Annotated in this window: 51 protein-coding genes and 4 pseudogenes (1 of these 55 only partly in view); 19 read left to right on the top strand and 36 right to left on the bottom strand. The window is 70.7% G+C overall.

Going from position 1 to position 56,460, the window contains the following annotated elements; genetic code table 11:
* From ACIQRL_RS35695 to ribA, 3 genes are all read right to left on the bottom strand, one after another.
* Positions 1–327 carry the beginning of an MFS transporter gene (locus tag ACIQRL_RS35695; RefSeq protein WP_401339450.1) on the bottom strand. The gene continues 909 nt to the left of window position 1, outside the view, so the window shows 327 of its 1,236 coding nt (coding positions 1–327); the start codon lies at positions 325–327; its stop codon lies off the left edge, out of view.
* Between the two features lie 68 nt (positions 328–395).
* Positions 396–1,136: a hypothetical protein gene (locus tag ACIQRL_RS35690; RefSeq protein WP_401339447.1), complete on the bottom strand. Its 741-nt coding sequence runs from the start codon at positions 1,134–1,136 to the stop codon at positions 396–398.
* Between the two features lie 170 nt (positions 1,137–1,306).
* Entirely contained in the window at positions 1,307–2,014 is a 708-nt protein-coding gene (ribA, locus tag ACIQRL_RS35685) for a GTP cyclohydrolase II (protein WP_401339445.1), read from the bottom strand.
* Positions 2,015–2,053: 39 nt separating this feature from the next.
* Here ribA and ACIQRL_RS35680 point away from each other — a divergent pair, with 39 nt between their 5' ends.
* The gene (locus ACIQRL_RS35680) at positions 2,054–2,815 is read left to right on the top strand and encodes a creatininase family protein (RefSeq protein WP_401339645.1); all 762 of its coding nucleotides are present in this window, start codon (positions 2,054–2,056) and stop codon (positions 2,813–2,815) included.
* Positions 2,816–2,952: 137 nt separating this feature from the next.
* Here ACIQRL_RS35680 and ACIQRL_RS35675 read toward each other — a convergent pair.
* The 5 genes and pseudogenes from ACIQRL_RS35675 to ACIQRL_RS35655 all read right to left on the bottom strand — a co-directional run.
* A pseudogene (locus tag ACIQRL_RS35675) lies at positions 2,953–3,681 on the bottom strand (lysylphosphatidylglycerol synthase transmembrane domain-containing protein); the annotation flags it as partial.
* A gap of 293 nt (positions 3,682–3,974) precedes the next feature.
* A complete protein-coding gene (locus ACIQRL_RS35670; RefSeq protein WP_401339442.1) occupies positions 3,975–4,910 on the bottom strand; it encodes a class I SAM-dependent methyltransferase in 936 nt (311 codons plus the stop codon).
* Positions 4,907–6,130, bottom strand: coding sequence for a glycosyltransferase family 4 protein (locus tag ACIQRL_RS35665; RefSeq protein WP_401339440.1), 1,224 nt, complete (start codon positions 6,128–6,130; stop codon positions 4,907–4,909). Before ACIQRL_RS35665 ends, ACIQRL_RS35670 begins: the two co-directional genes overlap by 4 nt.
* Complete coding sequence (locus ACIQRL_RS35660) at positions 6,127–6,525, bottom strand: 6-carboxytetrahydropterin synthase (RefSeq protein WP_365872562.1); 399 nt, start codon at positions 6,523–6,525, stop codon at positions 6,127–6,129. Before ACIQRL_RS35660 ends, ACIQRL_RS35665 begins: the two co-directional genes overlap by 4 nt.
* 137 nt (positions 6,526–6,662) lie before the next feature.
* Positions 6,663–7,643, bottom strand: coding sequence for a zinc-binding alcohol dehydrogenase (locus ACIQRL_RS35655; RefSeq protein WP_401339438.1), 981 nt, complete (start codon positions 7,641–7,643; stop codon positions 6,663–6,665).
* Positions 7,644–7,751: 108 nt separating this feature from the next.
* On the opposite strand from ACIQRL_RS35655, the gene ACIQRL_RS35650 reads away from it, so the two are divergent.
* The 5 genes from ACIQRL_RS35650 (at position 7,752) to ACIQRL_RS35630 (ending at position 12,352) form a co-directional block, all read left to right on the top strand.
* Positions 7,752–8,549, top strand: coding sequence for a CDP-alcohol phosphatidyltransferase family protein (locus ACIQRL_RS35650; protein WP_401339436.1), 798 nt, complete (start codon positions 7,752–7,754; stop codon positions 8,547–8,549).
* Positions 8,550–8,775: 226 nt separating this feature from the next.
* The gene (locus tag ACIQRL_RS35645; protein WP_401339434.1) at positions 8,776–9,657 is read left to right on the top strand and encodes a DNA-3-methyladenine glycosylase family protein; all 882 of its coding nucleotides are present in this window, start codon (positions 8,776–8,778) and stop codon (positions 9,655–9,657) included.
* A gap of 174 nt (positions 9,658–9,831) precedes the next feature.
* A complete protein-coding gene (locus ACIQRL_RS35640; protein ID WP_401339432.1) occupies positions 9,832–10,974 on the top strand; it encodes an ABC transporter ATP-binding protein in 1,143 nt (380 codons plus the stop codon).
* Entirely contained in the window at positions 10,971–11,681 is a 711-nt protein-coding gene (locus ACIQRL_RS35635; protein ID WP_401339429.1) for an ABC transporter permease, read from the top strand. Before ACIQRL_RS35640 ends, ACIQRL_RS35635 begins: the two co-directional genes overlap by 4 nt.
* Positions 11,678–12,352 carry an ABC transporter permease gene (locus tag ACIQRL_RS35630; RefSeq protein ID WP_401339427.1) on the top strand — a complete coding sequence of 225 codons (675 nt, stop codon included), beginning with the start codon at positions 11,678–11,680 and terminating at the stop codon, positions 12,350–12,352. Before ACIQRL_RS35635 ends, ACIQRL_RS35630 begins: the two co-directional genes overlap by 4 nt.
* A 94-nt stretch (positions 12,353–12,446) precedes the next feature.
* Here ACIQRL_RS35630 and ACIQRL_RS35625 read toward each other — a convergent pair whose 3' ends face one another.
* From ACIQRL_RS35625 to ACIQRL_RS35605, 5 genes are all read right to left on the bottom strand, one after another.
* On the bottom strand, positions 12,447–12,713 hold the full coding sequence (locus ACIQRL_RS35625) for a hypothetical protein (protein WP_401339424.1): 267 nt from the start codon (positions 12,711–12,713) through the stop codon (positions 12,447–12,449).
* A 77-nt stretch (positions 12,714–12,790) separates the two neighbouring features.
* Complete coding sequence (locus ACIQRL_RS35620) at positions 12,791–13,402, bottom strand: GTP-binding protein (protein ID WP_401339423.1); 612 nt, start codon at positions 13,400–13,402, stop codon at positions 12,791–12,793.
* Entirely contained in the window at positions 13,353–13,784 is a 432-nt protein-coding gene (locus ACIQRL_RS35615) for a DUF742 domain-containing protein (RefSeq protein ID WP_401339420.1), read from the bottom strand. The genes ACIQRL_RS35620 and ACIQRL_RS35615 overlap by 50 nt, the downstream gene beginning before the upstream one ends.
* A 58-nt stretch (positions 13,785–13,842) precedes the next feature.
* On the bottom strand, positions 13,843–14,316 hold the full coding sequence (locus tag ACIQRL_RS35610) for a roadblock/LC7 domain-containing protein (RefSeq protein WP_401339643.1): 474 nt from the start codon (positions 14,314–14,316) through the stop codon (positions 13,843–13,845).
* A 2-nt stretch (positions 14,317–14,318) separates the two neighbouring features.
* Positions 14,319–16,874 (bottom strand): ATP-binding protein, encoded by a 2,556-nt coding sequence (locus tag ACIQRL_RS35605; protein ID WP_401339419.1) that lies wholly within the window; start codon positions 16,872–16,874, stop codon positions 14,319–14,321.
* A gap of 345 nt (positions 16,875–17,219) precedes the next feature.
* On the opposite strand from ACIQRL_RS35605, the gene ACIQRL_RS35600 reads away from it, so the two are divergent.
* Together ACIQRL_RS35600 and ACIQRL_RS35595 are read left to right on the top strand one after the other, a co-directional pair.
* Positions 17,220–18,179: a glycine betaine ABC transporter substrate-binding protein gene (locus ACIQRL_RS35600; protein WP_401339417.1), complete on the top strand. Its 960-nt coding sequence runs from the start codon at positions 17,220–17,222 to the stop codon at positions 18,177–18,179.
* Between the two features lie 102 nt (positions 18,180–18,281).
* Complete coding sequence (locus tag ACIQRL_RS35595) at positions 18,282–19,931, top strand: aromatic amino acid ammonia-lyase (protein ID WP_401339415.1); 1,650 nt, start codon at positions 18,282–18,284, stop codon at positions 19,929–19,931.
* 210 nt (positions 19,932–20,141) lie between these two features.
* Here the strand turns inward: ACIQRL_RS35595 and ACIQRL_RS35590 are convergent, their stop codons facing one another.
* The gene (locus ACIQRL_RS35590) at positions 20,142–21,641 is read right to left on the bottom strand and encodes an MFS transporter (protein WP_401339414.1); all 1,500 of its coding nucleotides are present in this window, start codon (positions 21,639–21,641) and stop codon (positions 20,142–20,144) included.
* Positions 21,642–22,017: 376 nt separating this feature from the next.
* On the opposite strand from ACIQRL_RS35590, the gene ACIQRL_RS35585 reads away from it, so the two are divergent.
* Positions 22,018–22,596: a TetR/AcrR family transcriptional regulator gene (locus ACIQRL_RS35585; protein ID WP_401339411.1), complete on the top strand. Its 579-nt coding sequence runs from the start codon at positions 22,018–22,020 to the stop codon at positions 22,594–22,596.
* A gap of 111 nt (positions 22,597–22,707) precedes the next feature.
* The gene (locus tag ACIQRL_RS35580) at positions 22,708–23,148 is read left to right on the top strand and encodes a PAS domain S-box protein (RefSeq protein ID WP_401339408.1); all 441 of its coding nucleotides are present in this window, start codon (positions 22,708–22,710) and stop codon (positions 23,146–23,148) included.
* Positions 23,149–23,240: 92 nt separating this feature from the next.
* Here the strand turns inward: ACIQRL_RS35580 and frc are convergent, their stop codons facing one another.
* Together frc and oxc are read right to left on the bottom strand one after the other, a co-directional pair.
* The gene (gene frc, locus ACIQRL_RS35575; protein ID WP_401339405.1) at positions 23,241–24,497 is read right to left on the bottom strand and encodes a formyl-CoA transferase; all 1,257 of its coding nucleotides are present in this window, start codon (positions 24,495–24,497) and stop codon (positions 23,241–23,243) included.
* 77 nt (positions 24,498–24,574) lie between these two features.
* Positions 24,575–26,326, bottom strand: coding sequence for an oxalyl-CoA decarboxylase (oxc, locus tag ACIQRL_RS35570; protein ID WP_401339403.1), 1,752 nt, complete (start codon positions 26,324–26,326; stop codon positions 24,575–24,577).
* 296 nt (positions 26,327–26,622) lie between these two features.
* Between oxc and ACIQRL_RS35565 the strand changes: the two genes are divergently transcribed.
* A complete protein-coding gene (locus ACIQRL_RS35565) occupies positions 26,623–28,212 on the top strand; it encodes a FadD7 family fatty acid--CoA ligase (protein WP_401339401.1) in 1,590 nt (529 codons plus the stop codon).
* Between the two features lie 122 nt (positions 28,213–28,334).
* Here ACIQRL_RS35565 and ACIQRL_RS35560 read toward each other — a convergent pair whose 3' ends face one another.
* The 5 genes from ACIQRL_RS35560 to ACIQRL_RS35540 form a co-directional block, all read right to left on the bottom strand.
* The gene (locus ACIQRL_RS35560) at positions 28,335–29,267 is read right to left on the bottom strand and encodes a LysR family transcriptional regulator (protein ID WP_401339399.1); all 933 of its coding nucleotides are present in this window, start codon (positions 29,265–29,267) and stop codon (positions 28,335–28,337) included.
* Positions 29,268–29,401: 134 nt separating this feature from the next.
* The gene (locus ACIQRL_RS35555; RefSeq protein WP_401339396.1) at positions 29,402–29,614 is read right to left on the bottom strand and encodes a formate dehydrogenase subunit delta; all 213 of its coding nucleotides are present in this window, start codon (positions 29,612–29,614) and stop codon (positions 29,402–29,404) included.
* A 1-nt stretch (position 29,615) separates the two neighbouring features.
* Positions 29,616–32,462: a formate dehydrogenase subunit alpha gene (gene fdhF / locus ACIQRL_RS35550; RefSeq protein ID WP_401339395.1), complete on the bottom strand. Its 2,847-nt coding sequence runs from the start codon at positions 32,460–32,462 to the stop codon at positions 29,616–29,618.
* Complete coding sequence (locus ACIQRL_RS35545) at positions 32,459–34,072, bottom strand: formate dehydrogenase beta subunit (RefSeq protein ID WP_401339393.1); 1,614 nt, start codon at positions 34,070–34,072, stop codon at positions 32,459–32,461. Before ACIQRL_RS35545 ends, fdhF begins: the two co-directional genes overlap by 4 nt.
* The gene (locus ACIQRL_RS35540) at positions 34,069–34,548 is read right to left on the bottom strand and encodes an NAD(P)H-dependent oxidoreductase subunit E (protein WP_401339390.1); all 480 of its coding nucleotides are present in this window, start codon (positions 34,546–34,548) and stop codon (positions 34,069–34,071) included. The genes ACIQRL_RS35545 and ACIQRL_RS35540 overlap by 4 nt, the downstream gene beginning before the upstream one ends.
* A gap of 363 nt (positions 34,549–34,911) precedes the next feature.
* Between ACIQRL_RS35540 and ACIQRL_RS35535 the strand changes: the two genes are divergently transcribed.
* On the top strand, positions 34,912–35,601 hold the full coding sequence (locus tag ACIQRL_RS35535; protein WP_401339389.1) for a GntR family transcriptional regulator: 690 nt from the start codon (positions 34,912–34,914) through the stop codon (positions 35,599–35,601).
* Between the two features lie 66 nt (positions 35,602–35,667).
* On the opposite strand, the gene ACIQRL_RS35530 is transcribed toward ACIQRL_RS35535, so the two are convergent.
* Entirely contained in the window at positions 35,668–36,552 is an 885-nt protein-coding gene (locus ACIQRL_RS35530) for an acyl-CoA dehydrogenase family protein (protein ID WP_401339388.1), read from the bottom strand.
* Positions 36,553–36,765: 213 nt separating this feature from the next.
* Here ACIQRL_RS35530 and ACIQRL_RS35525 point away from each other — a divergent pair.
* Both ACIQRL_RS35525 and ACIQRL_RS35520 read left to right on the top strand, forming a co-directional pair.
* Positions 36,766–37,098: pseudogene (locus ACIQRL_RS35525) on the top strand (serine/threonine protein kinase); the annotation flags it as partial.
* A 364-nt stretch (positions 37,099–37,462) separates the two neighbouring features.
* Positions 37,463–37,648, top strand: a complete 186-nt coding sequence (locus ACIQRL_RS35520; RefSeq protein ID WP_401339386.1) for an Atu4866 domain-containing protein — start codon at positions 37,463–37,465, stop codon at positions 37,646–37,648.
* Positions 37,649–37,970: 322 nt separating this feature from the next.
* Here ACIQRL_RS35520 and ACIQRL_RS35515 read toward each other — a convergent pair whose 3' ends face one another.
* The 4 genes and pseudogenes from ACIQRL_RS35515 to ACIQRL_RS35500 form a co-directional block, all read right to left on the bottom strand.
* Complete coding sequence (locus ACIQRL_RS35515) at positions 37,971–38,966, bottom strand: N-acetylglucosamine kinase (protein ID WP_401339384.1); 996 nt, start codon at positions 38,964–38,966, stop codon at positions 37,971–37,973.
* Positions 38,966–40,213: a 6-phospho-beta-glucosidase gene (locus ACIQRL_RS35510; protein WP_401339382.1), complete on the bottom strand. Its 1,248-nt coding sequence runs from the start codon at positions 40,211–40,213 to the stop codon at positions 38,966–38,968. The genes ACIQRL_RS35515 and ACIQRL_RS35510 overlap by 1 nt, the downstream gene beginning before the upstream one ends.
* Positions 40,210–40,512 (bottom strand): annotated as a pseudogene (locus ACIQRL_RS35505) (carbohydrate ABC transporter permease); the annotation flags it as partial. The pseudogene ACIQRL_RS35505 and the gene ACIQRL_RS35510, both read right to left, overlap by 4 nt.
* Complete coding sequence (locus ACIQRL_RS35500) at positions 40,473–41,027, bottom strand: extracellular solute-binding protein (protein ID WP_401339379.1); 555 nt, start codon at positions 41,025–41,027, stop codon at positions 40,473–40,475. The gene ACIQRL_RS35500 and the pseudogene ACIQRL_RS35505, both read right to left, overlap by 40 nt.
* A 168-nt stretch (positions 41,028–41,195) precedes the next feature.
* Here ACIQRL_RS35500 and ACIQRL_RS35495 point away from each other — a divergent pair, with 168 nt between their 5' ends.
* Both ACIQRL_RS35495 and ACIQRL_RS35490 read left to right on the top strand, forming a co-directional pair.
* A complete protein-coding gene (locus tag ACIQRL_RS35495; RefSeq protein ID WP_401339376.1) occupies positions 41,196–42,026 on the top strand; it encodes a GntR family transcriptional regulator in 831 nt (276 codons plus the stop codon).
* Between the two features lie 107 nt (positions 42,027–42,133).
* Positions 42,134–43,231, top strand: a complete 1,098-nt coding sequence (locus ACIQRL_RS35490; RefSeq protein WP_401339374.1) for a glycosyl hydrolase family 18 protein — start codon at positions 42,134–42,136, stop codon at positions 43,229–43,231.
* A gap of 357 nt (positions 43,232–43,588) precedes the next feature.
* On the opposite strand, the gene ACIQRL_RS35485 is transcribed toward ACIQRL_RS35490, so the two are convergent.
* A complete protein-coding gene (locus ACIQRL_RS35485) occupies positions 43,589–43,744 on the bottom strand; it encodes a hypothetical protein (protein WP_401339373.1) in 156 nt (51 codons plus the stop codon).
* Positions 43,745–44,020: 276 nt separating this feature from the next.
* Here ACIQRL_RS35485 and ACIQRL_RS35480 point away from each other — a divergent pair, with 276 nt between their 5' ends.
* Entirely contained in the window at positions 44,021–44,383 is a 363-nt protein-coding gene (locus ACIQRL_RS35480) for a hypothetical protein (protein WP_401339371.1), read from the top strand.
* Between the two features lie 163 nt (positions 44,384–44,546).
* Here the strand turns inward: ACIQRL_RS35480 and ACIQRL_RS35475 are convergent, their stop codons facing one another.
* From ACIQRL_RS35475 to ACIQRL_RS35445, 7 genes are all read right to left on the bottom strand, one after another.
* Entirely contained in the window at positions 44,547–46,043 is a 1,497-nt protein-coding gene (locus ACIQRL_RS35475; RefSeq protein ID WP_401339369.1) for a HupE/UreJ family protein, read from the bottom strand.
* Positions 46,040–47,254: a DUF3500 domain-containing protein gene (locus tag ACIQRL_RS35470; protein ID WP_401339367.1), complete on the bottom strand. Its 1,215-nt coding sequence runs from the start codon at positions 47,252–47,254 to the stop codon at positions 46,040–46,042. The genes ACIQRL_RS35475 and ACIQRL_RS35470 overlap by 4 nt, the downstream gene beginning before the upstream one ends.
* Positions 47,255–47,859: 605 nt before the next feature.
* Positions 47,860–48,162, bottom strand: a complete 303-nt coding sequence (locus ACIQRL_RS35465; protein ID WP_401339366.1) for a hypothetical protein — start codon at positions 48,160–48,162, stop codon at positions 47,860–47,862.
* Between the two features lie 337 nt (positions 48,163–48,499).
* Complete coding sequence (locus tag ACIQRL_RS35460; RefSeq protein ID WP_401339364.1) at positions 48,500–48,784, bottom strand: hypothetical protein; 285 nt, start codon at positions 48,782–48,784, stop codon at positions 48,500–48,502.
* Positions 48,781–49,443 carry a hypothetical protein gene (locus ACIQRL_RS35455; protein WP_401339362.1) on the bottom strand — a complete coding sequence of 221 codons (663 nt, stop codon included), beginning with the start codon at positions 49,441–49,443 and terminating at the stop codon, positions 48,781–48,783. Before ACIQRL_RS35455 ends, ACIQRL_RS35460 begins: the two co-directional genes overlap by 4 nt.
* Complete coding sequence (locus ACIQRL_RS35450; protein ID WP_401339360.1) at positions 49,440–49,922, bottom strand: hypothetical protein; 483 nt, start codon at positions 49,920–49,922, stop codon at positions 49,440–49,442. The genes ACIQRL_RS35455 and ACIQRL_RS35450 overlap by 4 nt, the downstream gene beginning before the upstream one ends.
* A gap of 191 nt (positions 49,923–50,113) precedes the next feature.
* The gene (locus ACIQRL_RS35445) at positions 50,114–50,554 is read right to left on the bottom strand and encodes a hypothetical protein (RefSeq protein WP_401339357.1); all 441 of its coding nucleotides are present in this window, start codon (positions 50,552–50,554) and stop codon (positions 50,114–50,116) included.
* Between the two features lie 224 nt (positions 50,555–50,778).
* Here ACIQRL_RS35445 and ACIQRL_RS35440 point away from each other — a divergent pair, with 224 nt between their 5' ends.
* Complete coding sequence (locus ACIQRL_RS35440; RefSeq protein WP_401339355.1) at positions 50,779–51,030, top strand: Smr/MutS family protein; 252 nt, start codon at positions 50,779–50,781, stop codon at positions 51,028–51,030.
* 330 nt (positions 51,031–51,360) lie between these two features.
* Here ACIQRL_RS35440 and ACIQRL_RS35435 read toward each other — a convergent pair whose 3' ends face one another.
* Positions 51,361–54,621 carry a lectin gene (locus ACIQRL_RS35435; protein WP_401339354.1) on the bottom strand — a complete coding sequence of 1,087 codons (3,261 nt, stop codon included), beginning with the start codon at positions 54,619–54,621 and terminating at the stop codon, positions 51,361–51,363.
* A gap of 1,257 nt (positions 54,622–55,878) precedes the next feature.
* Between ACIQRL_RS35435 and ACIQRL_RS35430 the strand changes: the two are divergent.
* Positions 55,879–56,025: pseudogene (locus tag ACIQRL_RS35430) on the top strand (IS630 family transposase); the annotation flags it as partial.
* 17 nt (positions 56,026–56,042) lie between these two features.
* On the opposite strand, the gene ACIQRL_RS35425 reads toward ACIQRL_RS35430, so the two are convergent.
* A complete protein-coding gene (locus ACIQRL_RS35425; protein ID WP_401339352.1) occupies positions 56,043–56,273 on the bottom strand; it encodes a hypothetical protein in 231 nt (76 codons plus the stop codon).
* Positions 56,274–56,460 lie beyond the last annotated feature (187 nt).

Here is a 56,460-nt window from a genome sequence, read left to right as displayed (position 1 = left end):
GGCCGTTCCGCTCAGCACGATCACGGCGAGCGCCCCTTGCGCCGCCGCCGCGATCAGGTTGCCCACCAACAGGATCCGGCTGCGGGACATGCGGTCCGCGAGCACCCCGCCCACCAGCAGGAAGGCGATCGTCGGAACCGTGTTCACGGCCAGCACCACACCGAGGGATCCGGCTCCGCCGCCCTCGCCGATCACCGCGTAGGCGAGCGCGAGCGGCGCCATCGCCGATCCCGTCGCCGAGATCAGATTGGCCAGCACGAACCGCCGGAAGGCGGCGCTGCGCCAGGGTGCCGTCCGGGTCGCGGGCACCTGCACCGCCGTCTTCATGGTCCTCCCTCGCCACCTGGAGTGGGATCCGTCCGAGCCCGTCGAGCGGCTCCAAGTGCGCGGCGATCCTAGAGGGCTGAGGTCGAGGCGCGAGGATTCCGGGGCGCTCCGGCCGGCCGAGTGGCCGGAAATTTCCGTGCCCCCTGGCCGCATGCGGTCAGGGGAACGAAGGTCACGACCGGTGTTCCGCCGCCTCGGCCGCGCGGATGACGGCCCAGGCCGCGGCGGCGTCCCGGATGCCCGGCCACGGCCTCCTCCGCCGAGCCGACGGCCTCGACGGTGACACCGAGTTCTGCCGCGAGGCTCCGCGCGGCCCGGGCGCATCGGCCGGGGTGCGGACTCCGCAGCCGCACGGACCGCAGCCCGCGCACCCGGGCGAGGGCCCGCACGTGGGCAAGAGCCCGCACGTGGGCAAGAGCCCGCACGTGGGCAAGAGCCCGCACGTGGGCAAGAGCCCGCACGTGGGCGACGGGCCGCTCGTGCGCAAAGGCCCGCACGTAGGCAAGGCCCGCACGTGGGCGACGGCACGCGCCCCGGGCGACGGCCCGCGTGTCGGAGCCGAGCAGGCCCAGTTCCGCGCTGTCGGCGCCGGTCGGCGCGTCGAAGCCCAGCGCGCCGGCCGCGGCGGTGCGCAGGGTCGTCACCGCGGTGCCGTCCATGACGGCCACGAGCCACCCGGTGACCGGGTCGAGCACGTTGATCACCGCGCCGACGGACAGCGCCCGGCCGCCGCGGTGCCGCGACGGACGCTGCCGGTCTCGGCGACCGCCCCGGTTGTCCGCGGACAGGCGTGCCCGGTGCGCGAACACGACACTGTCGTCGGAGCGGCCGGCAGGCAGGCATGATCTCGCCGGGCATGTCCGCGGTGCCGTCACCGAACGCGGTGACGGCACCCCGCTGCGAGACGATCACCGTGTCGATGTCCAGCGGCCGCGTCACCTGCTCGCGCGCGCGGAACAGCCGGCCAGGTCGTCTTCCGTCACTCCTCGGTGATGACCGTCTTCTCCGATTCGCAGAAGATCGCTTTGGCCCATTCCTCGCTGTCCAGGTGGGGCAGGTAGTGGTCGAGGCGCTCCCGCTTGGTCAGCAGGTAGGTGAGGTTGTCCTCGCACGGCGGTATCAGGAGCGGCACCTGCTCGGCGACCTTGATGCCGTGGCGCAGCAGCGACTCGCGCTTGCGCGGGTTGTTGGACAGCAGCCGGACGGACCGTACGCCGAGGTCGTGCAGCATCTCCGCCGCCACCCGGTAGTCGCGGGCGTCCACCGGCAGTCCGAGCGCGAGGTTCGCCTCGACGGTGTCGAGCCCCTCCGCCTGGAGCTTCATCGCCTTCAGCTTGGCCAGCAGGCCGATGCCCCGGCCCTCGTGGCCCCGGAGGTAGACGAGGACGCCGCGGCCCTCGGCCACGATGGCGCGCAGCGAGGCGGTGAGCTGGGGGCCGCACTCGCAGTGCTGCGACCCGAAGGAGTCGCCGGTCAGGCATTCGGAATGCAGCCGGGTGAGGACGTCCCCTTCCCGGAGGGTGTCCAAGTCGCCGTACACGAGGACGACTTGTTCCTCGCCGCGATCGTGGTCGAGGTAGCCGACGGCGTGGAAATCGCCGTACACGGTGGGCAGCGGGGCAATCACGACTCGTTCGACACCTGTGAGGTGGGCATTCCCGCCGAGTACGCCAAAGTTATCTGTCATGATCTGGTTCCTAAGCAGAGTCGAAAGGGCCGTGAAAACATGAGTAGTTCGGGAACGCGAGCGACGTTGTCCGGTGTGCTGTCACTGGACACCACGGAGGATGTCCGCGAGCGGGGGGCCGGTGTTGCCCGCCAGGTCGCCGTCCTTCCCGTCGGCAGCCTCGAACAGCACGGCGCTTACCTGCCCTTGACGACCGACACACTCGTGGCGTGCGCCATCGCGCGGGAGATCGCGGACACCTATCCGGTGCATCTTCTTCCTCCGGTGACGATCTCCTGCTCGCACGAGCACGCCGCCTGGCCGGGCACCGTCAGCATTTCCTCCGTCACCCTGTACGCCGTGGTCCGGGACATCGCCGCCTCGTTGCGGCGATCGGGTGTCGACACCCTGGTGGTGGTCAACGGGCACGGAGGGAATTACGTACTGGGCAACGTGGTCCAGGAATCCGCGGGCACCGGTACGCGCATGGCGCTTTTCCCGGCCATGGAGGACTGGGAAGGCGCGTGTGAACGGGCCGGTGTGCAGACGTCGTTGCTCACTGATATGCACGCGGGAGAAATCGAGACATCCATTCTCCTGCATGCCCATCCGGAATACGTCAAAGACGGTTATGAGACCTCCGATTTCGTCGCCGACGACCGTCGGCATCTGCTCACCCTCGGCATGTCCGCCTATACCGAGTCCGGGGTCATCGGCCGTCCCTCGATGGCCGGCGCCGAGAAGGGGAAGGAACTCCTCGCCGGGCTTGCCGAGGCCTTCGGAGCGTATTTCTCCTTGGTGACGTCCGAGACGCTGCACTGACCGGGCCCTCCCGCGTTCTCCTCGCCGGTGCGCCGGAGCGCGGCACCCCAGCGGACGATCAGGACCACGGCCCCGGGCAGGCTCGCCGCGAAGCTGAGCACTCCGTAGATCACCGCGACGGTGAGGCCCATCCCGGCGCCGAGCCCGGCGGCGCCGAACGCCCAGGCCGTGGCGCCCTCGCGGGGACCCCAGCCTCCGACGTTCAGCGGCAGCCCCATGGCGAGCAGCGCGAGCAGCGCCAGCGGCATCAACCGGACGACGGACGCGGTGGATCCGGCGGCCCGCGCGGCGAGGACGAACATCGCCAGGTGACCGGCGAGCACCATCACCGACGCCAGCGTCACGCCCGGCCAGCTGCGCCGGGCCAGCAGGGCGCCCCTCGCCTCGACGAGCGCGCCACGGAGGGCGGCGCCGTAGCGGCCGGAGCCGGAGGGGGCCCGGCGCTTGCGGACGACGGCGAAGGCCACCGCGCAGCACACCGAGACGATCGCGAGGATCAGCGCGACCTCGCGGGACTGCGCGAGGGCGGGTGACGGCTGGGTGAGCAGCACCGCCGCGCCGACGGCCACCAACACGGCTTGTCCCGCGGTGCGTTCGAGCACCACGGCGCGCACCCCGCGGCCGATGTCACCGGTGCTCTGCCCGTGTCGCACGGCCCGGTGCACATCGCCGAGGACTCCGCCGGGCAGCGCGGCGTTCAGGAACAGCGCGCGGTAGTAGTCCGCGACGGCCGCGCCCAGCGGAAGCCGGATGCGCAGCTCGCGCGCGACCAGGCACCACCGCCAGGCGCTGAACACCGTGGTGAGCAGCCCGATCCCGATCGCCGCCGTCAGCGTGGTCCCGTCGATCCGCCGCAGCCCGTCCACGAACACCCCGGTACCCAGCCGCCAGAGCAGCACACCGAGGATGAGGACGCCGGCGACGGTGCCGACGTGCTTGCGGACACGGCGGAGGGCGAGCCGGGCCCGGGAACCCCTGGAGGTCTCCGCGGCGGGGTTCGCGGAGTCCCCGGCCGGGGACTCCGGCCCGGCGCCCGCGGGGCCCGGTGCCTGAGAGGCAGGTGCACCGGACTCCGCGGGGCTGTTCGGGTGCGGGCCGTCGAGGGGCGGGGTCGCGGCCGTCGGCGCGGTGTCCGCGACCACCGTCTCCAGGCCCGCGCTCACACCGCACCTCCGGACGGGTGGGGCAGGGCCAGCACATCGCTGTGGTGGACGACCACCCGCAGCTCGCCCGCGGCACACGCCGCCAGGCGGGACGCGAGATACGACTCCGCCTGGGCCGCCAGCTCGGGGCGCTCTTCCACCGCCGCGCCGACCCAGCCGCGCAGCCACTCCGCGGTGAGGTCGGCCTCGTCGGGGCCGAGCCGCCAGGGGCTCGGGTGCACCCGCACGGTCGCGCCGTAGCGGGCGAACGCCTCGCAGGTGGCCGTGACGGCGTCCGGGCCGAGCAGTTCACCGCGCCGCTGGTGGGTGTTGAAGGCCTCGGCGATCTCGGTGTCCAGCGGGTCGGCGGGGCTGAGTTCGACCCGGCCGGCGACGGACAGGGTCAGCAGGGCCGGCACACCGGCGCCGGCGCAGGCCGCCGCGAGCCGGTCGATCTCCTCGGTGGTGAGCACGTCGAGCAGCGCCGACGCGGTCACCAGGGCGGCGCCGGCCAGGGCGTCCGCGGTCAGCCTGCCGATGTCACCGCGCTGGGTGGTGACGGCGACATGGCTGCCGTCGGCCGCCGCCTTGGGCGCCCCGACGGTGGCGAAGTGCAGCAGGTACGGGTCCCGGTCGTGCAGGATCCAGTGCTGGGCGCCGTCGAGCCGGGGCGCCAGCCAGCGGCCCATGGAACCGGTGCCGCACCCGAGGTCGTGGATGACCAGGTCGCCGCCGCGCACCGGGCGGTTGGCCAGCCGGATGCGCAGCGGGTCGAGCAGGTCGACCGCCCGCGCTGCGGCGTCGGCGGGCTCGCGCAACTGGAGCCACTGGGGCGCGTAGCGCACCTCGTCGGCGTCCGGGTCCCCGACTCGCTGACCGGGCACGCCCGACCTCACCTTCTCCTCCGGGATGCCGGAGTCCGGCCCGCTCGCGGGAGTCGTCGCGGTACTCATGCCGCCCTCCGGGGTTCCTGGGGCAGTCGGCCGAGCACGCCGGCCAGGCTGCGGGCCGTGGTCGCCCAGCCGTCGAGCGCGGCGCGCCGTCCGCGGGCGGCGGCCTTCAGACGGCGGCGCACGTCGGCTTCGCCGAACCAGCCGCGCAGTTCGGTGGCGAGCGCCGCCGGGTCCTCCGGGGGGACGAGGATGCCGGGCACCCCGCCGTCGGGGGCGCGTCCGACCGCCTCGGGCAGACCGCCGACGTCCGTGGCGAGCACGGGGATGCCGCGGGCCAGGGCCTCGGTGACGGCCATGCCGTAGGTCTCCGCGTACGAGGTGAGGACCATGAGGTCGGCGGCCGCGTAGCTGGCGTCCAGTTCGGCGCCGGCCTGCGGTCCGGCCAGGTGCAGCCGGTCGCCGAGGCCGTACTTCGCGATCAGGGAGCGCAGGTGGTCGACGTAGGCCGGGTCCTGGCCGAGTCCGCCGACGCAGACGCAGCTCCAGGGCAGGTCGGTGACGTTCGCGAGGGCTTCGACGAGCCGGTGCTGGCCCTTGCGCGGGGTCACCGCGGCGACGCACAGCAGCCGGGAGACACCGTCGGTGCCGGAGGCGAGCGGTGCGATGTCGGCGCCGGGCGCGGCGGCGTGGACCCGGTCGGGGGCCAGGCCGTGGTGGGCGACGAGCCGGCGGACGGCCCATTCGCTGGTGGCCACGACGGCCGACACGGCCCGCAGGGTCGTCCGTTCCAGGGCGTCCAGCTCGGCGGCCACGGCGGGCTCGAGTCCGGTCTCGTCGCCGAGCGGCAGGTGGACGAGGACGACGAGACGCAGCCGGTCGGCCTCGGGGGCGACGATCTCGGGGACTCCGCAGGCGACGATCCCGTCGAGGAGGACGACGGTGCCGTCGGGCAGGTCGGCCAGCGTCCGGGCGAGTTCCGTCCGGGCGGCCACGCCGGGGCGGGGCCACTCACCGGGGACGACGTGCCGGTGGACCTGCCAGCCGAAGCCGGGCAGATCCAGGCAGAGCCGGCGGTCGTAGGCGTTGCCGCCGCTCGGCGCGGCCGGGTCGTCGACACCGCCCGGCATCACGAAGTGCACGGAGCGCAGGGACATGGGAATGATCTCGGCGTTCTTGAGAGCCGCGTTCTGCACGGGCACGTAGTTCAGGGCACCCGGTCCGGCGGCCGTGGCGGCACGGCCGGACGTCGGGGACGCCTTGTCCAGGGTCACGTCGGTCACAGCGCACGCTCGTAACTCGCCCAGGCGATGTGCGACTCGTGCAGGGTGACGGTGATGCCGGTGAGGCCACGGGCGCCTTCGCCGAGGCCTCCGGCGTGCACCCGGTCGGCGAGCCGGTCGGCGATGACCTTGGCCAGGAACTCGGTCGAGGTGTTGGTGTCCTTGAAGTCCGGCTCGCTGTCGAGATTGCGATAGTTCAACTCGCTCACGACGGCGCCGAGCTCCTGCGTGGCCAGTCCGATGTCGACGACGATGTTGTCGTCGTCCAGCTCGGGGCGGCGGAAGGTGGCGTCCACCAGGAACGTCGCCCCGTGCAGGCGCTGCGCGGGTCCGAAGACCTCGCCACGGAAGCTGTGGGCGATCATCAGGTGATCGCGGACGGTGATGCTGAACAACGGACGACCCTCCAGGTGCGGTGCGTCTGATCCCCTGCCGGGATCACGTCGTGTAGTACGGCTGTCCGGTTCACCTTGTTCAGCCGCCTGTCGCCCTTTCTTCGGAGTCCGTAGAGGTCAGGCCGGTTCTCGTCGGCTCAAACGTCTTCGTAGGCGACGCGGTGGCACAGGGCGGGTATCGAGCCGGAGGCCAGTTTCCCCATCACGCCGGGGAGTACACCGAAGGAGCACTCGCCGGTGATCAGGGCGTCGAAGGCGGGTTCGGCGAGGAGTTCGAGGGCGAGGGCCAGCCGGTCGGCGTACGTCCGGCCCGCCCGCCCGGAGGGGGAGACGGAACCCACCTGGCTGCTGCGCAGCGTCAGCCGGCGGGAGTGGAAGGCCTCCCCGAGCGGCAGGGCGACCCGGCGGTCTCCGTACCAGCTCAGCTCGATGACGGTCCCCTCGCGGGCGAGCAGGTCCAGGGAGCGGACGAGTCCGGCCTCGGTGGCGCTGGCGTGCACGACGAGGTCGAGTTCGCCCTCCGCGTCCTCGGGGAGCGCGAAGTCGATGCCGAGCGCGCGGGCGACATCGCCGCGCGCCGGGTCGGCGTCGACGAGCTGGACCCGTACTCCGGGGAAGCGGGCGAGCAGCGCGGCGACCGAGCAGCCGACCATGCCGCCGCCGACCACGGCGATCCGGTCGCCGATCAGCGGGGCCGCGTCCCACAGGGCGTTCACGGCGGTCTCGACGGTGCCGGCGAGGATGGCGCGGGAGGCGGGCACGGACTCGGGTACGACCGTCACGGCGCTCGCCGGGACGACGTAGCGCGTCTGGTGCGGATAGAGGCAGAAGACCGTGCGCCCGAGGAGATGCCCGGGCCCTTCCTCCACCCGGCCGACGTTCAGATAGCCGTATTTCACGGGCGCGGGGAAATCCCCGTCCTGGAACGGCGCGCGCATCGAGGCGTGCTGGTTCTCCGGGACTCCCCCACGGAACACGAGCGTCTCGGTACCTCTGCTGACTCCTGAGTACAGCGTACGGACCAGCACCTCGCCCTCCGCGGGTACGGAGAGGGTGACATCCCGGATCTCACCGTGGCCCGGCGACGCGAGCCAGAAGGCGCGAGCTGTGAGTTCCATGAGGGTCCCCCTGAACGATTCAGCAGATCTTCACGTACGGAGCAGTGACAAGTCGCGCACACGGTACGCGGCGTTGATCGAATCTGTCATTCGGCCGGAGGATCTGCGGTGGCCCTGAACAACATGTACGGCGCGAGGCTCCCCCAGCAGGAGACCACGGTGGGAGCCGGCGTGCAGCTCCTGCTGCTGGCCCTGCTGGGCACGGCGATCGGGATGGGGCCCGCGGGCTGGCTGACCGGTCTCGCATTCGCGATCGCCACGTGGGCGGTGCTCACCCGCGCCCTGCGGCGCTCGCAGCCCCGCTCCTTCGGACCCGCCAACCGGGTCACGCTCGGCCGCGCGATCCTGGTGGGCGGAGTCACCGCGCTGGTCGCGGACTCCTTCCAGAGCTCGCCGCCGGTGAGTCTGCTCGTCGGCCTGACGGCGGTCGCCCTGATCCTGGACGGCGTCGACGGCAAGGTCGCCCGGCGGACCGGCACGTCCTCCGCCCTGGGCGCGCGCTTCGACATGGAGGTGGACGCGTTCCTGATCCTCGTGCTCAGCGTGTACGTCGGGATGTCGCTCGGTCCGTGGGTGCTGCTGATCGGCACCATGCGGTACGCGTTCGTCGCGGCGGCCCGGGTGCTGCCCTGGCTGAACGGCGAACTGCCGCCCAGCATGGCGCGCAAGACGGTGGCGGCCCTGCAGGGTGTCATCCTGCTGGTCGCGGGCGCCGGGGTCCTGCCCTACGACGCGCAGCTCGCGGCCGTGCTGACGGCCCTCGCGCTGCTCGTGTGGTCGTTCGGCCGCGACATCGCGTGGCTGTGGCGGCAAGGCGGACAGGGGCCCGTGGTGCGGACCCCGGAGATCGGGCGGACGCGGGAACTGGTCGGCGCGGGCTCGGCCCCCGCTGGTTCCGAGGGCTGATCATTCGCCCGTTCGGGTTCCCCGCCTCGGCGGGGTGACACGCGGCGAGTGCCTCCGACACCCCGCGTCACGCGGTCGCCGCGTTCCCTCCTTCCCCACCGGTAACCCTTTCCCCGCTGGTCACCCGGACACAGAACCGTCGGAATAGTTGACGGAAACTGTCAGGTATTGCCTCCACAGTGGTGCGCACAGACACGGTGAACGGGTCCTGAGCGGGAGGTTGGACATGGCACGGCACACGGTCGAGTTCGAGGTGGCGGGTCCCTGGTCCCTGGAGAACAGCAGGGAGTTCTGGGAGGAGATGGCACCCGTGCCACCGGCCGAGGCCGGGGGCGAGGGCGCGGCGCTGCGCACGGTCTTCCACGCCGACGCCGACTGGCTCCAGGTCGCGGCGGAGGTGACGCAGAGCGGGTCCACCGCCCGGGTGACGGTCACGGGGGACGGCGATCTGGACGCCGCCGCCGAGCAGGTGCGCCGCTTCCTGTCCCTGGACGTCGACGCCCGCGGCTGGCCCGCCGTCGGCGACCGCGACCCGGTGATCGGCCGGATCCAGGCGCGTCGGCCGGGACTTCGCCCGTGCGGCTTCCATTCCCCGTACGAGGCGGCCGGCTGGGCCGTGCTGACCCAGCGCACCGGGATGAAGGCGGCCCATGGCATGCGCGACGACATCATCTCCGGCCACGGCACGGGCGGTGCGTTCCCGGAGCCCGAGGCGTTGCTCCGGCTGGACGCCGAACTGCCCTGGCGCAAGACCGAATACCTGCACGCCGTCGCACAGGCCGCTCTCGACGGAGTGCTGGACGGCGCCCGACTGCGGTTCCTGGAACCGCAGGACGCCATGCGCGAGGTCCAACAGGTCAAGGGCCTGGGCGCCTTCGCCGCCGAACTCGTCGTCGTCCGCGGCGCGAACCATCCCGACGTCCTGCCGACCCAGGAAGGCAGGCTCACCGCGGAGATCGCCGAACAGTACGGGCCCGAGCGCGAACCGGCCGAGATCGCGGAGAACTGGCGGCCGTACCGCACCTGGGCCGCGCTCCATCTGCGGGTCCAGCGCGGCGAACGCCTGGGTACCGTGGGGACGCGTACGACCGGGACGCCCACAGGATGACGGACGTCCGTACCGATGTCCGCCCCCACCGGGCCGCGCCGAGGAAATCGGACGTCCGCCCGACATTCACGACCTGTCATGACCGGGAACGAACATCAACTGGCTAGACTACGCACCCTCGTGCACGTGATCGCGCCACGCGCGAGCAAAGCCGTTCCCGAAGGGTTTCGACGCTTGATAGCCATCGAAGATGTCAGCAAGCGATACGCCGACGGCACGGTGGCCGTCGATCGCCTGTCCCTCCAGATACCGGACCACTCCATCACCGTTCTCGTCGGACCTTCGGGCTGCGGCAAGACCACCACCCTCCGCATGATCAACCGCATGGTCGAGCCGAGCGGCGGCACGATCCGCGTCAACGGCGAGGACATCCGGAGCAAGCCGGTCAACGCCCTGCGCCGGTCCATGGGTTACGTCATCCAGAACGCCGGCCTCTTCCAGCACCGGACGATCCTCGACAACATCGCCACGGTGCCCCGGCTGCTCGGCTGGTCCAAGCAGCGTGCCCGGGACCGCGCGGCGGAACTGATGGAACGGGTCGGCCTCGACCCGGCCATGGCCCGCCGCTACCCGTACCAGCTCTCCGGCGGCCAGCAGCAACGGGTGGGCGTCGCCCGCGCGTTGGCGGCGGACCCGCCCATTCTCCTCATGGACGAGCCGTTCTCGGCGGTCGACCCGGTCGTACGCCGGGGTCTGCAGGAGGAGTTGCTGCGCATCCAGGGCGAACTGGGCAAGGCCATCGTCTTCGTCACCCACGACATGGACGAGGCGATCACCATCGGCGACCGTATCGCCGTACTGCGCACCGGCGGCAAGCTCGCCCAGTTCGCGACCCCCGACGAGATCCTCTCGGCGCCGGCCGATCCGTTCGTCGAGCAGTTCCTCGGCGCCGACCGGGGCATCCGCGGACTGTCGTTCCTCTCCACCCGCGATCTCGAACTCGACCGCTCCCGGGTCTTCCCCGTCGGCTCCGACTGGCAGGAGATCGCCGGACGCGCCCCGGAGGGGACGCCCGTGCTGGTGACCGACGCCGACGGCAAGCCGCTCGGCTGGGCAGAGCCGGGCACCTGGGGCGGAGACGTCAAGGACCTCGAACCGTACGGCCCCTGCTTCGAGGTGGGCCGTGACTCGCTGCGGGTCGCCCTGGACCGGACCGTACTGTCGCCGACGGGTCTGGCGGTCGGCGTCGACGGTTCCGGGCAGGTGCTCGGGGTCGCCGGACAGGAGACGATCGCCGCCGCGATCCGGGTGGCCCGTCAGCGGCCGGCGGCGGACGCCTCCCCGCAGCAGACGTCGACGGCGAAGGCCGGGCGATGAACGGGTTCTTCGACATACCGAGCGACCTCCAGCACAGCTATGGCGGCCTGATCGCCATCCATCTGCAGGAGGCGCTCGTCCCGGTCCTGTTCGGTCTCCTGCTGGCGCTGCCCATCGGCCTGTTGTGCGTCCACTACGGCTGGCTCTACGGGCCGGTGCTGTGGACCTCGACGGTGCTCTACGCGATCCCGTCGATCGCCTTCTTCGTGGTGCTCATCGACTACACCGGGCTGTCCCAGGTCACCGTGATGATCCCGCTGTGCCTGTACAGCCTGGTCGTACTCGTGCCCGCGGTCGTCGACGGCATCAGCTCGGTGCCCGAGGAGACGAACGCCGCCGCCTCGGCCATGGGCATCGGCCTCGCGCGCCGCTACGTCCAGGTCCAACTGCCCATCGCCGTACCGGCGATCATGGCGGGGCTCCGGGTGGCCGTCGCGTCCAGCATCAGCCTGGTGAGCGTCGGCGCGCTGATCGGCAACCAAGGAGGGCTCGGCAATCTGCTGACCACCGCGCAGCTGTACGGCCGTCCCCGGCTCGCGGTGACCTCGGTGGTCACCACCGCCGTCCTCGCGATCGTGATCGACGCCCTGCTGGTCCTGCTGCGCCGGGTCCTCACCCCCTGGGAACCGCCGTCCGGCGGCGCGGCCGGACGCTCCGGGGCCAGGGCCTCGGACGCCACCGCCCCCACCCCGGAGGGCGTGTCGTGAACGTCCTCCACTTCATGCAGTCCTTCTTCAGCGACGGCTCCCACTGGCAGGGCTACGACGGCATCCCGCAACGGGTGTGGGAACACATCCAGTACACGGCCGGGGCCCTCGCGATCGCCGCCGCCATCGGTCTGCCGATCGGTCTGATCACCGGGCACACCGGGCGCGGCGGCAACGCGCTGGCCTTCCTGGCCACCGGCGCCCGCGCGCTGCCGACCTTCGGGCTGCTGGTCCTGATGTTCGTCTGGCTGGGGCTCGGCATCGTGCCCGTGATGATCCCGCTCGTGGTGCTGGCGATCCCGCCGGTCCTCATCACCACCTACGAGGCGATCCGCACCGTGGACCCCTCCCCCGTCGACGCCGCCCGCGGCATGGGCATGCCGGAGACCCAGGTCCTGTTCCAGGTCGAGGTCCCGGCGGCGCTGCCGCTGATCCTCAGCGGGCTGCGTTCGGCGACGATCCAGATCGTCTCGACGGCCACGATCGCGGCCTATGTGTCCCTCGGCGGGGTCGGCCGCTACATCCTGGACGGCCTGTACCAGCACAACTACGAGAAGGTGGTCGGCGGAGCGGCCCTCACGGCGCTCCTCGCGCTGCTCGTCCTCCTGCTGTTCTGGGGCGTCGGCAAGGTGACGGTCTCCCCCGGCGTCCGCAGACGCCGGGCGGCGTAGCGACACCACCGAGCAGCGGCACCACCACAACGGGGACGGCCTTCGGGCCGTCCCCGTCTCCGTCTCACCCTTCGTTCCGCAGAGCCGGCGCCGCTCAGCCCCGGCGGACGGAGACCAGGCGAGCCACCACAGCCGGCACGAGCCCGACCGCGACGAGGTACAGGCCAATGCGCTCGTCGGGCACGGCCCGCGACCACACGCGCCAGGCCGACGGGGTGTAACCGTCGGCAGCCAAGGAGTCCGCGTAGCGCCTGGGCGGCGCGCTGGTCCCGCCGCGCACCCACAGCAGGGCGCCGATGGCCGCGCAGGTCGCGGATATCGCGTACAGGACGGGTGCGTGGCGCGGGGCCGGTAGGTTCATGTCTTCTCTTCTCCCGTGGAGCTCCGCCGTTCACCGGGGCGACCGGCGGACTCCGAGGGCGTCTCCTCCGCCCGGCGTCAGCGTTCGGCTCTCGCCAGGGCGTGTTCGAGGACGACGAGCAGGGCGTCGCGTACGGAACCCCGGTCGCGGGCGTCGAACACGGTGAGCGGCACGTGGTCGGCGACGTCGAGGGCCCACCGGACGTCGTCCAGATCGTGTTCGAGTTTGCCGTCGAAGGCGTTCACGGCCACGGCGAAGGGGATCTGGCGGTGCTCGAAGTAGTCGACGGCCGCGTAGCAGTCGTCGAGGCGTCGGGTGTCGACGATGACGAGCCCGCCGAGCGCGCCCTCGACGAGGTCGTCCCACATGAACCCGAACCGCTCCTGTCCTGGGGTGCCGAACAGGTAGAGCTTCAGGGTCGGGTCGAGGGTCACACAGCCGAAGTCCATGGCGACGGTCGTCGTCACCTTCTCCGGAGTGTGGGTGAGGTCGTCGACACCGGCGGCGACCGAGGTGATGGACGCCTCGGTGGTCAGCGGCTCGATCTCCGAAATGGCCCCCACCGTCGTGGTCTTGCCCACGCCGAAGCCGCCCGCGATCACCATCTTCACCGGCAGCGGCGGCCTGGGCCGCTCGTCGTCAGCCCTCACGGATCGCGCCCCGGGAGTCGGGGATAGCTCGGAGACCATCGATAACCCTTCGAAGAACAGTGACATCGCGGTGGGAGTGCACCTGCGGTGCGTACAGGGCCAGTTGCCCGTCGGCGCGCAGATCGTCGGCGAGTACCCGGATCACATTCAAGTGCATCCGGAGTTTCGCCGCGATCTCCGCGAGCGACTGCGGTTCACGGCAGACCGTGATGATGTCGCGGTGCTGGTCGAAGACGAAGGCGTTCAGCGCCGCCAGTCCCACGTCGGTGGCCACCACCTGCGTCTCGATGGGGATCGGCGGTACGAGACTGTCTCCGCCCGCGATCCGCCCCGCGGTCAGCAGGAACGGCCGGACGACCGAGGCGGGGCGTTCCACTCCCCATTCGGCGTCGCCGCCGGCCAATGGCTCGCCGGACGTCATCACATCCTCCCCCTTCACCTCGCCGGGCGTCACCGGTCATGTGACGCACCGTCGGACGTCAACCGGTCGGTGCGATACCCACGGTGTTCTTCAGCTCCATCACCAGTTGCGGACTCAGCACCGCGCCGGCCCGGTTGGCGAAGAGGGTCATCTCGTACGCGATGTTGCCGAGCTTCGCCTCCTTCGAGGCGACCACCCCGAGCACCGCTCCGGCGCCGAGGGCGGACACCAGGACGTGCCCTTCCTCCAGGTCGATGATGACCTTGTTGAGGCTGCCGAGGCCGTAGTTGCCGGAGGCGCCCATGGCGAGGCTGGTGATGCCGGAGACGATCGCCGCGAGCCGCTCGGAGTCGGCCTGGCCGCGCAGTTGGGAGACCGCGATGAGCAGTCCGTCGGAGGAGACACCGATGACGTCGACGACCCCGGCTGTCTCGGTGGCGAATCGATTGAGCAGCCAGTTGAAGTCGGCGGCGGCAGTCTTGACGTCCGCCGCGGGTGCCGCTGTCCGGGACTCCGGCTCGCCTGTCCACATGGTCACGTGCTCATGCCTTCCGGGGAAGAGGGTCTTCTGTTCTGGTTGTTGGGTCCGGCCAGGCCGTCGGGCCTGCCGCCCGGTCGGGTCACCCCGGCCGGATAGTCCTCGTTCGCGCTCTCGCGCTCGGCCCGCAGGACGGCGGCCTCGAACTCGTCGAGCTCGGAGCGCGCCGCCTCGGCGTCCGTGGGCTGCCAGGAGGGCGGCCGCCGGTGCGTGGGAGGCTCCGTGGGCCTGGGCAGCCGGCTCGACGCCGTGCCGGCCGACAGGGTCGCCCCGCGCACCCGGCGGCGCAACGGACCGGCGGCACCGGACCGCGCCGGGCCCGTGGGTCCCGGGTCGGCTCCGGCGCCCGGCCGGGTGCCACCGTGGGTCGTCGCGCGCTCGGCGCCGGTGTCCGTCACCGGTTCCGTGCGGCGGGCGTGGCCGGGGGAATCGTCCGTCCGGGACCACGCGGGCACCCTGCGGGGCAGGCCCGCGGGTCCGGGCGGCGCCTCGACCCGCGCCGGGCGCGGCTCGCTCGGGCCGGAGCGGCGCGCGGGCGGCTGGATACGCGAGGCGCGCGGCGCGGGCCCGGGGTCGCCGAGCACGAGGTGGGACGTGGGGACCGCGACGGTGGCGGTGACGCCGCCGCCCGGTGTGCGGGACAGGACGACCTCGATGCCCCAGCGCCGGGACAGGCCGCCGACCACGAACAGCCCGAGGACCTCCGTCGGCGCCAGGTCGAGGCGTTCGCGCCGGATCAACCGGGCGTTCTCCTGCTCCAGCCGCTCGGGGCTCATACCGAGTCCGTGGTCGATGATCTCGACGAGGGCGCCGCCCCCGCCGTGCCGTGGCCGCAGGACCACTTCGACGCCACTGGTCGCCGGGGAGAACATCACGGCGTTCTCCAGGAGTTCGGCGAGCATCAGCGTGAGGTCGCCGACGATGTCGGGGACGACGGTGACATCGCCCTCGGCGTGCGGGGTGACGCGCTGGTAGCCCTCGATCTGGCCGAGCGCGGCACGGACGATGTTGCTGAGCCGCATCGGTTCGGTGTTGAGGCCGGTCTCGCTGATGCCGGCGAGCAGCATGAGGCTGTCGGCGTTGCGCTGGAGACGGACGGCGATGTGGTCGATGCGGTAGAGCCGGTCCAGCACCTCGGGGTCGGTCTCGCCGCGCTCCACGGAGTCGATCAGGGCGAGTTGACGGGCGGTCAGGTTGCTGACCCGGCGGCCGACGTTGCCGAACATCTCGGCGATGTTGCGCCGGCTGACGACCTGGCGCTCCAGCAGCGCGCTCGCGGTGACCTGAACCTGGTTGAAGGCTTCGGCCAGTTCACCGATCTCGTCGCGCACCGGCACGGGGACGGCTTCCAGTCGCGGCGGGCTCGCGTCGTCGGCGTCGTCGTCGGCGACACGGGCCAGCTCGCTCTCGGCGGCGCCGGCCACGTGCTGGGCCGCCGCCGTGAGGGTGCGTACGGTCCGCACCACGGAGCGGCGGGTCAGCACGGAGAAGAGCAGCCAGGCGGCGAAGGCGAGGAGGATGCCGACGATCAGCCAGACCACCCGCCACCAGGCGGTGTTCGACGCGGACTGGGCGTCGGCGGCGATCCCGCCGATGAGCGACTGGACGACCTTCAGCCGGTTCTCGGCCTGCCGCTCGTAGGTGGGACCGGCGCGCAGCGCCTCGTCGAGCGCGGTACGCAGCTGCGTCGCGTTCTCGGCGACCAGCGCTCCGGTGTCGACCTGGAGCGCGGCCCACTGCTGGGTGATGACGCTCTGGTACGGGCTGTGCTCGATCTCGGCGAGGTCCGTGCCCTGTTCCGAGCCGGCGAACCGGGTGAACCGCTCGGCCTGGTAGGTGTACTGGTCGTAGTCGCCGACGGCGCCGGTGAACTCGATCAGCGCGTTGGCGTCGCGGGTACGGGCGGCGAAGACGCTGGTCTCGAAGGAGGCGTGGGCGGTGTCGGCGCGCAGCAGCGCGTCGAGCAGGTTGCCCGCGGACGCGGAGGACTCGCTGCCCGACTGGCCGAGAGCGAGGCCGTCGATGAGGCCCTCGATCACCGATCCGTACGCCGGGTCGATGTTGTCGGCGGGGATCGGCCCCTGCTCGACCGTATTGCGGAGGCTGTCCAGGCCTTCCAGTTCCTTCAGCGCCTCTGCCTCGCCCTCGGGCAGCCGGTCGCTGTAGGCGGCCCGGACGGCTTCGACGCGGGTGCCGACCTTGTCCTGCGCGGCGAGATAGGCGGCGGTGTCGGGCGGGCTCTCCCCCGGGCGGGCCGCCTCGTAGCGCAGGGAGACCAGGAGTGCCTGCCGGTGCTCGGTCTGCACGGCGTCGATGAGCTTGGTCACCTGCGCGCTGTCCCGCACGAGTTGGGCGGTGTCGGCAGCGGACCGGGCCCGGTCCATTTCACCGGAGACGACATAGGCGAGCATCGCGGAAATGACGGCGAGCGGCACGATCACCAGAACATTGAGTTTCCGGCGGAAAGGCCAACGGTCCAGCAGAGATGGTGTCCGGCCGGTCCGAAGAGCCGTGGACGGCTGCTCCGAGGCGGCTTTTCTGTGCGCGGGCACCCAACCTCCTTGACTTCATTCCCCGTTGGAAAGCCCATGGGCAGGCCTGCGTGGATCAATGGTCACGAACAGCGCGATCGGGCCGACAAGTGGAAGGGGGCCCTCGACGCGGCCAACACTAGCGGCTGCCGTAAGAGTACGGCCATGATCAACCGAAAAGTGGCACGCGGAGACGCCTGGTTCGCTCCCGTTTCGGTCACGTTGCGCCTACGGGCTGAAGCTGTACGGTCCCCTTCAGTGATCTATTCGTGTCTTGACGGTAGTTGAGGCGGCTCGATTGGATCGTCAGGACCGTCACCACCCGTGCCCACCGGCCACCAATGCCCCACCGATTGCCAAGTCTGGATGACCAACGTGACCATCGTCAGAAGCACTCGAACCACCGCAACCTACGCTGTTTCCTTGCTGGTTGTGGCCGCCGCCGCACTGACGGGCTGCGGTTCCTCCAACGACTCGGGCAGCAAGGACCCGCTGACGGGCGACTCCGCCAAGGGCGGCACGGTCGTCGTCGGTTCCAACAACTTCGCCGAGAGCATCCTGCTCGCCGACATCTACGGCGAGGCCCTCAAGTCCAAGGGCATCAAGGTCAGTTACAAGCTGAACATCGGCAGTCGCGAAACCTCGTACGGCCTGATCAAGAACGGTACTATCACGGTCCTTCCGGAGTACAACGGCGCACTGCTCGCCTACTTGGACGCCAAGGCCGCTCCGACTTCCGTCGACGAGACCAGCCAGGCCATATCGGCCAAACTCGACCCGAAGCTCTCCCTGTTGATTCCGTCCCCTGCCGAGGACAAGGACGCGATCGCCGTCAACGAGGGCACGGCCAAGAAGTACAGCCTCACGGGCAAGTCGTCCATCACGGACCTCACCGCGGCGGCGAAGGACCTGGTCATCGGCGGGTCCCCGGAGTTCCAGACCCGGCAGCAGGGCCTCAAGGGCCTGAAGTCCGTATACGGCCTCGATTTCAAGAGCTTCAAGGCACTGGACGCCGGTGGTCCGCTCACCGTGGCGGCTCTGAAGGGCAACAACATTCAGGCCGCGGATATCTTCACGACGGACCCGGGAATCAGCAAGAACAAGTTTGTCGTGCTGCAGGATCCCAAGAACCTTTTCGGATTCGAGAACGTAACTCCGCTGACATACAAGAGCGATCTGCCGGCGGCCGGAGTCGCGGTCCTCAATGACGTCTCGGGGAAGCTCGACACGGAAACCCTGGTGAAGCTCAACAGCGACGTGCAGGTCGGCAGCAAGGACCCCCTCGACGTGGCGAAGAACTGGCTGGCGTCGGCGGGTCTCAGCTGACGTCGGCACCGGCAGCCGGTCGACGGGTGCCTGCGGGCCGGGGGGGCCCTCCTCCCCGGCCCGGCCTTCCGATGGCGTACGGCCAAGGAGTGAACGTCCGTCATGCTCAAGCGCACGGCCGACGCGGCCACCGTCGGCCCGGCCGGCGGCACCGCAGCGCCCGGTGCGGCCCTCCACGGCCGCGGTCTCGATGCCGCCACGGTGACCCGGATCGCCGATGGAGCGACGCCACCCGTCCTGCATCCGGCGGCACTTGAGGCGATGGAGCGCACCCGGCGCGCCGCACACCGCTTGTCGGCGGAAGGCGCCCGGGTCTACGGGCGCAGCACCGGCGTCGGAGCGCACCGGGGCCTCACCGTCGAGGAACACGACGGCTCGGGCCACGACCTGAGGCTCCTGCTGAGTCACGCGGGCGGTGCCGGCGAGCCGCTGCCCGCGCGGCAGGTCCGCGCGATGATGGTGGTGCGTGTCAACCAACTCCTCGCCGGGGGCTCGGGGTTGGGTCCCGAGATCGCGGTGGCCGTCGCGGACGCGCTGCGGGCGGGAGTGCATCCCCTGGTACCCGAGTACGGGTCGGTGGGCACCGGTGATCTGACGGCACTGGCCCAGTTGGGGCTCGCCCTCTTCGGCCACGGCACCTGGCTGCGGGACCGGGCGGGCTCGGACAATCCCTTCCTCGAGCGCCCGTTCTCCACAAGTCCGCTCACCGAAAGTCCGCTCACCGAGGGTCCGTTGCCCGAGAGTCCGTTCCCCGCCCTTCTGCCTCTTCGACGCGGGGACGCGCTGGCCCTGCTGAGCAGCAACGCTCTCACCCTCGGACAGTCCTCCCTCGCCTCTCACGACCTCGGCATCCCGCTCCGCGCCGCTCATACGGTGGCGGCACTCTCCTTGCACGCGGTGAACGGCTCCCTGGAGCCGTACGCGCCGGAGGTCCACGAGGCCCATCCGCACCCGGCGATCGCGCGGGTGGCGGCCCGTGTCCTGAAGCTGCTCGGCGTGCCGTCCGGGAACGGCACAGCCGTGCCGGGGCCGCCGGACGGAGCGCCGGCCCGGGTGCAGGATCCCTTCGGCTTCCGCTGCTTCCCTCAGGTTCACGGCCCCGCGATGGAGGCGTGGTCGGGCCTGGAGCGGGTGCTGTCGATCGATCTCAACTCCGCCACCGAGAACCCCCTCATCGGCTGGGACGAGACCACGGGCGCTCCCGTCGCACGGCATCACGGCGGCTTCTTCACCGCGCCGCTCGCGCTCGCGCTCGACCAGTTGGGCCTCGCCGTGCTCGGCACGGCCCGGCTCTCGGCAGCCCGGCTGTCCGGCCTCGGCCGCCCCGAACTGACCGGACAACGCTCCTACTTGGCCGACGCGTCCTCGGCCGGGTCGGGAATGATGATCCTGGAGTACAGCGCCGCCTCCGCCCTCGCCGAAATACAGGCGTGCGCCGCTCCGGCCGCGCTCGGGCATGTGGTGCTGTCCCAGGGGATGGAGGAGGCGGCGACCTTCGCGACCCAGGCGGCCCGCAAGTCGCTGCGGACGGCACAGGCGTACCGGCTGGTCCTCGCCTGCGAACTCGTGGCCGCCGTACGGGCGTTGCGGCTGCGCGGCACTCCGCCCGCTCCGGACACCCCGGCGGGCCGCGCCTACGCCCGCGCGGCGGCGGCCCTGGACCCGGACATGCGGGACCGCCCCCTCACGGACGACGTGACGGGGGCGGCGGCGCTGCTCGACGAGTTCACGGAACTGGGCGGCGACGGCTGAGGCCCGGCCGCCGCGGGTCGGGCGGGCCTGCCCTGGGGCCCGGACCCGTGCAGGGCCCCAGGGCAGGCCGAGGTGACCCCGGCACACGGGGCAGGTCCGGCACTCGGGTGGGTCCGAAACCGGTACCGGACCCACCCCGAGTGCTGAGCGCCCCCGCCTCCTGCCGCCCGCGTCCGGCCGGTGTGACGTCCGTGCGCCTTCCGTGTGGTGTCAGTTCCGCGTACCCGGCAGGACGGCCTCGCCGTCGCTCGTCGCGGCGGAACGGGAAGCGGCACCGGCTTCGGCATCGGCACCGTCGCTCACGGTCCGCCCCGAGGCCCGGGGCGCGTCGGACAGTCGTACCGCCCGCCGGCCGGGCACGAGGAGTGCGGCGAGTGCGGCGGCCAGGCAGAGCAGGGCGAGCAGGGTGAACCCGTGGGTGTACCCGGACTCGTACGGCAGTCCCGAGGACTGGAGCCGGCCGGTCACCAGGACGCTGGTCACCGCGGCGCCGATGGACCCGCCGATGGTGCGGATGTTGGCGTTCATCCCGGTCGCGGCGCCGGTCTGTCCGGGCGGGACGCTGCCGACGATGAGGTTGGCCATCGCGGAGAAGGCGAGGCCGATGCCGAGACCGAAGACACCCGCCGCGAAGGCGACCTGCCACGGCCGGTCGTGCCAGAGCGCGAGGAAACCGCAGGCCACCGCGCCGAGCGCGGCACCGGCGACCAGCAGCTTCTTGGCACCGAGGACGGGCTCCAGCCGGCCGCTCAGCACGCCCGAGCAGAACATCGCGATCAGCATCGGCAGCATGAGCAGCCCGGCCCCGGTCACGCTCGCGCCGAAGCCGTAGCCGGCCGAGCCCGGGGTCTGGACGAACCCGGGCAGGAAGGACCAGATCGCGTACATGCCCGCGCCGAACAGCAGCGCGGCGGTGTTGGTGGTCCACACGGCGGGCAGCCGCATGATGCGCAGATCGATGAGCGGGCTGCGGGAGCGTGCCTCGGAGCGCAGCCAGAGGGCGAAGAGCAGCAGGGCCACGGCGAACAGGCCGATCACCTTGCCCGATCCCCAGCCCCAGTGGCTCGCCTGGCTGAGGGGCAGGAGCAAGGCCACGAGCCAGCCGGAAAGCAGCACGGCACCCAGCCAATTGACGTTCCCCTGGGCGCGGTTGGGCGACTCAGGAACGTAGCGCAGGGCGATCAGCGCGGTGACCGCGACGACGCCGACGGGGATCCAGAAGAGCCAGCGGTAGTCGAGCGCGGTCACGATCGGACCGGCCGCCACCATGCCCACTCCTCCTCCGGCGGCGATCACGGCGGACAGGTTGCTGATGCTGCCGCTCACCCGGGACGCGGCGAACTCGTCCCGGATGATGCCGAAGGAGAGCGGGAACAGTGCTCCGCCGATGCCCTGCACGACCCGGGCGACGATCAGTACGCCGATGGTGGGCGCGAGCGCGGCGAGCAGACAGCCGGCGAGGACGGCCAGGAGAACGGCGACGAGGGTGCGCTTCTTGCCGACCAGGTCGCCGACCCGGCCGAGGATGGGCGTGAAGATCGAGGCGGACAGCAGATAGGCGGTCATCACCCAGGTCGCGGTGGACTGAGAGGTGTGCATCGCGTGCTGGACGGTCGGCAGGGCCGGCGCGATCAGCGACTGCAGCATCGCGAACACACCGGCACCGGTCGCGAGGACCGCGAAGGTGAGACGGGTGGACGAGCGGGGCATGAAAAGCCTCTCCGGACAGGAATGCGGCCGACGTCGTCGGGCCGCGGTCGTACGGGACGGGCGGGATGGACGGAACGCGTGGACGGCGCGGCGACGTCGGGCACACCGACGGCCGCGAGGGCGCTGACGGAGCGGACGGTCACCGGACGGACCGCCGCCGAAGGGACGGTCGCCGAACGGACGGTCAGGGGTGGAGCCGCGCGGATCGGTCGCCGCACGGCGCGCCGAAGGTCGAGGACGGGGTACGAGCGCGTCGGCTGTGCGTGCGGCCGCACGCGTCCACGCCGAACGCACCCCGACTGGTAAAGTGGAGGTACCCCTCCACTGTAGCGGAGGCATACCTCCGCTTCAACCTCGATCCAGCCGGGAGGCAGCAGTGACGGCACAGCCGTTCCCCGTCAGCGAGATCGTCGCGTCCCGGCGCCCGCACCGTAAGGACGCGGCCCGCAACTACGACGCACTGCTGGCGGCCGCCCGCGAGGCGTTCTCGGAGAACGGCGCCGAGGCCTCCCTCGAGGACGTGGCCCGGCGCGCGGGCGTCGGCATCGGCACGCTGTACCGGAACTTCCCGACCCGCCGCCATCTCTTCGAGAGCGTCTACGCGGGCGAGGTGGACGATCTGTGCCGGGCCGCCGGGGAGGTCGCCGACCAGGAGCCGTGGGCGGCACTGACCTCGTGGCTGCGCCGCTTCGTGGACTACACGGTCACCAAGCGGGCCATCCGTGAGGCCCTCAACGACGAGTCGGAGATCTTCCTCGCCTGCCGGGAGTCGATGTTCGCGGCGGGCGGCCCGCTCTTCGAGCGTGCGCAGAAGGCGGGCGAGGCGCGGGCCGACATGACCTTCGACGACCTGCTGCGCATGGTCTCGGGCATCACCGCGACGAACTTCCTGGACGACGCCCAGCGCGACCGCGTCCTCTCGGTGGCGCTGGACGGGGTCCGCGCCTCGCGCTGACGCCGGCCAACACGCCCCACAGGGACCGGACTTCGCCACGACCGGGCATGGGCCACCAGGGTCTGGATTCTGTATACTGTCGCCACTACATGGCCCCGGTTCGGAGGCGACATGGACAAGCTGGATCCCGAAGTGGTCCTGGGCATGACCGCCCACGCGCCCGACGGCGTCGTGATCATCGACAGTGAAGGTCTGATCCGCTACTGGAACCGGGGCGCCGAGCGCATCTTCGGGTTCTCGGCGGCCGAGGCGGACGGCCGCAGCCTGGACGTCATCATCCCGGAGAAGCATCGCCGCCGTCACTGGGACGGCTTCCGCACAGCCGTGGAGAAGGGCGCCACCAAGTACGGCGAGGCCGATCTCCTGACGGTTCCGGCGCTGGCGGCGGACGGCAGGACGCTGTCCATCGAGTTCAGCGTGGTGCTGCTGGCCGGGAGCGACGGCGGTTCCTACGTGGGGGCCGTCATCCGGGATGTCACCGCGCGGCGCGCCCGGGAGCGGGAGCTGATGCGGCGGCGCTCCGAGGCCGCCGCGGACCGCGCCACCGTCTGATCTTCGTCGGAAGAAGGGGCGCCCGTCGCCCGCTCGACGCCCGAGTGCCCTGCGAACGGCGTCCGTTCGCAGGGCACTCGGGTGTGCGGGCGTCAGGCGACGACCTTCCCCTCGTGCAGCCCGCGAATGGCGTCCGCGTCGTAGCCGAGGTCCGCGAGCACCTCGTCGGTGTGCTCGCCGAGCAGCGGGGCACCGGTGATCTCGGGCTTGAATCCGGAGAACTTGATCGGGCTGCCCACCGTCAGATAGGTGCCGCGCTCCTTCTGCTCGACCTCGACGATCGTGCCGCTCCTGCGCATGTCGGGATCCTCGGCGAGCTCCTTCATGCTGAGCACCGGCGCGCACGGCACCTCGAAGGTGCGCAGGATGTCGACCGCCTCGTACTTGGTCTTGTCCGCCAGCCACTTCTCGATCTCGCCGAAGATGTCCATGATGTGCGGCTGGCGCGCCAGGGCGGTGTCGTACTCCGGGTCCTCGGCCCACTCCGGCCGGCCGATGGCCTCGCAGGTGCGGACCCAGTTCTGTTCCTGGACGGTGAAGTAGATGTAGGCGTTGGGGTCGGTCTCCCAGCCCTTGCACTTCAGGACCCAGCCGGGTTGTCCGCCGCCGCCCGCGTTGCCACCGCGCGGCACCGCGTCGCCGAACTCGCCGTTCGGGTACTGCGGATACTCCTCCAGGTAGCCGACGCGTTCCAGGCGCTGCTGGTCGCGCAGCTTGACCCGGGTCAGGTTGAGCACGGCGTCCTGCATGGACACCGAGACCTTCTGTCCGAGCCCGGTCGCGTTGCGCTGGATGATCGCGGTCAGCAGGCCGATCATCAGATGCATACCGCTGTTGCTGTCGCCGAGCGCCGAGCCGCTGATCGTGGGCGGTCCGTCCCAGAAACCGGTGGTGGACGCGGCGCCGCCGGCGGCCTGGGCGACGTTCTCGTAGACCTTGAGGTCGTTCCACTGGGAGTCGTCGTTGAAGCCCTTGACGGAGCCGAAGATCAGGCGCGGGTTGAGCGCGTGGATGTGGTCCCAGCCGAGGCCCATCCGGTCCATGGCACCCGGCGCGAAGTTCTCCACCAGGAGGTCGGCCTCACGGATCAGCTTCTCCATGACCTCCTTTCCCTCGCGGGACTTGGTGTCGATGGCCAGGGACCGCTTGTTGCTGTTCAGCATGGTGAAGTAGAGGGCGTCGAGGTCGGGGATGTCCCGGAGTTGACGGCGTGTCACATCACCCCCGGCGACGCGCTCGACCTTGATGACGTCGGCGCCGAACCAGGCGAGCATCTGCGTGCACGCGGGACCGGCCTGGACGCCGGTGAAGTCGATCACCTTGATTCCGGCGAGCGGCTTTTCACTCATGGTGGATTCCTTCTCGTGAATGATCTCGGTGCGGAAGTCGGCCGTGCGGGAGGCGAGTTCGGGCGGTGAGTTCGGGCTCACTTCCCGGCCGGCGCGATGTTGCCGACCGTGATGCCCTTCGGGTTCAGGTGCGCGATGTGGCCGCTCTCGGTCCCGGCGGAGGGGTCGATCACGCAGTCGATGAGCGCCGGGCCGCCTGAGGCCAGCGCCTCGGTGAGCGCGGCGGTGACCTCGGCGGGGGTGGTGGCGCGGTAGCCCTTGCCACCGAAAGCCTCGATCATCCGGTCGTGGCGGGCCGCGCGCATGAGGGTGGTCGGCGAAGGGGCGTCGTCGAGGGGATTGACGTCGTCGCCGCGGTAGACACCGCCGTTGTTCATGACGACCGTGACGACGGGCAGCTTGTAGCGGCAGACGGTCTCCAGTTCCATGCCGCTGAACCCGAAGGCGCTGTCGCCCTCGACGGCCACGACCGGGGCGCCGCTCTCGACGGCGGCGGCGATCGCGTAGCCCATTCCGATGCCCATGACACCCCAGGTACCGCTGTCGAGGCGGTGGCGCGGCACGTGCATGTCGATGACATTGCGCGCGATGTCGAGCGCGTTCGCGCCCTCGTTGACGATGTACGTCTCCGGACGCTCGCGCACGACATCACGTACGGCCTTCAGAGCTCCCATGAACTGCATGGGGTGCGGATCCGCCTTCAGCCGCTCGGCCATCTTCGCCACGTTCCGCGCCGAACGCGCGGCCAGTTCCTCGCGCCAGGCGGCGGGTGCCGCGATCCGGCCGGGCTTGGCCCGCTCGGCGATGGCGTCGAGCACCGACTCGATGTCTCCGACGAGCGGGGCCGCGATGGGCTGGTTGCTGTCCATCTCCCTTGCCTCGATGTCCACTTGGATGAACCGGGCGCCGGGGTTCCACTGCGGTGCCTCGCCGTGGTTCAGCAGCCAGTTGAGGCGGGCGCCGACGAGCATGACGACATCGGCCTTCTTCAGGGCCAGCGAACGGGCGGTGGCCGCCGACTGCGGGTGGTCGTCGGGCAGCAGGCCCTTGGCCATCGACATCGGGATGTAGGGGATGCCGGTGGACTCGACGAACTCGCGGACGCGGTCGTCCGCCCGCGCGTACGCGGCGCCCTTGCCGAGGACCACCAACGGCCGCTCGGCGCCCGCGAGCAGGTCGATCGCGCGGTCGACCGCCTCGGGTGCCGGCAGTTGGCGCGGCGCGGGGTCGACGAGGCGGCTCAGCGTCCTCGCGCCCGCCTCCGCGTCCATGATGGAGCCGAGCACCGCGGCGGGGATGTCGAGATACACACCGCCGGGGCGCCCGGAGACCGCGGTGCGCAGCGCGCGGGCGATCCCCCGGCCGATGTCCTCCACGCGGCCCACCCGGTAGGCGGCCTTGCAGAACGGCTGCGCGGCGGCGAGCTGGTCCATCTCCTCGTAGTCGCCCTGCCTGAGGTCGACCAGGTGCCGTTCGCTGGAGCCGGAGATCTGGACCATGGGAAAGCAGTTGGTGGTGGCGTTGGCCAGCGCGACCAGACCGTTGAGGAAGCCCGGCGCGGACACGGTCAGACAGATGCCGGGCCTCTTCGTGAGGTAGCCGGCCGCCGCCGCGGCGTGGCCCGCGTTGCTCTCGTGCCGGAAGCCGATGTAGCGGATGCCCCGCGCCTGCGCGAGACGGGCCAGGTCGGTGATCGGAATGCCGACGACCCCGTAGATGGTGTCGACGTCGTTCATCCTCAGCGCGTCGACGACCAGGTGGTACCCGTCGGTGAGCTCGGTCTGCACGTCGGCGTTCGCCGCGGTCTCCGGTGTCGAGGGGGCGGTCATGGTCCGAGGTCCTCCTTGGGCAGGTCCTGTCGGTGCGGCTGCTCCTCCCACCTTCCGCAGCCCGCTCGCCCGCGTCCAAGACCCATCGGCGACCAGCCGATAACCAGCGTCTATCGACGGCAGGTCCGGGCCCCGCAACTCCCTTGATAGACGGCTGCTATCGGCCGTTCGCCGTTACGTATTGGACGTGGGCCGGGCAGCGCCGCAGGCTCGCAGAGGACCGCTTCGCCGAGGCGGTGGACCGCCGTGACGGGCGGACGACGCTTCATCGGACCTGGCGGCGAGGGGGTGCGGTCATGGCCGTTCCGGCTGCGGCCCCGGTGCGCGACTCGGACGGCTACCGGCCCCCTGAGGTCACGGGACTCGCGGGTCTCCTGGACCGGCCGGTCCGCGAACGCCCGTACGCCCGTGCCCTGATCGTCGGTCCGGACCGGGTGCATCTCTCGTACCGGGCTCTCGACGCCCTGGCGGACGCCGTGGCCGCGCGGCTCGGCGTCTCGGGGCTGCGCCGGGGCGAGGCGATCGGCCTGATCGGCGCCAACACCGCGGAGTTCGTGGTGGCGTTGCTGGGTGCGGCGCGGGCCGGGCTGGTGGTCGCGCCGCTGGACCCCGCGCTGCCGGCAAGGGAGTTGTCCGCCCGGCTCGAAGCTCTCGGCGTGTCCGCCGCGATGATCGGTCCGCCGGCGGTCGACGCCCCGCCGGTTGTGGCGCCGTGGGTTCCCGCCTGGCCGCTGCGGGTGCACGCCTCCCGGGCCGGAACGGCGTCGGTGGTGCTCGACACGTCCGCGCCGCTACGTCGAGTGCGCGGCGCGGCAAGGGAGTTGCTGCCGGGCGACGCTCTGGTCCTGTACACCGCCGGAACCACCGGCCCGGCCAGGACGGTCCCGCTGTCGAACGCGAACGTCGCCGCGTCGGTGCGGGCCATCTGCGCCACGTACGCGCTGGGTCCCGGCGACGCGACGGTGGCCGTGATGCCGCTCTTCCACGGCCACGGGCTGTTCACGGCCCTGTTGGCGTCCTTGGCCGGCGGGGGGTGTGTCCTGCTGCCCGCGCGGGGGCGGTTCTGCGCCCGGACGTTCTGGGACGACATGAGGGTCGCCTGCGCCACCTGGTTCACGGCGGTCCCGGCCGTCCACGAAATTCTGCTGGAACGGGCGGAGTTGGAGCATCCGGTCCCGCAGGTACCGCCCCTGCGTTTCGTACGCGGTTGCGGCGCGCCGCTGAACCCGGCCACACAGCGGGCCCTGGAGCGCGTGTTCGGCGCGCCGCTCCTCTCGGCGTACGGCATGACCGAGTCCACCCACCAGGCGACCAGTGAGCCGCTTCCGGAGCACGGCGTCCTCGATCAGGGGTCGGTCGGCGGACCCACCGGGGTGGAGGTGCGGGTGGCGGACCGGACCGGGCGGCCGTGCCCGGCCGGGGTCCAGGGCGAGGTCTGGCTGCGCGGGCCCACGGTCGCCCGCGGATACCTCGCCGAACCGGCACGAACCGCACGCCGGTTCGCGGACGGCTGGCTGCGCACCAGCGACCTGGGGACCCTGGACGCGGGCGGCTTCCTCTCCCTCGCCGGGCGGCTGGACAACATCATCGACCGTGGCGGCGAGAAGATCTCCCCCGAGCATGTCGAGGACGTCCTCGCCGGATGTCCGGGGGTCGCCGAGGCCGCGGTGTTCGCCTTCCCGGATGCCGTGTACGGGCAACGGGTCGGCGCCGCCGTGGCCGTCCGGGAGGGCGAGACCGTCGCACCGGAGGAGATCCTGCGGCACTGCCGTGACCGGCTGGCGGCCTTCGAGGTGCCCGAGCGGCTGGAGTTCGTCGCCGCACTGCCCCACACGGCGCAGGGCGGACTCGACCGGAGTGCGGTGGACGCCCGGTACGGTCGCTGACGGCCGCGGCCTTCCCCGCTGTCCGCCGGGCCGGCGCCCGCGACGCCCGCTCGGCCGGACCACCGCCCGCCCGGCTGGCCGGCTGGCCGCCCGGCTCCGCGGTCCAGCGCACCCTGCGTCGTTCACCTCACGCGACGCTCGTGCGGCAGGGGCTGCCCGAAGAACTCGTCCAGCGCCAGGCCCGTCGCCGCGTTCACGAAGGCCCGCGCGGCGACCGAACCCGGGGTCGCCGCGTGGATCGCCACCGAGACCTGGGCGCCCGCCTCCGGGTCGACCAGCGGCAGCGCGCGCGTCCTGCCGACCACCGGCATCGCGCGCAGCCAGGTGTGCGGAACGATGCTGGCCCAGTCGCCGCCGCCGACATGGGCGTAGAGCGCGGCGATGGAGTCCGTCTCCACCTGTGGCGTCACCACGAAGCCCTTGTCCGCGAAGACGCCGTCGATGATCTGCCGGATGCGCATGTCGGGGGTCAGCAGTGCGAGCGGCAGTTGGGCCGCGTCCGCCCACGTCATCGTGGAGGACTGGGACATGAGCTGGTCGTCGGAGACCAGCAGCATGTACCTCTCCTGGTACAGGGGAACCACCTGAAGGCCCTCCTGGTCGCCCGGGTCGAAATGGGCGATGGCCACATCCAGCTCGAAGTCGCGCAGTTGGCGGTGGAGTTCCTTCGTCGACAGACGCGAGCGGACCTGCACCTTGGCCAGCGGATGCGCCGCGCAGAACGCGGCCACGGGCATCGCCAGGGTCGTCGAGGCCGTGGGGTCCGTCCCGAGCCGGAGCGTCCCGGTGATGCCCGACTGCACAGCGGCCACCTCGGCCTTGAACGCGTCCTGCTCGGCGAGGATCCGCTTGGCCCATACGACGAGCCGTTCGCCTTCGGGGGTGAGGCCCTGGTAGTTGTGCCCGCGGTTGATGAGCGTGACGTTCAACTCCCGCTCCAGTTTGGCGATCGCCGCCGAGAGAGCGGGCTGCGAGACGTAGCAGGATTCCGCGGCCCGTGCGAAGTGCCGCTCCCTGGCCACCGCCACGAAGTACTCGAGCTGCCGGAACAGCATGAACGACTCCTCTCCCGCCACCGTCACGCACCGGCACCGGCACCGGCACCACCGACGGACCGGCCTGCCGCCCCGTGATCATCCCGAGCGTATCGAGCCGGCCTCGTCCCGCCCCCTGCCGTGCGCGGCCGGGCTCAGCGCAGGAGCCGTACCGCCGCGATCACCAGCGGATGCAGCCCGTCGGCTCCCGCGTCGACGTACGCGAGGAGCCGGGAGCGCATACGGGGGTCCCAGAAGCGGCCGATGTGACCCGCGACCGCCTCGGCGGCCGACTCCCCCGGCAGGTGGCCGAGGTTCACCGCGATGTCGTTCGCCATCCGGCGTTCCGGTGGCACGGTCGCCGTCATCTCAGTCCACCGCCGTGAGGACGTCGTCCGCGGCCCGCTCCGGGGACTCGTCCTCTGCGGGCTCCGGCGTCCGGTCGCCGTGTCCCAGCGGATGGGCGAGCCCCACCTGTACGGCGGTCACCTTGTACTCGGGACAGTTGGTCGCCCAGTCCGAGTTCTCGGTGGTCACCACGTTGGCACCGGTCACGGGATGGTGGAACGTGGTGTAGACGACACCGGCCGGCATCCGGTCGGAGATCTCCGCCCGCAGGGTCGTCCGCCCGACCCGGCTGGCCAGCGTCACGAGCGCGCCGTCGGTGATGCCCCGCACCTCGGCGTCGTGCGGGTGCAGTTCCAGGATGTCCTCGGGATGCCAGGCGACGTTGCCGGTGCGCCGGGTCTGCGCGCCGACGTTGTACTGGCTGAGGATGCGCCCGGTGGTGAGCACCAGCGGGAAGCGCCGGGTACTGCGCTCATTGGTCGGCACATACGCGGTGACGACGAACCTGCCCTTGCCGCGCACGAATTCGTCCACGTGCATCACCGGTGTCCCTTCGGGCGCCGAGGCGTTGCACGGCCACTGCACGCTGCCCAGCTTGTCGAGCAGGTCGAAGGACACGCCGGTGAACGTCGGGGTGACGGAGGCGATCTCCTCCATGATCCGGCTCGGATGGCCGTACGCCATCGGGTAGCCCATGGCGGTGGCGATCTCGCACACGATCTGCCACTCGTGCTTGCCCGTCTTCGGCTTCATCACCGCCCGCACCCGATTGATCCGGCGCTCCGCGTTGGTGAACGTGCCGTCCTTCTCCAGGAAGGAGGCGCCGGGCAGGAAGACATGCGCGAACTTGGCGGTCTCGTTGAGGAACAGGTCCTGCACGACGACGAGTTCCATGGCTTCGAGCGCGGCGGTGACGTGCTGGAGGTTCGGGTCGGACTGGGCGATGTCCTCACCGTGCACGAACAGGCCCCGGAAGGTGCCGTCGATCGCCGCGTCGAACATGTTGGGGATGCGCAGTCCCGGTTCGGCGAGGAGTGTGCCGCCCCACAGGTTCTCGAACACCTCGCGGACGGCGTCGTCGGAGACATGGCGGTAGCCGGGCAGTTCGTGCGGGAAGGAGCCCATGTCGCAGGAGCCCTGCACGTTGTTCTGCCCGCGCAGCGGGTTGACCCCGACACCGTCGCGGCCGATGTTGCCGCACGCCATGGCCAGGTTGGCCATTCCCATGACCATGGTCGAGCCCTGGCTGTGTTCGGTGACGCCGAGGCCGTAGTAGATGGCCCCGTTCGGTGCGGTCGCGTACAGCCGCGCGGCGGCCCGCAGTTGAGCGGCGGGGATACCACTGATCCCCTCGGTGGCCTCAGGACTGTTCTCGGGCCGGGCGATGAACCGGGCCCACTCGTCGAACCCTTCGCATCTGCGGTCCACGAAGGAACGGTCGACCAGGCCCTCGGTGACGACGACATGGGCCATGGCGTTGACGACGGCGACGTTGGTGCTGGGCCTGAGCTGGAGGTGGTGCGCGGCCTCGATGTGCGGGGAGCGCACCAGATCGATGCGGCGCGGGTCGACGACGATCAGCTCCGCGCCCTCGCGCAGGCGCCGCTTCATCCGGGAGGCGAACACCGGGTGCCCGTCGGTGGGGTTGGCGCCGATCACCATGATGACGTCGGCCTCCGCCACGGAACGGAAGTCCTGGGTGCCGGCCGACTCGCCGAAGGTCTGCTTGAGTCCGTATCCCGTCGGGGAGTGGCAGACGCGGGCGCAGGTGTCCACGTTGTTGTTGCCGAACGCGGCGCGCACCATCTTCTGGACGACGTAGACCTCTTCGTTGGTGCACCGCGACGAGGAGATCGCGCCGATCGAACTCGGCCCGTACCGGCTCTGGATGTCCCGCATCCGCCGGGCGACGGTGCCGATCGCCTCCTCCCACTCGACCTCGCGCCAAGGATCGGTGATCCTGTCGCGGACCATGGGCCGCAGCACCCGGTCGGGGTGGGTGGCGTAGCCGAAGGCGAAGCGGCCCTTCACACAGGAGTGGCCCTCGTTCGCGCCGCCGTCCTTGTACGGCACCATCCGGACGAGTTCGTCGCCGCGCAGCTCGGCCTTGAAGGAGCAGCCGACCCCGCAGTAGGCGCAGGTGGTGACCACCGAGCGGGTCGGCATGCCGAGTTCGACCACCGACTTCTCCTGGAGGGTGGAGGTCGGGCAGGCCTGGACGCAGGCCCCGCAGGAGACGCACTCGGAGTCCATGAACGTCTCGGCGGCGCCGGGCGAGACCTTGGAGTCGAAGCCGCGCCCCTCGATGGTCAGCGCGAACGTGCCCTGCACCTCGCCGCAGGCCCGCACGCAGCGGGAGCAGGCGATGCACTTGGAGGGGTCGAAGTCGAAGTACGGGTTGGACGTGTCCTTCTCGGCGTCGAGGTGGTTCTCGCCCTCGTAGCCGTACCGCACCTGCCTCAGCCCCACCACGCCCGCCATGTCCTGCAGTTCGCAGTCGCCGTTGGCCGGGCACGTCAGACAGTCGAGCGGGTGGTCGGAGATGTACAGCTCCATGACGCCCTGACGGAGCTTCTCCACCTTCGGTGTCTGGGTGCGTACCGTCATCCCGTCCGCCACCGGCGTGGTGCAGGACGCGGGGGTGCCCCGCCTGCCGTCGATCTCCACGACGCACAGCCGGCAGGAGCCGAACGGCTCAAGGCTGTCGGTGGCGCACAGCTTGGGTATGTCGATGCCGGCCTCCGCGGCGGCGCGCAGCACGGAGGTGCCCTCGGGGACGGTCACCGGCAGTCCGTCGACCTCCACCGACACCGTGGCCTCGCCGGGGCGTTCGGGGGTTCCGAAGTCGGGTTCCTTGAGCAGGGTCATGCCGTGCCCTCCGTCCTCGCGCCGGTCGCCTGTACGGGCTGGATCTCCAGGCTGCGACGGCCGCCGAGGAAATCGTCGGGAAAATGGGTGAGGGCGCTGCGTACGGGCATCGGTGTCAGCCCGCCCATCGCGCACAGCGAACCGTCGGTCATCAGGTCGCACAGATCATCGAGGAGCGCCAGGTTCTCGTCCCGGTGCCGGCCGGCCACGATCTTGTCGATGACCTCGACACCACGTACCGAACCGATCCTGCACGGAGTGCACTTGCCGCAGGACTCCGCGGCGCAGAACTCCATCGCGAAGCGTGCCTGGGCGGCCATGTCGACGGTGTCGTCGAAGACCACGACGCCACCGTGGCCGACCATCGCCCCGGCCGCCGCGAAGGCCTCGTAGTCCATCGGCAGGTCGAACATCGATGTCGGCAGATAGGCGCCGAGCGGCCCGCCGACCTGCACCGTGCGCACCGGGCGCCCGGAGAACGTACCGCCGCCGTAGTCCTCGACCAGTTCGCGCAGGGTGACGCCGAACGCGGTCTCGACGATGCCGCCGCGGGCGATGTTCCCGCCGAGCTGGAAGACCTGGGTGCCGCGCGAGCGTTCGACGCCGAGTTCCTCGTAGGCCCGCGCGCCGGACGCGAGCACGACGGGGACCGTCGCGAGGGTGAGGACGTTGTTCACCACGGTCGGTCTGCCGAACAGCCCCTCGATCGCGGGGATCGGGGGCTTGGCGCGCACCGTGCCGCGTCTGCCCTCCAGGCTCTCCAGCATGGAGGTCTCCTCGCCGCAGATGTACGCGCCACCCCCGACACGGACGTGCAGGTCCAAGTCGAGCGCGGAGCCGAGAATGCCTTTGCCGAGCCAGCCGTGCTCACGCGCGATGCCGATCGCGGCCCGCATGGTGGCCACCGCGTCCGGATACTCCGAGCGGATGTAGAGGTAGCCCTCGCTCGCGCCGACCGCGTGCGCGGCGATGGTCATGCCTTCGATCAGCAGGAACGGGTCGCCCTCCATGACCATCCGGTCGGCGAAAGTGCCGCTGTCCCCCTCGTCGGCGTTGCAGCACACGAACTTGAGCCCGTCCGCGCAGTCGAGCACGGTCTTCCACTTGATGCCCGCCGGGAATCCCGCGCCGCCCCTGCCGCGCAGTCCGGACGCGGTGACCTCGGCGACCACGTCGGCGGGCGCGCGCTCCAGAGCGGCGCGCAGCCCCACGAGGCCGCCGTGTGCCGTGTAGTCGTCCGTGGACAGCGGGTCGGTGACGCCGACCCGGGCGAAGGTGACCCGGTTCTGCCGCGCCAGCCACGGGAGTTCGTCCACGACGCCGAGCCGCAGGGGATGCTCGGCGCCGTCGAGCATGCCGGACGCGAGCAGGTCCTCGACGTCGGACGGGGCCACGGGACCGTACCCGACGCGGCCGTGCGGGGTCACGACCTCGACGAGGGGTTCCAGCCAGAGCATGCCGCGTGATCCGTTGCGTACGACGTCGATGGCGAAGTCGCCTCGTGCGGCGGCCTGTTGAAGGACCTGCGCGACCTGGTCCGCGCCGACGGACCGGGCCGCCGAGTCGCGGGGGACGTAGACCGTCGCCGCGGGATACCCGGTGTCGTTCATGAGGAGACCGCCCCTTCGATTATCGAGCCCAGCCGGGCCGGGCCGACCCGTCCGTGCAGCCGGCCGTTCACCTCCACCGAGGGGCCGAGGGCGCAGTTGCCGAGGCAGAAGACCTGCTCGACGGTCACGGCACCGTCCGCGGTCGTCTCGCCCAGTGCCAGTCCGGCCTCGCGGGCGTAGGCCACCAGGCCGTCGGCGCCGAGCGCCTGGCAGGCCTCGGCGCGGCAGATGCGTACGGTGGTGCGGCCGGCGGGTTCGCGGCGGAAGTCGTGGTAGAAGGTCACCACTCCGTGGACGTCCGCCCGGGAGAGGTTGAACTCATCGGCGAGTACCGGAATCGCCTCTTGCGGAACATGGCCCAACTCGGCCTGTACGGCGTGCAGTACGGGCAACAGCGCACCGCGTTGACCGCGATGGCCGGCGGCCGCCCTCCGGACCACGCTCTCGACCGTCACGTCACTCGCGCTGGTCGTCATGATCGCTCCGCCTTCCGTCACGCGGGTCCCCGGCGATGCTTGCGGGAGACTGAGAGACTACCCCATACAGGCTTCTGTATACAGACCTCAATCGAGCTCGATTCCGGTCGCGGGAGCGCGACTTGGCCGCGCGGGAACACGGACGGCCAAGCCGGCGTCCGGGCCGCGCACGCCCGGGACCTGCCCGAAGGCCGACACGGGGAGACGGGTCGGCGCCCCGGCCGGCCCGGATCCACCTCCGCAACGGCCCGCCATCCTGCATACCAAAACCTGTATGCTGACGCAGCCGTCGGCGACTCTCTCGGCGGCCACCACTTGGCAGAGCCGTCGGCCCCGCGGGCGCGGTGGCAGAACGGGGCTCCCATGCGTGAGGCACTCACCGCCGCCGCGTCCCGGCGCGTCACCCGCCCGGCACCGCTGCGGCAGGCCGTGTACGACGCCCTGACCGAGCTGATCGTCAACGGCTCCCTCAAACCCGGCCAGCACCTCGTCGAGGCCGAACTCGCCGAACACCTCGGGGTCAGCCGCCAGCCCGTACGCGAAGCGCTGCAACGGCTCCAGACCGACGGGTGGGTCGATCTGCGCCCCGCCCAGGGCGCCTTCGTCCACTCCCCCACCGAGGAGGAGGCCGCCCAACTCCTCGGAGTTCGTGCGGTCCTTGAGACCTACTCGGCCCAACTGGCCGCCCAGCACGCCAAGCCCGAGGACATCGAACGGCTCTGGGGGTTGCACCAGGAGGGCGTCGACGCTCTCGCCGCGAGCGATGTCGAGCGGCTGGTCGCGGCCAACACCGCCCTGCACACCTTCATCACCTCCATCGCCGACAACGCCGTACTGGCGGAACTGATCGCGGGCGTGAGCCAGAAGGTGCGCTGGTACTACACACCGATCGCCCGGCCCCGCGGCAAGGAGGCCTGGAACGAGCACGCCCAGCTCATCCGTGCCATCGCCAAGGGCGACGCGGACCGCGCCGGCGAGGTCATGCGCAAGCACACCGAGCGCACCACCGGCTTCTACCGCAGGCAACTCGCCGCCGGAGCGAACCAGGACTGACCGAACAGGCCCTCGCGCAGGGCTCATCACGTTGTCCGCCGGATCACGTCGTGGGCCGGGCCGGGTTCAGTTCGAGGTGAGGGCGTCCGCGGGACGGCGGGCAGAGCCGAGGGCGAGGGCCCCGACGCCGGTCCGGCGGGCGTCACCCCCGGGTTCGAGGACGTCAGCGCCGCGCCCGCTGACATCAGGGCCAGGGACAATGACATCGGCGCCGGGCCAGATGACGTCATCGCCGAGGGCGGCCCTCAGTTCCAGCAGCCACGGCCGCACCGTGCCCTCCAGGATGTCGAGTCCTCCGCCGTCGCGTCCGAGCATCACGTCCGCGGGGACCAGCACCGGATCCGCGCACAGGGTGGACGTCGCGCCGCCGCCGGGCCCTCCCCCGCCGGGTCTCGCGGGGACGAACAGGTCCGGAGCCTGCGCCGGAACCACCCACAGCGTCAGGCCGTCCGCCCCGGCGAGCGGCCGGGAGGACCAGAGGTAGCTGTCGGCCTCGCCCGCCGCGACCACCTGCCGCTTGCGGCCCCGCAGGGCGACCACGTCGGCGAAGCGGTTCGCGGCCGAGCACGACGTTCCGTACGGGACCTCCGCCCCTTGCTCGCCGGTTCCGCCCTCGAAAAGGGCGAGACCGGCGAGGTGTCGACCGGCGGCGACCTCGCCCCGTACCCAGGAACCGCCGCGGGATTCGACTGCGGCCACCGCGGCGAAGTGGGACATGAGCACGATGGCGGTCGCCGGGCAGACGCGCGCGGTCCGCGCGACCACCTCGGCGGCCTCCGACAGCCCGAGACCGCCACCACCGGAGTCCGCGGAGACGGTGAGCCCGAGCAGCCCGGCGCGGCCGAGCGCGGTCACGGCGGCACGGGGGAACCGGCCTTCCCCGGCGGTCACTTCGGCGGCGGGCGCGACGACTTCGGCCAGGACCACGGAGAGAGAAGAGCGGTAGGACACGGGGTGACCCCTCCTCGGGAACGACCTCCCACGGGAATTGCATACAGTATGCAGCTTTTACTCGGAGAGCACCAGTGAAGACCGGGGACGAATCCCGAGGGGACTTCTGGGACGTCGATCAGGACGTACGGCCGGTCCGACGGTCGGTAGGCTGCGGGAGATCGATCCCCGAGCCTGAGTTCTGCTTGTGCGGCGGTGTGGTGACTCCGTACGGTGCTGGAACGCCTCGCGTCCTGGGCGGCCAGACCCACTGCCCCCTGGCACTCCATCTGCTGGACCTCGTCGACGCGGGACGCGCAGACCCCGTGGCCGGCCACCGCCTACGTTCCCGGACCGACCCTGAATCAGCACGTCCTCGCTCACGGACCGCTCACGGCGGAAAGCCTGTACGCCTTCGCGACGGCCACCGCACAGGAGCTGGCCGCCATTCACTCCGTCGGAGTGGTCCACCGTGCCGTGAAACCGCAGAACGTCCTGCTCACACCTGCCGGACCCCGCATGCTGGACTTCGGCATCGCACACGCTGCTGACGGCACCAGCGTCACCCACACCGGGATCATGACCGGCACCCCCGGCTGGATCAGCCCCGAGCAGTACCGTCAGGGGCGGCGGGTACGGCGGGCGACATGTTCGCGTGAGGAGCGCTGCCTGGCCGGAGGAGTGGCCGCCCTGCTGCCCGGCGACACCGGGGGCGCCCGTCACACACACTCGTCCGCGGCCTCGGCGTCCCCCTGGTCTCGGCCGGATCCGGGCAGCCTGCGGCGAGCGCCGCGAGCTGGAACCAGGCGCGAAACGGCTCAGGGAGCGGGCGAGCACGACGTGGCGCGCGCGGTCCTGCACGACGAGGGCGTGGAGCCGGCAAGCCGATCCTCTGGTCCGGATCGACCAGAACGACTTCCTGCACCAGGAGTTGACCGCCGACGGCCGCTACGACGAGACGCCGGGTGGCCGCCCGCACGCCTACGAGGGCCGCTACTGGATCGACGGCGACCGCATCGACCACCTGGACGACCTCGGCTTCCGGACCTTCGGCAAGTTCAGGGGCGAGGAGTTGCATCACGCGGGGTATGCGATGCGGCTCGGGGAGCGGGCGTAGTTCGGTGCGGAGCGTGGACGGTCGTAGCGGAGCAGGGGCCGCCGCTCGTCAGGGACCAGACGCGGAGCCCGGCTCCGGCCGCTGGGTCCGGTGTCGGGTGGAGGGCGGCCGGTGCCGCGACGGTGAGGCGACGCCCTGCGCGGCGCGGTCGTGTCGGACCACGAGCCACCAGTCCCCGGAACCCTGCCCGCAGCCGGCTGTCGGCCGCCGGACCCGGACCCGGTCGCGGCCGCGGGTCCGGAGCAACAGCAGCGCATCCGCGCACACCACCGGACGGACCCCGGCACCCTCGCGGTACCGGGCCCCGTCCGGTCATGCGGGATCACTGCCCGCCACTCCCCCGGAACCCGGCGCGCAACCGCGTCTCGGCCCCGGGTTCCCGTCCCGGGTGCAGGTCCAGAGCGGCCAGGGCCGCGCCGAGCAGCGGCGGGTCCGTGCACACCACCGGACGGACGCTCGGGACCGCTGCCCTGAGGCGGTGTTCGACGTCGTCGAGAAGCGCCGCGTGGCCGGCGGCCAACACGCTTCCGCCCAGGACCACTTCGGGGTCCGGGGCGACAGCGAGTTGGAGGCGGCACAGGACCGTCAGGGCCATTCTCGCTATCTCCGACGCGAGGCGCTCGATCAGTTCGGTGGCGATCTCGTCGCCCTCGTCACGGGCCGCGAAGACCGCCGGGCAGAGTTCGCTGAGACGGATGGCGGGGAGGTCGCCGTTGTGCAGGGCCGCGGTGACGTCGGCGATCGTGGGGAGGGCGAAGTGGTCAATCACCGCCTTTCGAAGAGCCGTTCGCGGGCCGCGGCCGTCCTCCGCCCGCGCCGCGTGCCACAGCGCCGACGTGCCCACATCGATGCCGCCGCCCCAGTCCCCGGAGATCCGGCCGAGCGCGGCGAAGCCGGTGGTGCGGCCGTCGGGGGCGACGCCGACGCAGTTGATGCCGGTGCCGCAGACCACTCCGACACCCCAGGGGCGGCTGGCGCCGGCGCGCAGGACGGCGTAGGAGTCGTTGTCGACGCGTTGGGTGACCGCCCAGCGGCGGGCACCGACGGCCTCGCGCAACGCCTTGATCTCGTACGGCAGATCGGCCCCGGCGAGGAAGGCCGTGATGCCGTCCGCCTCGACGTCGTCCGCCACACCCGCCGACGCCATCGCCTCGGCGCGCAACGCGGCCAATACGTCCATCGCCGCGTCGACACCGACCGCCTGCGGGCGGAAGCCACCGCCCCTTGCGCGGCCCAGGATCGTGCCGTCCTTCCTCAACACGGCAACGTCCGTCTTGGAGTTGCCGCCGTCGACGGCCAGAAGCAGACCTGTGGTCATCAGGCCCACCACAGGTGTGCGCGGTTGGCGGCGACCAGCTTCGCCGCCAACTCCTCGGCGACCTTGACCTGTCCGATGAGCGGATGCGCCAGCAGCGCCGTCGCGACCCGGTCGACACCGCCGTGCAGGGCTGCTTCCAGGGCCAGTTCCTCGTAGGCCGTCACATGGGCGATGAGTCCGGCGAAGAGTGGTTCTACGGCCTTGACGGGCAGAGGAGTTGCGCCCTGGGCGTCGATGCGGGACGGGACCTCGATGACGGCGTCGTCGGGGAGGAAGGGCAGGGTGCCGTTGTTGCGGACGTTGGCGACGCGGATGTCGCCCGTGCCGGCGGTGAGGGCGTGCACCAACTGGACGGCGGCCTCGGAGTAGTAGGCGCCGCCGCGCCTGTCCAGCAGGGCGGGCTTCTCCGTCAGGGCCGGGTCGGCGTACATCTTGAGCAAGTCGCTCTCCATGCGCGCGACTTGTTCGGCGCGGGAGGGTTCACTGAGCTGCTCGCGCAGAACCTCGTCGTGGGCGTAGTAGTAGCGCAGGTAGTAGGAGGGGACGACGCCCAGTCTGCGGACCACGTCCAGCGGCATGCGCAGCCGGTCCGCGAGGGCCTGACCGTGTTCGTCGAAGATGCGCGGCAGGACGTCCACGCCGTCGAGCCGCACCGCCCGTTCCCAGGTCAGGTGGTTGAGGCCGACGTGGTCGAGGACGACGCGCTCGTGGTCGACGCCGAGCCAGTCGGCGAAGGTGCGTTGGAAGCCGATGGCGACGTTGCAGAGCCCAACTGCCTTGTGGCCGGCGTCGAGGAGGGCGCGGGTGACGATGCCGACGGGATTGGTGAAGTCGACGATCCAGGCGTTCGGGGCGCGCTTGGCGACCCGTTCGGCGAGGTCGAGGACGACCGGGACGGTGCGCAGGGCCTTGGCCAATCCCCCGGCGCCGGTCGTCTCCTGGCCGATGCAGCCGCACTCGTGCGGGAAGGTCTCGTCGATGTGCCGGGCGGCCTGGCCGCCGATGCGGAGCTGGAACAGCACGGCATCGGTCCCGTCGATGCCGGCGTCCGGGTCGGCGGTGGTGGTGATTTTCGCGGGGCTGCCCTGGCGGGCCAGGATGCGGCGGGCGAACGGGGCGATGACGTCCAGCCGCTCCGGGTCGGGGTCGACCAGGGCGATCTCGCTGACGGGGAGGCCCAACCGGGCGAATCCGTCGACCAGTTCGGGGGTGTACGTGGATCCGCCGCCGACAACGGTGATCTTCAACCTTTGACTCCTGTCAGCGTGACGCCCTCGACGAAGGCCTTTTGTGCGAAAAGGAAGACGATGATCACCGGCGCCATCGCGATGAGGGTCGCCGCCATGGTGAGGTTCCACTGCACCGCATGGGAGGTCTTGAAGGTCGCCAGGCCCAGGGCCAGGGTCCAGTGTGCGGGCGTCTCGCCGGTATAGATGAGCGGGCCGTAGTAGTCGTTCCAGGCGTTGAAGAAGGAGAAGAGGCCGACCGCGACGAGCGCCGGACGCATCATCGGCAGCACCACCCGGGTGAGGACCCGGAGTTCGCCGGGTTGTAGTACAGGCCGAAGGTGTCGGCGAGCCACGGCATGGTGCAGCGCTTGCCGCCGAAGACGGTGTACGACTGGACGGCCTTCGGGATCTGGCTCATGTCCACGTGGTCGGCCTTGATGTCCGGGGTGAGGTCCTGGAAGGCCCCGCTGGAACACCAGCCGCCGACGTTCGCGGCGTTGAACGAGGACGCGACGTCGGGGGCGGTGCCGCCGCGGATGGCCTGGTTGACCTTGTCGTCGGTCTGGGCGGCCACGGCCTTGACGGTGATGTACGGGTATTTCTTGCGGAACTTGGCCAGCACCGCGTCGACCGAGGCGATCTCGTGCGGGGAGCTGAGACCGTGCCAGAAGGTGATGGTGACCGGAGTGGTGTCGTCGGCGCCGGTGTCCGCCTTCGACGTGGCGCCGCCGGTGGTGCATGCTGCGGCCAGCAGCGCCGTCACCGCCAGCAGCGACGCGGCGACGGTACGGCGGGCGGTACGGGTGACGGGTCCGCCACGGGACTCGGACATGGAACCTCCGGCGAATTCGCTTACCACTTATTGACCAGTGGGCACATGCTGGGGCACCATTTGGTCAGTGTCAAGCGCGTCCGTTGCACGAAGCCGCGCGAGTAAAGCCATCAAAGTGTTACGTTGCGCCAGCTCAAATTGAACCACTGGTAAAGAAAGTTGGTAGGAATGGTCAGCGGTGAGAGCCGTTGGGAGAAGCGGGAACGCATCCGCACCCGCCTCCTCGACCTGGTCGAGGAGACCGGGCCGGGCCGCCCCCTCCCGGGCGAGCGGCAGCTGTGCGAGGAACTCGGGGTCTCGCGCCCCACCCTGCGCGCGGTGGTCGACGACTTCGTCCGTGACGGTCTGCTGGTGCGGGAGCACGGGCGCGGTGTCTTCGTCGCCCGCGCCAAGGTCGCCCAGCACCTCAGCGGCAGCGCCCCCGGGCAGGCACCGGGCCTGGGCGTCGGCGGCGTGGACGGCACCTGGGCCAGCCGCACCCTGGACTTCAAGACCGTCGCCGCCGGACCCCGGATCGGCCGCAGGCTGGGCATCGCGCCCAGCGAGCAGATCCTGCGGATCACCCGGCTGCGGACGGTGGACGGCGACCCGATGTGTGTGGAGACCCTCCACGTGCCGCACGCGCTGGTCCCCGGGCTGACCGCCCGCGACCTGGAGACCGACTCCTTCTACCGACTGCTGGGCCGGCGCTACGAGATCCTGCTGAGCGACGCCACGCAGAGCATCGAGCCGACCGTGGTCGACGAGTGGGAGGCGGAACTCCTCGGCGTCTCCGTGCACACTCCCGCCCTGCTCTTCGAACGGGCGGCCAGGGACGCGGCGGGGCGGATCGTCGAATTCACCCGCTCCGTCTACCGAGGAGACCGCTACCGCATCTTCACCAGGCTGTCGTTGGCCGCCCGGCCGGACGGCGGACGCGTCGTCGACGGCTCCTGGTCGGCGGCCACCACCGTCCCCGGCGCCGACACCCTGGTCTTCGACCCCTACTGGAGCAACTAGCCACCTCAGCGCACCAGTTCACCGCGCCGACTCTCGGGCCGACGCGGCGATCCCGCACGCCCTCCCCACCCGAAAGGCACGCCTCTCCCCACCAGAAAGGACCGATCATGTTCCGCTACGCACTCACCGTGACCGGCGTCGTGGCCTCCACGGTCACCACGCTGCTCGCCTGTACGGCCTCGGTCCCGGCCGACACCACCGCCTCAGGCTCCGCGACCACCGCCGCCTCCGGCACCTCGGGCGTCCAGCTCCAGACCTGGCTCTACCCCGGGTCGACCGGCAACTCCACCTGCACCGCCAAGAGCGAGTACGCCGACAACAGGGTGAAGAACGGCGCCCTCAACCCCGAGTACTGGTCGGTCCAGAGCAACGGCTCGGTGAAACTGGAGACCACCGCCGACGGCAGCTGCAACAGCTACAGCGCGGCCAACGTCGCCGACCTCAAGGCACACTCGACGTACCAGTACCCGACGCTCTCCGGCATGACCACCGCCGACGTCCACGCCCTGGTCAGCAGCAACAGCACCCGTACGGCGGCCGTCACCAAGGTCACCTCCCTCGTCAGCGACGCCGGGCTCAGCGGCGTCGACGTCGACCTGGAGGACTACTGGTCCTGGAGCTCGGCCGACTTCACCAACTACAAGACGTTTCTCAAGCAGTTGGCCACTGCCCTGCACGCCAAGGGCAAGCGCCTCCAGGTCGACGCACCGGCGATGACCGAGGACGCCTCGTTCTACGACTACGCGGCCGTGGCCGCCACCGGCGCCGACGACGTGGTGATCATGGCCTACGACGAGGAGTTCGACACCGCCGACGGCGCCCGTTGCCTGCCCATCAGCCCCTACGACTGGCTGAAGAAGGTCACCCAGTACGCGCAGGGCAAGATCCCCGACTCCAACCGCCTGATCATCGGCGTGCCCTCCTACGGCTACAGCGCGCCCGACCCGTGCGACCTCAACTCCGTGACGGGCAACATCCAGTTCAGCGACATGAAGAAGAGCCCCGGCTTCTCCAGCAACCCGGCGACCATAGAGAGCCGCCGGGACGCCTCGTCCGGCGAGATCCGCTGGACCTCCGGCGGCGTCCTGTACGACTACGTCGACAGCGTCGCCATGGACCGCAAGCTCGCGGTCCTCAAGGGCCTCGGCGTCACCAAGGTCTCGGTGTGGTCGCTGGGCGGCGGCAACCCCTGGTTCTCCAACTGACCCATCTGATCCACCCACGGCACTGATGTGGCGGGCACCCTCGGGTTCGGGTTCCCGCCACATCAACTCCCGTCAGAACGCGGTGCGAGATGCGCGGCTACGGGACGCCGTCGCGCGGGCACCGACGACCAGGCACGACGGGCTTCGCACGCGGGCCGTCGTGTCGACGACCGATCCGTCCGCCGCCGGTCTGCTCCACGGCGACCAGCAGACCGACACGGTCCGGGACGGAAAGCGGCTCTTCCCGGTCGGGGCTGCGGCCCGGCTGGGCACACGGCTGACGATCGGCGCCCACTCAGCCTTTCTCGCCGCGTTCCTCCTCGTCCCCGAACAGACGGCGCGCTCGCTCGGCGATACCTACCGGTCCAACCGGCGGATCAACTCCTGTGGAGTGTCGTCGGGGTGGACTCGCCGCAGGCGTTCGACGTTCTTCATCGCCAGCGGCTGCTGGGCGACCAACGCCTTGTCGAGAGCCTGCTGGATCAGGTTCTTGGCGTCATCGGCCTTGCTCATGGGGGTTTCTGGTCCTCTCGGATGGCGAGCGCCTTTTGGGCATCGATGTACGGCCAAGTCTCGGGCCAACCCCGGCTGTACGGGTGGGTACGTCGATTCTGTGATGCGGGTCCGCCACTTCTTCGACGAGTCGACCGGGGGCGGGCGAGGATCCACACGACCACGGGTCGGGGACCGAACACTCACTCAGGTCATCGGTCGCGGACAGTCCTGCCCGCCGGTTCACGGGGCTTCGCATGTGGTGAGCCTGTCTCGGCACGCTCGAATCACCCATACTTGAGCTTCGTCGCCGCCAACGCCGTCGCCATTCCATGCAGTTGGGCCCGAAGCTCGGCAGCGCTCGTCCTGAGCACCTGGTTCTCCAGCGGCGAGGGGTCGACGCCGTTCCTCGCAGGCTGTCTGCGCGCACCCGTCAACCGACGCCAGGCGGGCACCCACGCCTCCAGTTCGGCCAGGGTCGACATCCGGCGCCTTCAGGTACTCCAACTCCCCCTGGAGGAGCAGGCCGTGTACGCCGAAATCTTCCGCCGCCCAGGGCTCAGGGGCTTCGAGACGCCTCTGACCCGGGCGGGCTCCCTCGGCACGGGGGTGGTGGGGGACGTGAGCGATCGGCTCGCGGCAGGCGTGCTGACCGCCTGACGCGTGGCCGGGTCCGGCACCGGCCCGTCGCCGTCGCCGAATCGCGGTCCGAAACCCCAAAGTTGCCGCGTCCGGCCGGTCCCCGACGGCCGTGCCGGCGCAACACTCCTCGACGTCGACCGTCACATCGGAGCAGGCACCGGTGATCCGGACCGCGGCGCAGTCAGCCGCCCGTCATCTCCGCCTGTTCGACCGGTCCCTGATCGGCTGCCCCCAGAACCCGACCGGCTCTCTCGCGCGGGCTGGGTGGAAGAGCCGCTCCAGGTGCGGCCTCCGCCTCCGGCCGCGACCGTGGCCATAGCCCGAGGAAGACACCACCACCCTGTTCGACTTCCGAGCGCCACCGGGTGGACAGTGCCCAGCCGATGCAGGCCACCGCCGACAGCGCGAGGGCGGCCAGCATCAGTGTGGTGTGGGATCCGGCGCTGTCGGCCGTCCGGGCGACCGGGTTGGGCAGGCCGAGCCGGTCGGCCAGCCAGCCGACGGCCGCCGTGGCGGTGAGCAGCGCCCCGCCCACCCGGAGCGCGGGCTGCACCCTCAGCCGCGCCGTCACCAGCAGCGCGGGCAGCGCCAGGCAGACCAGCAGCAACTGGACCAGTTCGATGCCCAGGTTGAAGCCGAAGAGGCTGAACACGAGTTGTCCGGTGGACAGATGCATCTCGGCGAGCACGAAGGAGAACGCCATGCCGTGGCCGAGGCCGAAGACGCCCGCGACCACCGCTTCCCGGCCCGGGAACAGAGGGCGGATCGCGTGGACGGCGCCGACGAGGATGCTGACGGCGATGAACGCCTCGACCGGTCGGCCGGGGATCTCCAGGCGACCGAGGGCGGTGGCGGCCAGAGCGACGGAATGGCCGACGGTGAAGGCGATCGTGACGCGGCCTATGCGTCCGAGGGCGGCGCGGGCGCCGACCAGACCGTGCCAGCGTCGCCCGGTGGCCCGCAGCGGTGCGGGCAGGAGCAGGATGAGCAGGAACAACAGGTGGTCGGCACCGGTGAGGATGTGCTCGCCGCCGAGTTCGGTCATGGCCAGGAAGCCGCGCCAGGTGCTGCCGTTCCCGAGGTCGACGGTCAGGGGCGGGACCTTCATGTGCCGGATGTCGAGGCTGACGGTGCCGACCTGGGTGGCGCCTCCGCCGCCGACCCGACCGGCGGCCCAGTCCTGTCGTACGGAGACCAGCGCCACGTGGGTGACGACCTGGTGGACGATCACGTCGTAGTTCAGGGTGAAGTGCCGCACGTCACCGCCGGGCGGAGGCGTGAGCACCGCCTTGGCGACCAGCTCGCGGTAGGGGCCGGTGGAGGTCTGCTCGGCGCGGCTCAGACTCAGCGCGCCGATGGCGACCCGCCACGTTTTCCCCTGGAGGGTGACCGGGCGGATGTGCCGGCCGAGGTAGGCACGGATGGCCGTCGCGTCGGCGGGCAGAGCGGCCGGTTCGACGCTGTTCAGGTCGATCCCGCTCGCCCGGGAGAAGTCGTCGACCGGCAGTTCCAGCCGCGCGGTGACCGATGCCTTGTACACGTCGAGCTGGACCACCGAGTGCGGCATCGGGTGCGCGGCGGCCGGCGACGCCCCGAGCAGGAGCGCCGCCGGTGCCGCGATCGCGATCCCGGCCACCAGGCGTAGTGCTGTGGTCAGCCAGTTCCGCGGTCGGGTCATGAGAAGCTGAACTCGCTTCCGTAGTCGCGGGTGTGGTCCCGGTACACGGAGTGGTAGTGGATCTGGCCCCGGAAGACGACTCCGCTCTGGCAGACGAACTCGATCCAGAGGCCGGGGCCGTCGATCCGCACGTAGTCGCCCTGGGTGTCCAGGCCGGTGCCGCCGGAGTAGCCGACGTAGGTCTGGTTCAGCTCGTGTTCGTACGTCTTCATGAGCCGCTTCGCGGTGGCGTCGTCCACGTTGGCGACCCAGGGATGGATCGCCCGCAGGACCAACTGCTTCTGCTTGGGCGTGAGCGAGCTGACCGGGATGCCCTCCTTGGTCTCCGGGAACTGGCCGTCCTTGCCCGGTCCGAGGAGCACGTCACTGAACGATTCGGACAGCTTGGCCTTCGTCAACTGCTCCGTGTTCAGGCTGCCGGTCAGCGCGAGCAGGCCGTTTCGCTGCTCGGCCAGGGGCGTGTACGTGGTGCCGTCGTCCGCGGTCCAGGTGGTGGGCTCGACGCCGATGAAGAACGGGCTGCCGCTCACCGGCTTGCCGTCCCGGTAGGTGATGTTCACGGCGAGGTGGTGGCCACCGAAGTGCAACTGCCAGGTGCCGTCCGCCGAGGGGGTGCCCAGGAACGCCATGAAGTAGACGCCGCTGCCGTAGCCGAACGCGCCACCGCCACCGCCGCCAGGACCGCCGGACGGCGGGGTGCCCGTCGGAGCGTCGCTGCCGGTCGGAGCGTCCGTGGCCGTCGGGGCGTCGGTGGCCGACGAGCTCGGGTCCGCGGAGGCGGACGGGTCGGCCGAGGTCGTACCGGACGCGCTGTCCGTAGGCGCCGGCGCGGAGGCGGAGCTGGAGTTCTGTGCCGCGTCGAGTACGTCGTCAGCCTTGATGACCTGCGTCATCTGGTCGTACCCGGTGCCCTTGCCGCCGCCCGTGGCGACCTTCAACACCTTGATGGCGGCAGCGAGTTGAGTGTCGGTCAGGGAACCGAGCCGAATCCCGGGCCGGCAGGACGAGCCGCACGGCAGGTTCGACCACGCCGTCGCGTTCGCCTCGGAGAAGTCCAGCAGCACCTCCGCCTGCTGGTCGGCGTCCAGTGTGTTCAGGAACGCGTTGGCGGCGCTGACCACGGCCTTCGCGCCGGTGGCATGCTGGTCGACAGGGCGCTTGACGCCTGCGGCCGATGTACCGGCCCGCACATCCGTCGAGGCATTTGCCACAGCAAATCCCCCGCCGACCAGCGCGATTGCGGCGACGACGCCGCCTATACCTCGCCAAGTCCGTCGCGTGCGCACTCGACGGGTTCTTTCTCTGCTCACGAACCACTCCTTTGAACCTGGAATGACGTCCCGGCCGTACGGGCAAGCACCCATGGGCCGGCTTCGAGATGACTCCGTCCGGGTGGATACCGGACAATGCCTCACATCCGCGAGCCGCTCGTCAGCGGTTGCGGGCAGGGCCGAAACACACGAAAGGCCTCCGGCCGCCTCCGTGCGATTGTTGACAACATTATCAACGAACTTACTGAAATCTCAACGCACCGTCAGATGGACAGGGCATTCTTGAGTCACACACAGAAAGGCGTGAACTCGCGGAATTTGCTTATGTATTTGACAGGCTGCTCTTATCGCGCAAATAGAGTTTCCTGTTAGGCGGGCAATCCGTGCGCGGCAGGTCGGGCGGACACCGTGCGGCCCGACGCGGGGCCGGCATGGGAAGCGACCCGGGGATGGCCGCGCATGGGAAGCGACCCGGGGATGGCCGCGCATGGGGCGGCGCGGGGATGGCCGCGCGTGGGGCGGCGCGGCCACCTCGTCCCGTGCGGTCAGCCGACGTCGACCTTGAAAGGGCTTCCGTTACGCACGCCCAGGACCGCCCTCACGACCAAGGGATCCGACGAACCGTCCACCGTGAACTCGGCGCTCCCGATACCCAGGCGGGCGGATTTCTGCCCGCGGTAGCGGAAGTACACGCCCATTTCGTGCGCACCCGGGGCGACCGGAATTTCCGTCGTCCCCCACTGCGCCCGCGATTCGGTCCCGTCGATGTCCACGAATGGGCGGGTGAAGGCCAGATGGAAAAGGCGGGCTATCCACGAGGGGCGAATCTCGACGCTCAGTCGGGTCATTGCTCGATCCTTGTCGTTGTATCCCCCAGCAACGCGCAGCGCGGCGAGGCCGGTTCGTCACTCGTCGGCGACGCGCCCGTCCGGCAGGACCTGGTTCCGGCCGCGCCCGGGGCGGCGACCCACTGGTGGCGAGAGTTCCCCGGCCCGAGCGGATCGAGCACCCCTCGATCCGCTCCTCGACGCGTTCCTCGGCGGTGCTGGACGACATACCGCGGTCTCGGCCCATCGTTGTCCTGCCCTGCCAGGCCGGCCAACGCTCCTAATTTCGGCGCGCGTTGTAAACACGGATCCTGCGGCAGAACTGGATGGACCGCCCGCGCCGACTCACTGTTCCGGCTCACTGTTCCGGCTCACCGATGAGGACGATGCCGCGGGCGAAGGCATCGAGATCGGGGAGGGCTCCGTAGAGCCGGCCCAGTTCGTTGGTGAAGGCGACGAGGCGGATGTCGGCGGGGCGGGTGGTGGTGCGCCAGTAGTAGGTGAGGACGCCGACCAGCCCGTCAGGCAACGCGACCCACTCGGGTCCCGGATCGCCGACCTCCAGCCCGTAGACGGAGGAGGCGTGCGGCCAGTCGCCGGGCTCGGGCAGCAACGAGGGCATGCTGGAAGGGAAGTCGGTCATCGGACACCCCGGAGGTTCTTGACTGGTTGAGACATCTCGGCGTCACCGGCCGAACGCCAGCGGAACGTGGTCATCACGGCGTCGAAGAGATCGACGAGCAGCAGGGACAGCTCACCATTCACGTCCTCCGCGCCGACGGTCGAGAAGGCGACGGTCAGCCATCGCGACGCCTGCCCCGGTACCGGCACCTGGTAGTCGACGCTTCGGGAGGGGAACTCGACGCCACGCCCGGGGTCGGCCTCTGCGGTCCGCTCAGTACGCACGGCGGGCGCACCGTCGAGGTCCACGACCTCCCGCCCGTCCCCGGAGCCTGCCAGAAGCAGGGCCCTCTCCTCCGCACCGGAGTCATCGGCTTCGGCCAGGCGGGTCTCCGACACCAGGATCGAGGCGGGAACGGATATGCCGTGCATCAACTCGACCGGCAGGTAGAGGTCGAGCCCGTCGGCCTCCCGGGCATCCGCGATGCGCTGCCACAGCCGTGCCTCGAGATCCCGCCGGTAGGTGAACACCTCGTCGCGGGGCATGCCCTCGAAGGCATGGTCGAGAACGCGCTTCAGGCCTCGCTCGGTGCCGCGGCGGAGCGGGATCTGACGCCAGCCCGGTGGAAGGACAAGGGCGTACGACGTCGGGGACGCCGGCGCTTCCTGAGCGGCGCTCACCGTACGGTCCCCGACTTCTCAGGCTTGTTCCGGGCTGCTTGCCCGCGCGCGGTTCGGCGGGTGAGGGCGCCGTGGACGAGAATGCCGACGGAGGCGGCGCAGGCCACGAAGGCCACCCAATAGGCGATCGCCCAAGCGCCGCCCATCGCGCCGGACACGGACGCGGCCACGCACCCGCTGATCAGCGTGAACAGCCCCCCGACCAGCCAGAAGTGCGGCGGCGGCGCGTCGGCGTCAAGCGTGAGCGGCAGGGAGCCGTCGAACACACCCTTGCGCGAGTTGCGCAGCAGATAGCCGACGAAGCCCTTGGCCGTCTTCGGCCTGGGGCCCGGCTTTCGCTTGAGCAGTTCGGGTGCGTGCCAGAGGAAGGTGGCCGGGAGCGTCAGGAGCCAGCAGATGACCCATCCGGCGAGGAGCATGCTCTCGGCGGCTCGGCTGCGGTGGTCCGCCCCCAGCAGCCACAGCCCGAGCGCCAACACGCCGGCCCATATCCAGAACCCGAGGAAGCTGCACGTCAGAAGGACATACGCATACTCACGGATGAGCGGTGGCAGGGGGCGCCCTGTCCCTCCTCTCGCCATGTCCTGCTCCGCCGCACGCCTCGAAAGCTCGGCCTCGATGGGCGAGCGCTGGGTATTACCGGCTTCTCGTCCTGCCATCCTGACGATCCTCACCACGTTGGTCCGGTCTCGACTGTTGCCCAACTCTTGGCGTCCGTCCAGAAGTTGTTGGCTCCGAAGTACGGACCGACCATCCCGAACGCCTTGTCGAACGTGTCCACTGCCGTCCCCGCGAAGAACGCGCCCTGACTGAGCCGAATCGCCCCCACGCCCTTCGCGATCTCCCCCGTGATCCGCGAGGACTCCGGGAACCGCGACGCCGCCCCGCCGAGATACGCCTTCAGCGAGGCGGCCTCCGGGCCGCCTCCGGCGAGGTTCCTCAACGCGTCCGCCTTCGGCAGCGCCTGACCGGACAGTGCCTTCGCATCCGCCAGCGCGCCCTTCTTCGCCGCCCACATGGCCTTCATGCCATCGCTCATCGTCTTCCGGGCCGCATTGAACTCCTCGCTCCCGCGCACGCCGGTCTTGAGGATGCGCCCGGCCTTGGACACACCGCGAGTGTCTCCTGAAGCGCGTGGCCCTGCGCGGTCTTGGCCGGGAGCACGGAGACGTGGATACGCAGGAGAAGACGGCGGCTGCCCCGGTTCCCGGAGTTCTCGCGGATCACGGGACCCGCGGAGTGGGACGGGGGTCGGGGGGATCGCATACGCTGCGACCGTACGACGAGCCCCCACGGGGACCCGGCGCCGCCCGGCGACCGTGCGCATCGGAGGCGATGGCCCTGCTCACCCTGGATCTGCACCCGATCTTCCGCAACGATCGCGACATCGATGTGGCTCTGCGGCAGACCCTTTTCAAGGCCGCCGCCACCGGGGTCGGCATCGTCCAGATCATCCCGGGCAAGGGGACAGGCCAGTTGAAGAAGCGGGTGCTGGCCGTGCTGGCGCAGAAGCACATCAAGAAGCTCTACGCCCGCGTGGAGACGGATCCGACCAACGCCGGCCGGATCCTGGTCCACCTCCGATGACCTCGGCCGACCGACGCGCCGGCAGCAGCCCTCCGGGCGGACATCGGCATCTTCTGCATCGGTTGACCCGTCTCCATCACAAGGCGGGTGTGGGCGAGGACATCGGCATCCCGCCACGGACGACCATCTTGTGACCGATTGGGCCCGCAATCGGATTCCCTGCTCCTCCCCCGGCGGCATGCCGCCGGCCAGTGGGCTGCGGTTTGCGTTCTGCGGGCGGGTGTCGGCCGAGGGCCGCCAGGACCCGGTCCGGGCTCGCACGCCCGGCCGGGCCGGTTCCCGGGCGTGAGCCCGGGAACCGCCCCTTTTCGTCAGTGCCTGCAGTGCCTTTTACTGGCCGAAGCCGTACGAGAACAGGTGGTCGGTGCCCGTCGAGCCCGTCACCGGCAGCGTGACCGACGCCACCTGCTTGGACGAATCCAGCGGGACCTTCGTGGCGAAGACGTAGGTCTTCACGCTGTCCCGGCCCCCACTCCCGGTGTTCCGGTAGGCCGTCGCGGCGGCCGTCGTGTCACCCGGAAGCGGCTTGCTCGACCCGGCGTTGAGTGTCCAGTCCGAGAAGCCGACCGTCGCCTGGGAGGTGGTGCCGTCGGTGTAGGTGACGGTCACCGTGCCCGAGACCCCGCTGCTCGGCGCGTTGGTCGCCGTGCCCAGCAGACCCAGCGACCCACCCGACGTGCCGGCTGGCATCGAGATGGTCTGGCCGGCCATCTCCAGGTTGTCCAGCTGACCGGAGGTCACCGTCGGCCAGGTGTAGGAGATGCCGTCGACCGTGAAGGTGGAGCCACTCGTGATGCCCGCCGCCGCCAGCGCGTTCTGAGAGAAGGCCCAGCCGCCGCTGTCGAAGCCGCCCGAGAAGCCGGCGCCGTCGGGGTAGATGCCCTCATTGGTGTCGTACGGCCACAGCGCCCCGGCCTTGGCCACGGCCACGCGGAGGGTCGCCCCGGTCAGCGCCGCACCGGTGCCGTGGTCGGTCAGTGCGAAGGTGACCGGGAACGTCCCCTCGTTCGCGCCCGCCGTCACATGGACCTTCGCCTCGGCGCTGCCCGAAGCGGGCAGCGTCAGCGAGCCGGACGCCGTGTCCAGCGTGACGCCGGAGGGCACTGTCGCCTTCCAGTCGACCGTGACGGCCTCGCTGCCGAGGTTGGTCAGGTCGAGTGTGCCGTCACCGGTCGTGCCCGGCTGGAGCACCAGACCGTCGCTTGAGGGACCGGTCGCGGCCAGCACCCGGCCGCCGCCCGTGGTGTCCGACGGCGGCGCCGCCGACGGGTCGGACGCCCAGGACGTGTTGGGCTGGGTGCCGAGCGTGAAGTCGATGGTGCCCGCGCCCTGGAACTTCTGGTAGGTCAGCCAGGAGGTCTTCCACTCTTTGCCCTTGACGTCGAGCGACTGCACGTACGGCGCGTCGGGCGCGGCCTGCGGCGCGTTGATCCGCACCGTCTTGCCGCCTGCGAAGGTCACCTTGGCCACCGGGAACGCCGGGCTGCCGAGCGCCAGTGTGTCCGTGCCCGGGGTCTCCGGGTACATGCCGAGCTCGGACCAGACGTACCAGGAGCTCATCGCGCCGAGGTCGTCGTTGCCGAACGAGCCGACCGGAGCGTTGAAGTACAGGTGCTGCTGGGCCTCGCGGACGGCCGCCTGAGTCTTCCACGGCTGGCCCGTGTAGTCGTACTCCCAAGGGATCTCCACGCTGGGCTCGTTGCTCAGGTCGGCATTGGTGTTGCCGGGGTCCGTGATGTTGTCGAGCAGACTGTCCAGGTAGGACGAGTACGCCTTGTCACCGCCGCGCGCCTGGATGAGCTGTTGCAGATTGAACGGGACCATCGGCGTGTACTGGGCAGACGTGCCCTCCACGAAGCCGTTGGAGGTGCCAGCGGTGAAACCGCCCGCGAACTGCCCGTCCTTGTTCTTGCCCTGCATGTAGCCGGTCTGCGGGTTGAAGACGTTCATCCAGTCCTGGGCGCGGGTGGCGAACTTCTCGTGGACGGCCGTCTCGCCCAGCGACTTCGCGAAGGCGGCGATGGCGTAGTCGGCGGAGTCGTACTCCAACTGCGTGGAGACCGGGCCGTAGAAATTGCAGCAGCCGTAGTCGTTCTCGTCCAGCGGGAGGTAGCCCTTCGCGTCCCGCACCGACTCGCCGGGGCGGTCGTTGTTCGGGACGGTGGCCTCGTGTTGCAGGGCGGCCAGCGCCTTGTCCGTGTCGAAGCCCTTCGCGCCGAAGGCGTACGCGTCGGCGATGATGCCGGCGGCCGGGTCACCGACCATCACGTAGCTCTCGCCGTTGTTCGAGGCCCACTTGGGCAGCAGGCCCGTCTGGTCGTAGCCGTTGAGCATCGAGGTGACGACGTCACCCGCGACCTTGGGTTCGGCCATCGCCATCAACTGGGTCTGGGAGCGGTAGGTGTCCCAGCCGGAGTAGTTGGCGTACTGGGCCTTCTGCCCCTTGGCCAGCTTGTGGACCTGGTTGTCCATACCCATGTACTGGCCGTTGTCGTCCGAGAAGACGTTCGGGTGCAGCAGCGCGTGGTAGAGCGCCGTGTAGAACTGCACCTGCTGGTCGGAGGACCCGCCGCCCACCTGGATCTTGTTCAGCACCGCGTTCCAGGCGTCATGGTTGGCCTGCTCGACGGCGTCGACGTTCCAGTTCCTGATCTCGGTGGTGAGGTTGTCCGCCGCACCTGCGTCACTCGTATACGAGATGCCGACCTTTGCGCTCACCGTGGGGTTCGAGGAGGTGTCGAAGGTCAGGTACATGCCGTTCGCGCCGGTCGTGGGAGGCTGGGCGGTCTTGCCCGCGGCGGGCGACCGGGGTGCCGCGCCGGCGCTCGATGACGGGGACGGCGTGCCGGAGGCCTTGTCACCGCTCCCGTGGATCGTCGGGGCCGGCTTCGCCGGGACCGTGAAGTGCTTCTCCTTCAGCGGCGCGGACTTGGGCGCCTGAAGGGTCTGTTGGACCTTGCCCGCCTTCAGCGACGTCGCATCGGGGTTGACGGTGCCGCCGACCCAGGTACCGCTCGCGGTGAACGGCTGGTCGAACTTGATGTCGAAGTGCAGCGTGTACCTGTTGCTCGCGCCGCAGAAGTGACCGCTGTCGATCGCGCCGCTGATCTCCTTGCTGTTCACCACCTGGACGCGGGTTCCGTCCACCTGCGTGGCGCCCCCGCTCAGCTTGAACAGCAGGTTCGCCTGCTGGCCCGCGGGAAAGGTGAAGGTGCCCAGCCCGGCGCGGGTGGTGTCGGTCAACTGGGTCTTGACCCCGTTCGCGTCGGTGACCTTGTAGTGCCCGATGCCGGCCTGCTCGTCGTCGTGGCTGAAGCCGACAGACGCGCTGCCGAGGTTGCCCGACAGCGCGCCGGTCACCGGCAGGACGGGCAGGTCGCCCGCGACCGGGCAGCCGGGTCCCGAAAGGTGGGTGAGGCTGAAGCCGGAGATCTTGTTGTCGTTGTACTCGTAGCCGCCGCCCTCAGCACGGTTGGGCGTCGTGTCGGGACCCCACTGCACCATGCCGGCCGGCATGTCGGGGCCGGGGAAGGTGTCCACCGCACCGGAGGTGCCGATGAGGGGGTTGACGAGGGAGGCGGGGTCCGTCACTAAGGCCGGCGTCGGGGTGCTCGCGGCATGGGCGCTCCCGATCGCCGGAAGCGGAAGGGCGGTCATGCCCAAGACGCAGATCACGGCGAGGCGTTGACGGAGTCTCTTTCGGTCACGTGGCACAGCTGAGCGTCGGGGTCTCACCATCGTTTGCCTCCGCAGCAGTTCGTGCTTCGCACATCAGGTGGCGGCGCGCCGGAGAAAGCCGGAACGCCGGCGACAGGCAGCAGTTCCGGTCGCTCCCGCGGCCTGACAACGTTGCCATCCACGAGTGTCGAGTGAAACGCGTGCGCTTGTGGCATGTCAACGAGGCCAGCAAGACTTTCTGAGCGCGAAGTTCACAGACGGGCACGTTCGGCGCCACCACCCCGGGCCCCGAGCGCCGCGGGCGGGACCGGCGAGCGGCTCCGCGCCCCTGGCGGACCCTGCGGCCGAACTCGGCCAGCCGTTCGACACGAGCCCGTGCCGTCGAGGACGCAGGCCGGCCCCGTGCGTTGGAGTTCCAGCGGTAGCCGATCGACAAGCCGTGGCCGTGGGCTCTCCGGTCCGACGGCGGTGCCATCGCGATCCGGACAAGGTCCGCGATGGCGAACCCGGCTTCCCGGTCCCGGGGGGTGAGGGCTTCCGGGGCCGGGACGTCGGCGATCACATAGAGGTCGACGGCGTGGAACCCGAGCGCGAGGGCAAGGCCGTCGAGCCGCGAATCCAGCGGCGGCGTGCCCGATACCACCGAACGGAGCTCGGTCTCCGAGTGCTGGAAGGACAACTGGGCAACTTCGGGGCCCCGTTCACTCCGAGCGACCGTGCGCTCGCGGCGGGGTCGCGGCACGAGCTACCGTCGCAGGTGCGTGCCTGGTACGGGCAACCAGCGCACCGGGTGCTCCAACTCGGCCGGCGTCTCCCCTCCGGCAGGCGCGAACCCTGCCGCATGGCGAGATCCGAGCCGTCCCGCAGACCCGCTCAGTGCGGGGATCAGGCGGTGCAGGCCACTACCCCGAGGCAGGCGATCATGTCGGGCGGCACGGGGGCCCGGCGTTTCGGCCGGCGCGGACCGGTGAGGTGCCGGCACCGGGCGGCCCGGCAAGGGTGTGCAGCCGCTACGGCCTTCCACCCACGCGGAGTTGACCCGGGCCGACCCGAATGAACTCAGTTGGTCTAGTTCTCTTGACGGAGGATCCCGCGGGCTGTTTGGTATGCACCAAAGCCCTTCGCGGCCCACCCCCACCACTCCCTCCGATGGGCACCCCCGAAAGGGTGACCCGGGCCTTGCACGCCTACCTGCGCTGGCGCAACGCCAATGCCCGCCACCGCGACGTCCTGGCCGCCGAACGACGTGAACGCGCCCGCATCCGCAGCGAGAAAGGCATCCGCTGGGGTGGTCGGCCCCTGTCAGCGGCGGCCTGATCCGGCTGGAAGGTGAGTCACCAAGACTGTTTGGCGGCGTTTGCCCGATAGCGTTCCAGTACGCCAATGGACAGTGCCAATGCGGCCATCAGCCCGAACTCGATCGAGTTCGAACCACCGCTGTGCTCTCGCTCCCAGATACGGAATCCGACCAGCAGGACAACGACTCCGAACAGCACGATCTGTATCCACCTGATGGCCACGGCCCGCTGGCCGTGGCCATCAGCGTTGCTGTCTCTTTTGCGCACCGGGGCTCCTCTGCTTCTGTAGTGCGCCGACTGTACTGGTATAGGAAGCCATCGAAACGACCCAACCCGGTGAACCTTCGCGGTCACAGCACTAGTAGGACTCCGTTAGGTCTTCCTATCAGTGCTGATCAAGAGCATGTTGGGTGTGTGGACGCACATGAAGTGAACCGTGTCCGGGCGACGTTGG

The sequence above is a fragment of the Streptomyces sp. NPDC091209 genome (assembly GCF_044757755.1).
Classification (GTDB): Bacteria; Actinomycetota; Actinomycetes; order Streptomycetales; family Streptomycetaceae; genus Streptomyces.
The sequence above is the reverse complement of the archived record's forward strand: the minus strand, read 5'-3'. Positions and strand labels throughout refer to the sequence as shown.

Bases quoted from the DNA above. Each gene is read 5' to 3' on its own strand.
- ACIQRL_RS35560 (WP_401339399.1), bottom strand. From the start codon at position 29,267: ATGCTGTTCCGGCAGCTCGAGTACTTCGTGGCGGTGGCCAGGGAGCGG.
- frc (WP_401339405.1), bottom strand. From the start codon at position 24,497: ATGAGTGAAAAGCCGCTCGCCGGAATCAAGGTGATCGACTTCACCGGC.
- ACIQRL_RS35485 (WP_401339373.1), bottom strand. From the start codon at position 43,744: ATGAGCAAGGCCGATGACGCCAAGAACCTGATCCAGCAGGCTCTCGAC.
- fdhF (WP_401339395.1), bottom strand. From the start codon at position 32,462: ATGACCCTGCTCAAGGAACCCGACTTCGGAACCCCCGAACGCCCCGGC.
- ACIQRL_RS35535 (WP_401339389.1), top strand. From the start codon at position 34,912: ATGCGTGAGGCACTCACCGCCGCCGCGTCCCGGCGCGTCACCCGCCCG.
- ACIQRL_RS35645 (WP_401339434.1), top strand. From the start codon at position 8,776: ATGGCACGGCACACGGTCGAGTTCGAGGTGGCGGGTCCCTGGTCCCTG.
- ACIQRL_RS35610 (WP_401339643.1), bottom strand. From the start codon at position 14,316: ATGTGGACAGGCGAGCCGGAGTCCCGGACAGCGGCACCCGCGGCGGAC.
- ACIQRL_RS35545 (WP_401339393.1), bottom strand. From the start codon at position 34,072: ATGAACGACACCGGGTATCCCGCGGCGACGGTCTACGTCCCCCGCGAC.
- ACIQRL_RS35625 (WP_401339424.1), bottom strand. From the start codon at position 12,713: ATGAACCTACCGGCCCCGCGCCACGCACCCGTCCTGTACGCGATATCC.
- ACIQRL_RS35670 (WP_401339442.1), bottom strand. From the start codon at position 4,910: ATGAGTACCGCGACGACTCCCGCGAGCGGGCCGGACTCCGGCATCCCG.
- ACIQRL_RS35500 (WP_401339379.1), bottom strand. From the start codon at position 41,027: ATGTCCGAGTCCCGTGGCGGACCCGTCACCCGTACCGCCCGCCGTACC.
- ACIQRL_RS35590 (WP_401339414.1), bottom strand. From the start codon at position 21,641: ATGCCCCGCTCGTCCACCCGTCTCACCTTCGCGGTCCTCGCGACCGGT.
- ACIQRL_RS35555 (WP_401339396.1), bottom strand. From the start codon at position 29,614: ATGACGGCGACCGTGCCACCGGAACGCCGGATGGCGAACGACATCGCG.
- ACIQRL_RS35465 (WP_401339366.1), bottom strand. From the start codon at position 48,162: ATGACCCGACTGAGCGTCGAGATTCGCCCCTCGTGGATAGCCCGCCTT.
- ACIQRL_RS35635 (WP_401339429.1), top strand. From the start codon at position 10,971: ATGAACGGGTTCTTCGACATACCGAGCGACCTCCAGCACAGCTATGGC.
- oxc (WP_401339403.1), bottom strand. From the start codon at position 26,326: ATGACCGCCCCCTCGACACCGGAGACCGCGGCGAACGCCGACGTGCAG.
- ACIQRL_RS35680 (WP_401339645.1), top strand. From the start codon at position 2,054: ATGAGTAGTTCGGGAACGCGAGCGACGTTGTCCGGTGTGCTGTCACTG.
- ACIQRL_RS35515 (WP_401339384.1), bottom strand. From the start codon at position 38,966: ATGACCACAGGTCTGCTTCTGGCCGTCGACGGCGGCAACTCCAAGACG.
- ACIQRL_RS35475 (WP_401339369.1), bottom strand. From the start codon at position 46,043: ATGACCCGACCGCGGAACTGGCTGACCACAGCACTACGCCTGGTGGCC.
- ACIQRL_RS35460 (WP_401339364.1), bottom strand. From the start codon at position 48,784: ATGACCGACTTCCCTTCCAGCATGCCCTCGTTGCTGCCCGAGCCCGGC.
- ACIQRL_RS35490 (WP_401339374.1), top strand. From the start codon at position 42,134: ATGTTCCGCTACGCACTCACCGTGACCGGCGTCGTGGCCTCCACGGTC.
- ACIQRL_RS35655 (WP_401339438.1), bottom strand. From the start codon at position 7,643: ATGGAACTCACAGCTCGCGCCTTCTGGCTCGCGTCGCCGGGCCACGGT.
- ACIQRL_RS35615 (WP_401339420.1), bottom strand. From the start codon at position 13,784: ATGACGTCCGGCGAGCCATTGGCCGGCGGCGACGCCGAATGGGGAGTG.
- ACIQRL_RS35620 (WP_401339423.1), bottom strand. From the start codon at position 13,402: ATGGTCTCCGAGCTATCCCCGACTCCCGGGGCGCGATCCGTGAGGGCT.
- ACIQRL_RS35540 (WP_401339390.1), bottom strand. From the start codon at position 34,548: ATGACGACCAGCGCGAGTGACGTGACGGTCGAGAGCGTGGTCCGGAGG.
- ACIQRL_RS35600 (WP_401339417.1), top strand. From the start codon at position 17,220: ATGACCAACGTGACCATCGTCAGAAGCACTCGAACCACCGCAACCTAC.
- ACIQRL_RS35565 (WP_401339401.1), top strand. From the start codon at position 26,623: ATGGCCGTTCCGGCTGCGGCCCCGGTGCGCGACTCGGACGGCTACCGG.
- ACIQRL_RS35440 (WP_401339355.1), top strand. From the start codon at position 50,779: ATGGCCCTGCTCACCCTGGATCTGCACCCGATCTTCCGCAACGATCGC.
- ACIQRL_RS35595 (WP_401339415.1), top strand. From the start codon at position 18,282: ATGCTCAAGCGCACGGCCGACGCGGCCACCGTCGGCCCGGCCGGCGGC.
- ACIQRL_RS35495 (WP_401339376.1), top strand. From the start codon at position 41,196: ATGGTCAGCGGTGAGAGCCGTTGGGAGAAGCGGGAACGCATCCGCACC.
- ACIQRL_RS35580 (WP_401339408.1), top strand. From the start codon at position 22,708: ATGGACAAGCTGGATCCCGAAGTGGTCCTGGGCATGACCGCCCACGCG.
- ribA (WP_401339445.1), bottom strand. From the start codon at position 2,014: ATGACAGATAACTTTGGCGTACTCGGCGGGAATGCCCACCTCACAGGT.